Source organism: Pseudarthrobacter sp. fls2-241-R2A-127 (genome assembly GCF_030209355.1).
Taxonomy (GTDB): Bacteria; Actinomycetota; Actinomycetes; order Actinomycetales; family Micrococcaceae; genus Arthrobacter.
Map to the genome: position 1 here is coordinate 115,344 of NZ_JARVSF010000023.1, position 57,671 is coordinate 173,014.

Annotated in this window: 51 protein-coding genes and 1 riboswitch (2 of these 52 cut by a window edge); of the genes, 32 read left to right on the forward strand and 19 right to left on the reverse strand. The window is 65.9% G+C overall.

Going from position 1 to position 57,671, the window contains the following annotated elements; all coding sequences use genetic code 11:
- The 10 genes from QRN53_RS15695 to QRN53_RS15740 form a co-directional block, all read right to left on the reverse strand.
- Positions 1 to 922, reverse strand: the 5' portion of a protein-coding gene (locus QRN53_RS15695; RefSeq protein ID WP_285244769.1) for a serine/threonine-protein kinase. 308 nt of this gene lie to the left of the window's left edge; the window shows 922 of its 1,230 coding nt (coding positions 1–922); it begins with the start codon at positions 920 to 922; the stop codon falls past the left edge of the window.
- Between the two features lie 286 nt (positions 923 to 1,208).
- On the reverse strand, positions 1,209 to 2,420 hold the full coding sequence (locus QRN53_RS15700) for a hypothetical protein (RefSeq protein WP_285244770.1): 1,212 nt from the start codon (positions 2,418 to 2,420) through the stop codon (positions 1,209 to 1,211).
- A gap of 88 nt (positions 2,421 to 2,508) precedes the next feature.
- Positions 2,509 to 3,474 (reverse strand): hypothetical protein, encoded by a 966-nt coding sequence (locus tag QRN53_RS15705; protein ID WP_285244771.1) that lies wholly within the window; start codon positions 3,472 to 3,474, stop codon positions 2,509 to 2,511.
- Positions 3,475 to 3,585: 111 nt separating this feature from the next.
- Entirely contained in the window at positions 3,586 to 4,656 is a 1,071-nt protein-coding gene (locus QRN53_RS15710; protein ID WP_285244772.1) for a Gfo/Idh/MocA family protein, read from the reverse strand.
- A gap of 118 nt (positions 4,657 to 4,774) precedes the next feature.
- A complete protein-coding gene (locus QRN53_RS15715) occupies positions 4,775 to 5,482 on the reverse strand; it encodes an ABC transporter ATP-binding protein (RefSeq protein ID WP_285244773.1) in 708 nt (235 codons plus the stop codon).
- A 2-nt stretch (positions 5,483 to 5,484) separates the two neighbouring features.
- Positions 5,485 to 6,927 (reverse strand): ABC transporter permease, encoded by a 1,443-nt coding sequence (locus QRN53_RS15720; RefSeq protein WP_285244774.1) that lies wholly within the window; start codon positions 6,925 to 6,927, stop codon positions 5,485 to 5,487.
- 200 nt (positions 6,928 to 7,127) lie between these two features.
- A complete protein-coding gene (locus tag QRN53_RS15725) occupies positions 7,128 to 8,222 on the reverse strand; it encodes a substrate-binding domain-containing protein (RefSeq protein WP_285244775.1) in 1,095 nt (364 codons plus the stop codon).
- A gap of 49 nt (positions 8,223 to 8,271) precedes the next feature.
- Complete coding sequence (gene mmsB, locus QRN53_RS15730) at positions 8,272 to 9,555, reverse strand: multiple monosaccharide ABC transporter permease (RefSeq protein ID WP_285244776.1); 1,284 nt, start codon at positions 9,553 to 9,555, stop codon at positions 8,272 to 8,274.
- Between the two features lie 45 nt (positions 9,556 to 9,600).
- Positions 9,601 to 11,160 carry a multiple monosaccharide ABC transporter ATP-binding protein gene (gene mmsA / locus QRN53_RS15735; RefSeq protein WP_285244777.1) on the reverse strand — a complete coding sequence of 520 codons (1,560 nt, stop codon included), beginning with the start codon at positions 11,158 to 11,160 and terminating at the stop codon, positions 9,601 to 9,603.
- A 131-nt stretch (positions 11,161 to 11,291) separates the two neighbouring features.
- Positions 11,292 to 12,482, reverse strand: coding sequence for an ROK family transcriptional regulator (locus QRN53_RS15740; RefSeq protein WP_285244778.1), 1,191 nt, complete (start codon positions 12,480 to 12,482; stop codon positions 11,292 to 11,294).
- A gap of 236 nt (positions 12,483 to 12,718) precedes the next feature.
- On the opposite strand from QRN53_RS15740, the gene QRN53_RS15745 reads away from it, so the two are divergent.
- Positions 12,719 to 13,600 (forward strand): nitrilase-related carbon-nitrogen hydrolase, encoded by an 882-nt coding sequence (locus tag QRN53_RS15745; protein WP_285244779.1) that lies wholly within the window; start codon positions 12,719 to 12,721, stop codon positions 13,598 to 13,600.
- Here QRN53_RS15745 and QRN53_RS15750 read toward each other — a convergent pair.
- Positions 13,597 to 15,213 (reverse strand): PucR family transcriptional regulator, encoded by a 1,617-nt coding sequence (locus QRN53_RS15750; protein WP_285244780.1) that lies wholly within the window; start codon positions 15,211 to 15,213, stop codon positions 13,597 to 13,599. The two genes, QRN53_RS15745 and QRN53_RS15750, sit on opposite strands and share 4 nt — an antisense overlap.
- 268 nt (positions 15,214 to 15,481) lie before the next feature.
- Here QRN53_RS15750 and QRN53_RS15755 point away from each other — a divergent pair, with 268 nt between their 5' ends.
- Together QRN53_RS15755 and QRN53_RS15760 are read left to right on the forward strand one after the other, a co-directional pair.
- Positions 15,482 to 16,912 (forward strand): amino acid permease, encoded by a 1,431-nt coding sequence (locus QRN53_RS15755; RefSeq protein WP_285244841.1) that lies wholly within the window; start codon positions 15,482 to 15,484, stop codon positions 16,910 to 16,912.
- On the forward strand, positions 16,909 to 18,642 hold the full coding sequence (locus QRN53_RS15760) for a flavin monoamine oxidase family protein (RefSeq protein WP_285244781.1): 1,734 nt from the start codon (positions 16,909 to 16,911) through the stop codon (positions 18,640 to 18,642). The genes QRN53_RS15755 and QRN53_RS15760 overlap by 4 nt, the downstream gene beginning before the upstream one ends.
- A 62-nt stretch (positions 18,643 to 18,704) precedes the next feature.
- On the opposite strand, the gene QRN53_RS15765 is transcribed toward QRN53_RS15760, so the two are convergent.
- Together QRN53_RS15765 and purU are read right to left on the reverse strand one after the other, a co-directional pair.
- Positions 18,705 to 19,223, reverse strand: coding sequence for a gamma carbonic anhydrase family protein (locus tag QRN53_RS15765; RefSeq protein ID WP_285244782.1), 519 nt, complete (start codon positions 19,221 to 19,223; stop codon positions 18,705 to 18,707).
- Positions 19,224 to 19,311: 88 nt separating this feature from the next.
- A complete protein-coding gene (gene purU, locus QRN53_RS15770) occupies positions 19,312 to 20,172 on the reverse strand; it encodes a formyltetrahydrofolate deformylase (RefSeq protein ID WP_285244783.1) in 861 nt (286 codons plus the stop codon).
- Between the two features lie 43 nt (positions 20,173 to 20,215).
- Positions 20,216 to 20,301, forward strand: a riboswitch (ZMP/ZTP riboswitch).
- A gap of 145 nt (positions 20,302 to 20,446) precedes the next feature.
- Here purU and glyA point away from each other — a divergent pair.
- The 7 genes from glyA (at position 20,447) to QRN53_RS15805 (ending at position 27,054) form a co-directional block, all read left to right on the forward strand.
- A complete protein-coding gene (gene glyA / locus QRN53_RS15775) occupies positions 20,447 to 21,745 on the forward strand; it encodes a serine hydroxymethyltransferase (protein ID WP_285244784.1) in 1,299 nt (432 codons plus the stop codon).
- Positions 21,746 to 21,748: 3 nt separating this feature from the next.
- Complete coding sequence (locus QRN53_RS15780) at positions 21,749 to 22,651, forward strand: bifunctional methylenetetrahydrofolate dehydrogenase/methenyltetrahydrofolate cyclohydrolase (protein WP_285244785.1); 903 nt, start codon at positions 21,749 to 21,751, stop codon at positions 22,649 to 22,651.
- 194 nt (positions 22,652 to 22,845) lie between these two features.
- The gene (locus tag QRN53_RS15785) at positions 22,846 to 23,409 is read left to right on the forward strand and encodes a hypothetical protein (RefSeq protein WP_285244786.1); all 564 of its coding nucleotides are present in this window, start codon (positions 22,846 to 22,848) and stop codon (positions 23,407 to 23,409) included.
- A 10-nt stretch (positions 23,410 to 23,419) separates the two neighbouring features.
- A complete protein-coding gene (locus tag QRN53_RS15790; protein WP_285244787.1) occupies positions 23,420 to 24,253 on the forward strand; it encodes an exodeoxyribonuclease III in 834 nt (277 codons plus the stop codon).
- Between the two features lie 18 nt (positions 24,254 to 24,271).
- Positions 24,272 to 25,315 carry a tryptophan--tRNA ligase gene (trpS, locus tag QRN53_RS15795; RefSeq protein ID WP_285244788.1) on the forward strand — a complete coding sequence of 348 codons (1,044 nt, stop codon included), beginning with the start codon at positions 24,272 to 24,274 and terminating at the stop codon, positions 25,313 to 25,315.
- Between the two features lie 4 nt (positions 25,316 to 25,319).
- Entirely contained in the window at positions 25,320 to 26,024 is a 705-nt protein-coding gene (locus tag QRN53_RS15800) for a 2'-5' RNA ligase family protein (protein ID WP_285244789.1), read from the forward strand.
- A gap of 154 nt (positions 26,025 to 26,178) precedes the next feature.
- Positions 26,179 to 27,054: a YihY/virulence factor BrkB family protein gene (locus QRN53_RS15805; protein ID WP_285244842.1), complete on the forward strand. Its 876-nt coding sequence runs from the start codon at positions 26,179 to 26,181 to the stop codon at positions 27,052 to 27,054.
- Between the two features lie 16 nt (positions 27,055 to 27,070).
- Here QRN53_RS15805 and QRN53_RS15810 read toward each other — a convergent pair whose 3' ends face one another.
- Entirely contained in the window at positions 27,071 to 29,338 is a 2,268-nt protein-coding gene (locus QRN53_RS15810; RefSeq protein WP_285244790.1) for a hypothetical protein, read from the reverse strand.
- 296 nt (positions 29,339 to 29,634) lie between these two features.
- On the opposite strand from QRN53_RS15810, the gene QRN53_RS15815 reads away from it, so the two are divergent.
- On the forward strand, positions 29,635 to 30,936 hold the full coding sequence (locus QRN53_RS15815; RefSeq protein WP_285244791.1) for an ABC transporter substrate-binding protein: 1,302 nt from the start codon (positions 29,635 to 29,637) through the stop codon (positions 30,934 to 30,936).
- 35 nt (positions 30,937 to 30,971) lie between these two features.
- Here QRN53_RS15815 and QRN53_RS15820 read toward each other — a convergent pair whose 3' ends face one another.
- The 5 genes from QRN53_RS15820 to sdhC all read right to left on the reverse strand — a co-directional run bounded on the left by QRN53_RS15820 (position 30,972) and on the right by sdhC (position 35,445).
- A complete protein-coding gene (locus QRN53_RS15820) occupies positions 30,972 to 31,736 on the reverse strand; it encodes an alpha/beta hydrolase family protein (protein WP_285244792.1) in 765 nt (254 codons plus the stop codon).
- 171 nt (positions 31,737 to 31,907) lie between these two features.
- Complete coding sequence (locus QRN53_RS15825; protein WP_018761929.1) at positions 31,908 to 32,690, reverse strand: succinate dehydrogenase iron-sulfur subunit; 783 nt, start codon at positions 32,688 to 32,690, stop codon at positions 31,908 to 31,910.
- Position 32,691: 1 nt separating this feature from the next.
- Positions 32,692 to 34,491, reverse strand: a complete 1,800-nt coding sequence (gene sdhA / locus QRN53_RS15830) for a succinate dehydrogenase flavoprotein subunit (protein ID WP_285244793.1) — start codon at positions 34,489 to 34,491, stop codon at positions 32,692 to 32,694.
- 108 nt (positions 34,492 to 34,599) lie between these two features.
- Entirely contained in the window at positions 34,600 to 35,061 is a 462-nt protein-coding gene (locus tag QRN53_RS15835; protein ID WP_285244794.1) for a succinate dehydrogenase hydrophobic membrane anchor subunit, read from the reverse strand.
- Positions 35,062 to 35,064: 3 nt separating this feature from the next.
- Complete coding sequence (sdhC, locus tag QRN53_RS15840; protein ID WP_285244795.1) at positions 35,065 to 35,445, reverse strand: succinate dehydrogenase, cytochrome b556 subunit; 381 nt, start codon at positions 35,443 to 35,445, stop codon at positions 35,065 to 35,067.
- A 282-nt stretch (positions 35,446 to 35,727) separates the two neighbouring features.
- Here sdhC and QRN53_RS15845 point away from each other — a divergent pair, with 282 nt between their 5' ends.
- The 21 genes from QRN53_RS15845 to QRN53_RS15945 all read left to right on the forward strand — a co-directional run.
- Positions 35,728 to 36,861, forward strand: a complete 1,134-nt coding sequence (locus QRN53_RS15845) for a mannose-1-phosphate guanylyltransferase (protein WP_285244796.1) — start codon at positions 35,728 to 35,730, stop codon at positions 36,859 to 36,861.
- A 99-nt stretch (positions 36,862 to 36,960) separates the two neighbouring features.
- Positions 36,961 to 38,178 (forward strand): amidohydrolase, encoded by a 1,218-nt coding sequence (locus QRN53_RS15850; RefSeq protein ID WP_285244797.1) that lies wholly within the window; start codon positions 36,961 to 36,963, stop codon positions 38,176 to 38,178.
- Positions 38,179 to 38,317: 139 nt separating this feature from the next.
- Complete coding sequence (locus QRN53_RS15855; RefSeq protein ID WP_285244798.1) at positions 38,318 to 38,752, forward strand: MarR family winged helix-turn-helix transcriptional regulator; 435 nt, start codon at positions 38,318 to 38,320, stop codon at positions 38,750 to 38,752.
- Positions 38,753 to 38,798: 46 nt separating this feature from the next.
- Positions 38,799 to 39,230 carry an organic hydroperoxide resistance protein gene (locus QRN53_RS15860; RefSeq protein ID WP_285244799.1) on the forward strand — a complete coding sequence of 144 codons (432 nt, stop codon included), beginning with the start codon at positions 38,799 to 38,801 and terminating at the stop codon, positions 39,228 to 39,230.
- A complete protein-coding gene (locus QRN53_RS15865) occupies positions 39,227 to 40,243 on the forward strand; it encodes an NADP-dependent oxidoreductase (RefSeq protein ID WP_285244800.1) in 1,017 nt (338 codons plus the stop codon). The genes QRN53_RS15860 and QRN53_RS15865 overlap by 4 nt, the downstream gene beginning before the upstream one ends.
- Positions 40,244 to 40,504: 261 nt before the next feature.
- Positions 40,505 to 41,617, forward strand: a complete 1,113-nt coding sequence (locus QRN53_RS15870; RefSeq protein ID WP_285244801.1) for a BMP family lipoprotein — start codon at positions 40,505 to 40,507, stop codon at positions 41,615 to 41,617.
- A gap of 225 nt (positions 41,618 to 41,842) precedes the next feature.
- On the forward strand, positions 41,843 to 43,438 hold the full coding sequence (locus QRN53_RS15875; protein WP_285244802.1) for an ABC transporter ATP-binding protein: 1,596 nt from the start codon (positions 41,843 to 41,845) through the stop codon (positions 43,436 to 43,438).
- Positions 43,431 to 44,822: an ABC transporter permease gene (locus QRN53_RS15880; RefSeq protein ID WP_285244803.1), complete on the forward strand. Its 1,392-nt coding sequence runs from the start codon at positions 43,431 to 43,433 to the stop codon at positions 44,820 to 44,822. The genes QRN53_RS15875 and QRN53_RS15880 overlap by 8 nt, the downstream gene beginning before the upstream one ends.
- On the forward strand, positions 44,819 to 46,327 hold the full coding sequence (locus tag QRN53_RS15885; protein ID WP_285244804.1) for an ABC transporter permease: 1,509 nt from the start codon (positions 44,819 to 44,821) through the stop codon (positions 46,325 to 46,327). Before QRN53_RS15880 ends, QRN53_RS15885 begins: the two co-directional genes overlap by 4 nt.
- Positions 46,328 to 46,332: 5 nt before the next feature.
- The gene (locus tag QRN53_RS15890; RefSeq protein ID WP_285244805.1) at positions 46,333 to 46,767 is read left to right on the forward strand and encodes a cytidine deaminase; all 435 of its coding nucleotides are present in this window, start codon (positions 46,333 to 46,335) and stop codon (positions 46,765 to 46,767) included.
- Positions 46,764 to 48,086, forward strand: coding sequence for a thymidine phosphorylase (locus QRN53_RS15895; RefSeq protein ID WP_285244806.1), 1,323 nt, complete (start codon positions 46,764 to 46,766; stop codon positions 48,084 to 48,086). Before QRN53_RS15890 ends, QRN53_RS15895 begins: the two co-directional genes overlap by 4 nt.
- 6 nt (positions 48,087 to 48,092) lie before the next feature.
- On the forward strand, positions 48,093 to 48,722 hold the full coding sequence (locus QRN53_RS15900; RefSeq protein WP_285244807.1) for a DedA family protein: 630 nt from the start codon (positions 48,093 to 48,095) through the stop codon (positions 48,720 to 48,722).
- Between the two features lie 134 nt (positions 48,723 to 48,856).
- The gene (locus QRN53_RS15905) at positions 48,857 to 49,588 is read left to right on the forward strand and encodes a DedA family protein (protein WP_285244808.1); all 732 of its coding nucleotides are present in this window, start codon (positions 48,857 to 48,859) and stop codon (positions 49,586 to 49,588) included.
- 39 nt (positions 49,589 to 49,627) lie between these two features.
- Positions 49,628 to 50,764, forward strand: a complete 1,137-nt coding sequence (locus tag QRN53_RS15910; protein ID WP_285244809.1) for an adenosine deaminase — start codon at positions 49,628 to 49,630, stop codon at positions 50,762 to 50,764.
- Positions 50,765 to 50,843: 79 nt separating this feature from the next.
- On the forward strand, positions 50,844 to 51,416 hold the full coding sequence (locus QRN53_RS15915; protein ID WP_285244843.1) for a MazG nucleotide pyrophosphohydrolase domain-containing protein: 573 nt from the start codon (positions 50,844 to 50,846) through the stop codon (positions 51,414 to 51,416).
- A 118-nt stretch (positions 51,417 to 51,534) separates the two neighbouring features.
- A complete protein-coding gene (gene eno / locus QRN53_RS15920; RefSeq protein ID WP_285244810.1) occupies positions 51,535 to 52,815 on the forward strand; it encodes a phosphopyruvate hydratase in 1,281 nt (426 codons plus the stop codon).
- 137 nt (positions 52,816 to 52,952) lie between these two features.
- Entirely contained in the window at positions 52,953 to 53,648 is a 696-nt protein-coding gene (locus QRN53_RS15925; RefSeq protein WP_285244811.1) for an FtsB family cell division protein, read from the forward strand.
- Positions 53,649 to 53,675: 27 nt separating this feature from the next.
- The gene (locus QRN53_RS15930; RefSeq protein WP_285244812.1) at positions 53,676 to 54,347 is read left to right on the forward strand and encodes a DUF501 domain-containing protein; all 672 of its coding nucleotides are present in this window, start codon (positions 53,676 to 53,678) and stop codon (positions 54,345 to 54,347) included.
- On the forward strand, positions 54,344 to 55,291 hold the full coding sequence (locus QRN53_RS15935) for a Ppx/GppA phosphatase family protein (protein WP_285244813.1): 948 nt from the start codon (positions 54,344 to 54,346) through the stop codon (positions 55,289 to 55,291). Before QRN53_RS15930 ends, QRN53_RS15935 begins: the two co-directional genes overlap by 4 nt.
- A 4-nt stretch (positions 55,292 to 55,295) precedes the next feature.
- Positions 55,296 to 56,699, forward strand: a complete 1,404-nt coding sequence (locus QRN53_RS15940; protein WP_285244814.1) for a S8 family serine peptidase — start codon at positions 55,296 to 55,298, stop codon at positions 56,697 to 56,699.
- 34 nt (positions 56,700 to 56,733) lie between these two features.
- Positions 56,734 to 57,671: the 5' portion of an NAD(P)/FAD-dependent oxidoreductase gene (locus tag QRN53_RS15945; protein ID WP_285244815.1), read on the forward strand. The gene runs 523 nt beyond the window's last position; only the first 938 of its 1,461 coding nucleotides appear in the window; its start codon is at positions 56,734 to 56,736; its stop codon lies off the right edge, out of view.

A 57,671-nucleotide genomic window follows, 5' to 3' on the forward strand; every position in this document is an offset into this window, starting at 1 on the left:
TGGTCGGCGGGTGGAAGGGCATGGCGGGCAGCACTCGGGTGGTCTCCGCCGCCAGCTCCCCGGGGGTGGAAGCCGGTGATACCAGGGCATGGCGCAGCGAGGTTTCGATATCGGCGGCGGTCGGCCGTTCGAGCGGTTCGATGGACGTCATGGAGCGGATAAGGTCCGCCCATTCGGAGGGGACGTCGTCGGGAATTTCCGGGGCGCGGTGGAGCCGGGCAACAGCAGATTCCACCGCACTGCCTGGATACTCCACGGTGCCTTTGATGCACTCGAGCAGCACCAGCCCCAGTGAATAAATGTCGGTTGCCGAGGACAGGGGCTTGCCGAGCGCCTGCTCGGGGCTGAGGTAAGCGGCAGTGCCCACCATGGTCCCGGTTGCGGTCAGCCTGGTGGAGTCCACGATCCTGGCGATGCCGAAGTCCGTGAGCTTGGGGCGCAGGGGCTCGCCGGGACGGATCTGGACCAGCAGGATGTTGCCGGGTTTGATGTCGCGGTGGATGATGCCCAGGCCGTGCACGTAGGCCAGGGAATCGGCGATGCCTGCGCCGATGACGGACAGCTCTTCCAAGGGCACCCGGCTGTGCCGGATGCGGCTGCGGAGGTCCTGGCCGTCGACGAGCTCCATGGTCAGGAAGGGCCTGGGCTCGTCCGGAATCCGGTCATCAATCCCGGCGTCGAAGAGCGTGACCAGGCCCGGGTGGTTGAGCGTGGCCAAGAGTTGGATCTCGGCTTCCTGGCGCTTGAGCTCGTCAGCGTCCGGGGCCTGCGGGGCGAAGAGTTTCAAGGCGACGTCACGGCCGAGGTTTTCGTCGCGGGCGCAGTAGACCGACGACATTCCGCCGCGGCCTATTACCTCGCTCAAACGGTAACGCCCGCCGACCACTTCGTTCTTGATGGAGCTAGGCGATTCCGCCACCATGACCGTTCCTCCCGGTGCGCTGCGGCACTGTCGTACCCCAAATTATACGAGGGGGGCAGTGAAACCCCAGATCGGCCTTGGCTGTGGCGGCGCGGCATGCCAACGGCCCGGCGGCTGGTTGCAGCATTACCGCCGGACCATTGGCTACAAGGACATGTGTGCTGATGACATGTTTTGTGTTGTGCTCAGGTTGTTCCGGGTGGATGGCCTCCTCTCACCGGCCCGCACGGGCAGCAGCCTCAGGCGCCTGCGTGCGGGCGTTACTTATCCTGCTGAGACGGTGGCCTTAGGAGACCTTGCGCTTGCGGAGCGCCAGGAATCCTGCCACCACGAGCAACAGGGCCACGGGCGCCAGCGATCCATCCCAGCCGGTCTTGGCGAGGCTGTTGGCGGCTGTCCCGGCGTTGGCGAGGGCAGAACTGCCCCTGGCCATGTTGCCGAGCGGAGCTGCGACAGGTGCGATGGCTCCGCTGACGGCCCTGGAGCCTGCGGAAGCTGCCGGAACGTTGTCCGTGCCAGCGCTGTTGGTTCCGGGATCAATGATGCCTGCATCGCCGACGGCGGGATCACTTGCGCCGGGCGTACTGGTTCCGGGGTCGACGGTGCCGGCGTCTCCGGCGGTGCCGTCTGCCGGCCCATTGGTGCCTGCGGTGTTGTCAACGCCGAGTCCGATGCCGACATCAACGGCTGCGGCAGCGCCGGCGTCAGGACCGTCGCTGCCGGCCGCTCCGGTGCCAAGGCCGGTGCCCAGGTCAACGCTGGCGTCGACTGCACCTGCCGTGCCGGGGCTGTTGGCGGTGCCATTGCCGAGGCTGACGTCTGCGGCCACCGCCACATCGGTGGTTCCGGGGTCGGTGGCGGCGCCCAGGGCTACGGCGCCGTCCACGGTGTTCCCCATGGAGCTGGTGCCCAGGCCGAGGCTGACGTCTGCGGCCGCCGCCAGGCCGCTGGTGCCGCTGGTTCCGGGATCGGTGGTGCTGACACCCCCCAGCCGCAGTTCTACTGCGGTGGCACCGGTGAGGTCGGCGGCGGTGCCTTCCGTGGTGCCGGTTCCGAATCCGGAATTGACGTCCACTGCCGCTGCCAAGTCGGTGGTGCTGGTGGTTCCGGCGGCTCCGGGGTCAGTGCCGGTTCGGAGTTCCACGGTTGCATTCACGGTGGTGCCGGGTCCTGCCCCGGGTGCGGTGGTGTCCAGCCCGGCGTCGGCACTCATGGCGAGGTCCGCCGTCGTGTGGTCCGTGGCACGGGTGCTGGTTGCGGTGGTTCCGAGGCCGAGGTTGGCGTCCACGGCGGCGGCGACGCCCGTTGAACCGGACGGCGTTGGGTCACCCAGCAGGCCCAACGACGTCGAATCGGCGGGCGCCGCCGAGATGAGGGCGGACGCGGAGAGGTCAGTCCCGCTGGTTGTGTCCGCTGCGTTTGCTGCGGTGCAGCCGAAGGCCAGGAGGCCGCCGGCAAAGAGGGTGCCAAGCAGCCCCCTGCGAAGGTTGGTACTCATGGTGATTGCTCCTGAAATGTTGAGGGTCGGGCGCGTTGTCCGCTGCCCGTCATGCCACGTGCTGCCCTGAATGGGCAGGCGGCCTCAACTAGTCAGGTGAAGAACCGGGGTCGAACGACACCGGGGCAGGGATGTGCCCGGAAGCCTCGCCGGCCAGCAGTGCGCCGGGGAGTTCGAAAACAACGTTGAAACCGCTAACCCACGCGGCGGCCCCGGACGGACCGCCGGATGATCCGCCGCTGCCAGTACCGGATGCCGGGGCAGCAGGGACCTGGCCAGGCAGCTGCGCCGGGTCTCCCGCAGGCTGCCCGAAACCGGGATCAGTGCTGGCGGACTGCGCCTCCTCCGGCCCCAATGTGTCCGCTATGGCGCCAGCACCTGCCGGCTGCAACCGCACATCATTGCCGATCCCAACTTCGGCCGGCACGGCCGCTGAAGTCAGGGCCGGGTCCGACGCTGCTTCGAGGGCGGACACGGGTGCTTTGACTGGCGCAGGCCGGGTCACCTCGGGATCCCCGCTGCCCAGGGCAGGAAGAGCTGCCGGCGGGGCGTCCGCGGTCAGGGCAGGAAGGTCCACGGGGGTGGCGCCGGTCAGGACATTGGAAACGGGCTGGAGCACGGGGTCGAGTACGGGAACGGCCTCGGCTGCGGGCGCCGCTACAACCTGCACCACCCCGGCGGTTACGGCGTCGGCAACGTCAGCAACCGGAGCAGAAATTGAGGACACAGTTCCAGGCGGGACAACCTGCTCCAGCACGGGAACGCCCGAGGTTGCGGCGTCCGCCAGTCCGGAAAGCCGGGATGCGACGGGCTGCGCCAGTCCCGGTACAGGATCCACTGCCGCTGGAGGGCTTGCAGGAGGCGGCGAGACCGACTCCGCGAGGTTATGGGGCAGGGACAGAACCGTGCCGGGGGCACTGGGAGTCAGGGACTGGGAATCCGGTCCGGCGTCGGCGGATGCTGCCGTGGAGGAAAGGGCCAGCCACATGGCCGCGGCCGCCCCGGCGAGGAGCGCAGGACGCAGGGCACACCACGGCGAAGTCCTTCGAGCCATGCGTACCACCCCCCAGTGACCGGCGCAATCGATGCTGCCTACAGGGTAGGACTAGGCATTCGGGGAAGTCTAGGGGGTGGCACAAACAAATCGTGGAAATCCGTCCCGGCCCTAGCGGTTGTCGTTCGGATAGGTGACGCCCAACTGTGCGCGAACGCCGTCGAAGAGCCGCATCGTGTTAAGTGAATCCTCCAGCGGCATCACCGGACTCTCGGTGAGCCCCTGTTGGACGCACCGCATCACTTCGCGCAGTTCGTAGGTGTAGCCCTTTCCAACGACGTCGAACGTTTCCGTCCGGCGGTTCTCCCACCCATTGGCGATGATGAGTTCACGCGGACTGTTGATCGAGCCAACGCTCTGCAGGAAACCCAAGCTTCCGGCGACGGTGGCGGTCCGGGGACCATGCGCCAGCAGCGACGAGGTGAGCTGGACCTGGGCCGCGTGGCTGTAGCCGAGCGTCATCGCGTTCTGGGCGTCCACGCCGTCGTCGTTCACGAATCCGGTGGCGCTCACGGTCTGCGGAAAGCCGAGGGTGCCAAGTGCCCAGAGGAGCGGATACACGGACAGGTCCAGCAGCGCACCGCCGCCGTCTTCGCGCGCCCACAGCCTGGCAGTGGGGGAGAAGGGGGCAGGAAAGCCGAGGTCGGCGCTGATCCAGTGGATGTCGCCCAGTTCACCCGACGCGGCAATTTCGAAGGCCCGCTGCATTGACGGCAGGAACCGGCTCCAGACGGCCTCCATCAGGAAGAGCTTGCGGCTGCGGGCAACCTCGATGAGTTCGGCCGCTTCCCGGGCGTTGATGGTGAACGCCTTTTCGCAAAGCACGTGCTTGCCCGCGTTGAGCGCGGCGAGGACAATTTCGTGGTGCTGGGCGTGCGGTGTGGCGACGTAAACAACGTCCACGGCGTCATCGGCGAGGAGCCGCTGGTAGCCGGGAACACCGTCGTCGTCCCCATAGGCCTTCTCAAAATCGTAGGCCACGGCGAAGGCGTCCGCCGAGTCCTGTGCCCGGGAACTGACCGCGTACAGCCGGGCGTCCTGGAGCAACGCCAGGTCCTGCGAGACGGCGCGGGCGATGCTGCCCGTTGCGATGATTCCCCAACGCAGGGGCGCTCCGGTGGCGGAACGGGGGTCCTGGTCAGGCTGGCCGGTCAGCCAAGGGGTGGCGATGGGAGCAGTCATAGCTGCCATCCTGTCACAGCGCTGCGCGGGTGGGGACTGCGTCGCCACGAAAAGGACAGGAACGGACACAGGGGCTCAAGGCCAAGGCGTGTTGCCCCCGCCTTGAGCCCCGGATGCCTCAGGCAGAGGCGGCGACGGCGGCCCGGCCGCGGACGGGTTCCTCCGTCAGTTTGCCCTGCTGCAGGCGGAAACGGCGGTCCGTCTTGTTGGCCAGGGCGCGGTCGTGCGTCACCACCAGGATCGTGGTGTTGTGGTCCCGGCTGAGCGAACTGAGGAGTTCGATGATGTGGTCGCCGGTTTGCTCGTCCAGGTTCCCGGTGGGCTCATCGGCCAGGATGAGCTTGGGTTCGTTGGCCAGCGCCCGGGCAATGGCCACACGCTGCTGCTCGCCGCCGGACAGCCTGTTGATGCGCCGCTCATGCTTGGAAGGGTCCAGCTGGACCTGCTCCAGCAATTCCCTGGCCCGCTGCAGCCGGGCTGCCTTGCGTACGCCGGCGAATTCCAGGGGCAGCATGACGTTGTCCACGGCTGAGAGATTGGGGATCAGGTTGAACTGCTGGAAGACGAAACCAATGTCGCGCCGGCGGTACTCGGTCAGCTTGGCGTCGGGCATGCTGGCGAGGCTGACCCCGTTGACCACCACGTCTCCGCTGGTGGGCTTGTCCAGGGCGCCCAGGAGGGACAGCAGCGTGCTCTTGCCGCTGCCGCTCTTGCCCACGATCGAGGCGAGGGTGCCTTGCTCCAGGGCGAAGCTGACGTCGTTGACCGGTTTGATGGTGCGGTCACCGGAGTTGAAAGTGCGGACCAGGTTCTTGACTTCAATCATGGCTATTCTCCTCGCAGGACTTCGATGGGACGGATACGCGCGGTGAGCAGCGCGGGAACCAGGGCGCCGATGATGGCGACGCCGAAGACAGCGGCGATTCCGCCGGCAATCACTCCGGGGGAGGCGCTTGCCGTGACCGAGTTCAGCAGCTGGGACGCACCGCCGAACGGTCCGCCCTGGCCGCCCGGGAAGCCACCGGCCCCGCCCGGTCCACGGCCGGTGGTTGCGGCAGCACTCGTGGTGTTGCTGCTGATCAGGGCCGAGGCGATGCCGCCGCTGGCAAATGATGCGATGGCGGCTCCCACGGCGCTGCCCAGGGCCGCCAGGACCAGGGCTTCGAGGACGAACTGCAGGCCGATGGTGCGGTTGGGTGCGCCGATGGCCTTCAGCACGCCGATCTCGCGGCGGCGCTCACGGACCAGCATCACCATGATGAGCAGGATGATCAGGCCCGCCGTGCCAAGGGCGGCTATGAATGCGATGAAGGAGATGTTCTTCACGCTGTCCAGGGAGCTGACGGCAGTCTGCAGGTTCTGGCCCTGGGTGACGTCCGCCTTGTCGGTGCCCAGCGCCGTCTGAAGCGCCGTCTTCGTGGAGGCGACGTTGTCCATGGAGTTGACCGTGACGATCATGCTGGACAGCTCATTGGGCGTCCCGGCGAGGGCCTGGGCCGTGGGAAGTGTCACGTAGACGGCGTTGTTGCCGAAGGCGGTGCCGGCGTCGAACAATCCGGAGACGGTATAGGTCTGGTCGTTGATGGTGAAGGTGGAGCCGACCGTGAGGTTGTTCTTCTGCGCCAGGGTGGTGCCCAGCAGGGCGTTGGTGGACGCCGCCGAGTAGTCGCCGAGCCCGGAACCTCCGGTGATGTTCAGTGCCTTGCCTGTGGTGTCCACCTGGGCGCCGATGCCGGTCGCGGTGATCGGCAGGGACCGGACGGGCTGGGTGCTGCCGGTGCTGCCGGAGGACCCGGTGGCTCCGTTGGCTTGCTGGTTGCGGTTGCCCAGGGTGCCTGCATCAACTGCGGCCGTCAGGCTGGTGGTGAGCGTTGCGGTGGCCTGGCCACCGGGGCCGCCACCCTGCCCGGGCTGGCCACCGGGACCGGCCTGCGTTCCGGCAGCAGCCTGTGCTGCAGCTTCCGTGGCGTTCCGGAGCCTCAGCGATGAGGTTCCGACGACGGCGCTGACGTTGGGCACGGCAGCAGCGGCAGCTGCCTGGTCGGCGGTGAGGGGCTCCCCGCCGCCTTCAAAGCCCTGGCCGCCCGCCGGGTTGACCGTCAAGACGGTGCCCACGGAAGCATTCAGCTCCTGGACTTTGGCTCCGACCGCCTGGTTGGCCACCAGCATGGCCAGGGCCAACCCAATGGCGACGGCCAGCACCGCGACAACAGCTGCGGTGCGGACCTTGTTTCTGAAGGCATTGCCTACGCTTCGGGCAAGGACGCTCACGTTACTCCTCTGACTCAGGTGCCGGCGCTGAGGGCCGGCTTCGCCTCAACACTCGCCGTGCATGCTGTGCAGGAATCCGGCCAAAGCTGTGCCTGTCCTGTGAAGGGTGTTACTGCTGAGCAAGGACGCAGGAATGCCCGGCCCCCGTGATGGGGACCGGGCATTCCGGTTGCCGGTGTTACGCGGCTGTTCTGGTGGTGCTACTTGGTGATCGGGCCGAGTACGGGGTCGTCCGTGTAGGCCGTCTTCACGTTGGCGGCGGTCACGATGACCGGCTCCAGCAGGTAGGCGGGAACAACCTTGTTGCCGTTGTTGTAGGACTTGTCGTCGTTGACCTCAGGCTTCTTGCCGGCCTGCAGGTCCTTGACCATGGTGATGGCGTGCTCGACGAGCTTGCGGGTGTCCTTGTTGATGGTGGAGTACTGCTCGCCGGCAAGGATGGACTTGACCGACTCAACCTCGGAGTCCTGGCCGGTGACGACCGGGATCGGCTTGCCGGCGGCCTTGACGGAAGTCAGGATCGCGCGGGCCAGGGTGTCGTTGGGGGACAGGACGCCGTCAACGTTGGCGCTGCTGTAGCTGCCGCTAAGCAGGGTGTCCATGCGGCGCTGGGCGTTCTCAGCCTTCCAGCCCTGGGTTACTGCCTGCTCGAAGGTGGTCTGTCCGGAGACAACCTTGAGGGTGCCGTCGTCGATCTTCGGCTTCAGGATGCTCATGGCGCCGTCGAAGAACACCTTGGCGTTGGCATCGTCCGGGGAACCTGCGAACAGTTCCACGTTGTACGGGCCGGTGGGCTTCTTGGCCTTGAGTCCGTCCAGCAGGGCCTGGCCCTGCAGAACGCCAACCTTGAAGTTGTCGTACGCCACGTAGTAGTCAACGTTCGCGGTGTTCAGCAGGAGGCGGTCGTAGGCGATGATGGTGGCGCCTGCGTCCTTGGCCTGCTTGAGCTGGGTACCCAGCTGGGAGCCGTCGATGGCGCCCACGATGATGACCTTGGCACCCTTGGTGACCATGGCGCTGATCTGGTTCTGCTGCTCGGAGACGCCGCCGTTGGCGAACTGGACGTCAGCCTTGAACCCGGCGCCGTTGAGGCCGTCGTTGAAGAGCTTCTCGGCCAGGACCCAGTTTTCACTGGTCTTCTGCGGAAGGGCGACGCCGATGGAGGAGTTCTGGTCGAATCCGGCAGCTGCGCTGCTGGAACCGCCCGAGGGCTCCGAGCGTCCACAGCCAGTCAGCGCCAGTGCTGCGATGGCAGCAACCGCTGCGGCCTTTCCTGCTTTACCAAACATTTGCATTGTTGGTTCTCTTTCTTTGTGTAATGGAACAGTATTCAGGCTGCAAACTTCAGGCTTCCCTGGCGATCGCTTCCTTGGTGGAGGTTGTTTCGTCAGGCTGGAGGGGGCTGCTGGGGCCCGAGGTGTTGCGGTTCATGTTCCGGGTCAGCATGCCGATGATGGACCGCTTGCCCTGCGACTTGTTGTAGACGTCAAAGGCCACGGCGATCAGGAGCACCAGGCCCTTGATGATCTGGGTGAGGTCGGCACCGACGCCGAGGAGCTGCAGGCCGTTGTTGAGCACTGCCATGACCAGGCCACCGATGATGGAGCCGACGACGGTACCCACACCGCCGGTCACGGCCGCGCCACCGATGAAGACGGCGGCAATGGCGTCCAGTTCCCAACCCACGCCGTCGAAGGGGCCGGAGGCGGTGGAGCGGCCCACGAAGATCATGCCGGCCAGGCCGGCCAGGATGGACATGTTCATCATGACCAGGAAGTTGACCTTCTTGGACTGCACGCCGGAGAGCTCGGCAGCGTGCCGGTTGCCGCCCACCGCGTAAACGTGGCGGCCAACGACGGTGCGCGAGGAGATGAAGCCGTAGATCAGGACAAGCACTGCCAGGATCAGGCCCGGGATGGGGAAGGATGTGCCGGGGCGGCCGGTGGCGAACAAGTACGTGGCGTACAGGATGGCGGCGCAGATCAGCACCAGCTTCAGCGCGGTAACCCACATCTCGGGAACTTCGGCGCCCAGCGCTTTGGCCCGTGCCCTGGCGCGGAGTTCGCCCACGACGACGAACACCGCAACGGCAATGCCCATCAGGAGCGTGAGGTTGTTGAACCCGGTGTCCGGTCCTACCTCGGGAAGATAGCCCGAACCCAGGTACTGGAAGTCTTCCGGGACGGGAATGGTGTTGGATTTGCCAACGAACTGGTTGAAACCGCGGAACAGGAGCATGCCGGCCAGGGTCACGATGAAGGCAGGGATGCCCACATACGCCGTCCACCAGCCTTGCCAGGCGCCAATGGCCGCGCCCAGGACAAGACCCAGCAGGACGCCGGCCCACCAGGGGATGCCCCAGTCCCGGATGGCCAGGGCAACCGTAACCCCTACGAACGCGGCGACCGAGCCGACGGAGAGATCGATGTGGCCGGCAATGATCACCAGGACCATGCCGATCGCCAGGATCAGGATGTAGGAGTTTCCGTTGAAGAGGTTGATGACGTTACCCGGAGTGAGGGTGCGGCCGTCGGTGAAGATTTGGAAGAAAATGATCAGTGCAACCAAGGCGAAGATCATGCCGAATTGGCGGGTATTGCCGCCAAACAGCTTTTTGAGGGCGTTCATGGTGTCAGTCCTTGTGTCCGGAAGGTTCTGGGGTTTGCCAGAAGGTCAGGCGGCTTTTCGGTTAGCGGAGGTCATCAGTTTCATCAGGCTTTCCTGGCTGGCCTCGTCTTTGTTCAGGACACCGGTGATGGCGCCTTCGAAGATGGTGTAGATACGGTCCGACAGGCCCAGGAGCTCGGGAAGCTCCGAGGAAATCACGATGACGCCCTTGCCCTGGTTGGCGAGCTGCTGGATGATGCCGTAGATCTCATACTTGGCGCCGACATCGATACCGCGGGTTGGCTCGTCGAGGATCAGCAGGTCCGGGTCGGTGAACATCCACTTGGCGAGGACCACTTTTTGCTGGTTGCCGCCGGAGAGTTTGGCAACGCCTTCCTGGACGGACGGCGTCTTGGTCCGCAGCGACTTGCGGTACTGCTCCGCGACCGTGAACTCCTGGTTGGCGTCAACCACGAAGTTGTGGCTGATTTTGCGGAGGTTGGCAGCCACGGTGGTGGTCTTGATGTCGTCCAGGAGGTTCAGGCCCAGGGACTTGCGGTCCTCGGTGACGTAGCCCAGTCCGGCGTCGATGGCCTGGCGAACGTTCTTCAGGACCACTTCCTTGCCGTCCTTGTAGATGTGGCCGTCGATGAAGCGGCCGTAAGACCGGCCGAAGACCGAGCGGGCCAGTTCAGTGCGCCCTGCGCCCATGAGCCCGGCGAAGCCGACGATTTCCCCACGGCGGACGAAGAAGTTTGAACCCTTGCACACCAGGCGGTCCTGCATGGCGGGGTGGCCGACGGTCCAGTCCTTGACCTCGAAAAACACCTCGCCGATCTTGGGAGTGTGGTCCGGGAACCGGGATTCCAGGGTCCGGCCCACCATGCCCTTGATGATCCGGTCCTCGTCCACGCCGTCCTTCTTGACGTCCAGGGTCTCGATGGATTTGCCGTCGCGGATGATGGTGATCGAATCGGCAACCTGCTCAATTTCGTTGAGTTTGTGCGAAATGATGATCGAGGTGATGCCCTTGGCCTTCAGGCCCAGCATCAGGTCCAGCAGATGCTGGGAGTCCGACTCGTTGAGGGCGGCGGTGGGCTCGTCAAGGATCAAGATCTTCACGGACTTGTTCAAGGCCTTGGCAATTTCCACCAGCTGCTGCTTGCCGACGCCGATTTCCTTGATGGGAGTGTCCGGATCATCCCGCAAGCCAACCCGGGCCAGCAGGTCCAGGGACCGCAGCCGGGCTTCGGCCCAGTCGATGACGCCCCGCTTGGTGGGTTCGTTGCCCAGGAAGATGTTCTCCATGATGGACAGTTCCGGGATCAGCGCCAGTTCCTGGTGGATGATCACGATTCCGGCGTGTTCGCTGGCCCTGATGTCCCGGAACTGCTGGACCTGGCCCTGGTAAACGATGTCGCCGTCGTAGCTGCCGTAGGGGTAGACACCGGACAGAACCTTCATGAGCGTGGATTTGCCGGCGCCGTTTTCGCCGCAGATGGCGTGGATTTCGCCGGCCCGGACCCGGAGGCTCACGTTCGACAAGGCTTTAACGCCGGGGAATTCCTTGGTGATGGACCGCATCTCGAGGATGACCGGATCCGTGTGCGTGGTCTGGGACGTCATGAGCCCTAACCCTCCAATGCAATGACTTCTTTGTCCGGCCGGCAAAGCGCAGGGCCGTCTGAACCAAAAGTAAACTGGATCACAGCTATTGTCGTCAAGTCTTTAACGCAATTGCCCGATAACGAAATGGTCTACGACCTGCGGATACCGGCATGCTGGAACACCAAAGCGGCTGCTCCCAAGGCCTCGGCGCGGTCACCCAGTGAGGACATGGCAAGGGTTGTGGTTTCGCCGATCACCGGCACGGCGTGCCGGATCAGCCCCCGGCGGATCGGGTCCAGCAGGATGTTGCCCAGACCTGCCAGCGGGCCGCCCACCACGATGACCTCGGGGTTGATCAGGTTGGCAACATTGCCCAGGGCGCGGCCCACCGCCAGGCCTGCATCGTCCACCACGCGGAGGGTGGCAGAGTCCCGGTTCAAGGCTTTCCTGACGATGTCCGCGGGGGTCAGCGGCCTGTCCTCGCCGCGGCTCAGGAGCTCGATCATAGTGGTGGTGGATGCGATGGTTTCCAGGCACCCGCGGTTCCCGCAGCGGCACACGAGTCCTTGCTCGTGGATGGTGGCATGGCCGATTTCGCCGGTGATCCCCACGTTGCCGTAGTACGGTGCGCCGTTGAGGATCAGGCCGGCTCCGATGCCGGAACCGATCTTCAGGAACATCAGGTTGCTGACCCCCGAGTGCTGTCCCCACGTGACCTCGGACCACGCCCCGAGATTCGCGTCATTGTCAACAAATACGGGGATTCTCAAGGTTTGCTCAAGGTGCTGGAGGATGTTGATGCCCACCCATTCGGGAAGGATCGCCCCCTGCGCCACCGTGCCCGTGCGACGGTCAATGGGGCCTGGAATTCCGACGCCGGCGCCCACCACGTAGCTGCGTTCCACCCCGCTTTCGCGGAGCAGTTTCTCCAGCAGGTCCACGGCCGCCTGGATGCCGTCGTCCGCCTGGTGGCCCAGCGGGAGCATGACGGATTCTTCGGCGATGACGTGGTAGCTGAGGGAGGCAAGGACCACCCGCAGGTGCCGGCGGCCGAAGTCAATGCCGACCGCCACGGCGCCGTTGCTGTTGAGCCGCACGTTCAGTGCCCGGCGGCCGGAACTGGTAATCGGTTCGGTTGAGGCCAGGCCGGAATCCAGCATGATCTTGACGATGTTCGAGACGGTGGCGGTCGAGAGCCCCGTCTGCCTGGCGAGCTCCGCCTGCGTGGACGGGCCCCCCATAAGTGCCTCAATGATCCGTTGCTGGTTCAGCTGCCGCAGGGCTGACTGTGAGCCGGGGTTCTTGGGCTTGCTCCTCGTTGAGCGCGTGGTTGCGGACATGCTAAGAAGATTGCCCTATCGCTCCTCTTGTAGTCAAGAAGTTAACGCATAGCGACGGTTGGATGGCTGAAGAACTCGGCAGAAGGCGGCCGCGCGCCACGCCCGTGCATTCCGTCCCGCAGCAGGGGTGAACGGGTCCAAACGACCCACGGCTTTCCCGGCGGCGCTGGCTACGCTGGAGGAAGTGAACAGTTCGGCCCGTCCAGTTCGCATGGGCAGGCATACAGAAGGTGGTAATGATGCTGCTGTCCGTCCTGCAGGCGAATGCCGCGGTCCTGGACGTTGAGGCCAATCTCCGAATCATTGATGAGGCTGCCAACCGCGCCGCCCGCGCCGGTGCAGGCCTGCTGCTGACGCCGGAGCTGTTCCCCGTGGGCTACGCGCCGCTGCGGCTGCGGGACGATCTGGACCCGGCAACCCTTCCGGCCATTCGCGAACGCCTGGCAGGCATCGCCCGCCGCAACGGGATTGGCCTCGTCTACAGCCTCCCGGCCGTCGCCGACGCCGAGGCCGACGCCGCACCCGGGGAAGTGGACCGCGCGGGCGGTCCCTGCTGGCACATTTCCGCCTCGCTGGTGGATGCCGGCGGTGCAGAACTTCTCCGGTACGCCAAGGTGCACCTTTTTGGCGACGAGGAGCGCCAGGCGTTCGTTGCGGCCAGCGAGCCGCCCGCCGTCGTCGACTTCCTCGGTATCCGCACCTCACTGCTGATCTGCTACGACATCGAATTCCCCGAGGCCGCCAGGGCCGCAGCCGCCCGCGGCGCGGAACTGCTGCTGGTACCGACCGCCTTGTCCGCCGGTTATGAGGCCGTGCCCCAGGTTCTTGTCCGCGCCCGCGCGCTGGAAAGCCAGCTAAACGTGGCGTACGCCAACCACTGTGGCACGGAGGGTTCCTACACATTCGGCGGGGGAAGCGTGGTGGCGGGGCCGGATGGCGGCCTGCTGGCCGCAGCGGGGAATGCCGCGGAACTGCTGTTCGCCACGGTGGGTCCGGAGGCCGTCCGCGCCGCCAGGGACGACGTGCCGTACCTGAGGGAGCGCAGACCCGGGCTGTACCGCGAGTGGGAGGCCGGCCTCGCAGACGGAACGGGCCGGCCCTCGGATCACCAGGATTAGCCGCCGTCCGCCGCCCCCTCCGTCAACGCGTCCGCGTACTGCAGGGCGATCCACAGCTCTGCCCGCACCTGCGCCTGGTTCAGGTCCATTCCGAGCAGATCGGCAAGGACCCCAACCTGCCGCCGCACACTGTTCCGGTGAAGTCCCAGCCGCTTGGCGGAGCCGTCCCAGCTGCCGTTCTCGGTGAGCCAGCCGCGCAGCACTGCCAACAACGGATCCCGCCGGTCCGGTTCGAGAGCCAGGACCGGATGAAGGAGCCGTTCCGCCAGCATGGTCCCTGCTTCGCGGCCCAGCAGGCCTGCCACCGACCACTGGACCTCGTCGGCGCGCACACTGTGCCCGCTTCTTTGCACCTGGCTCCGCAGCGAGCTTGCACCTTGGTACGCGGCGGCAAGGCCGGTCAGCTCGGTGGGTTCGCCGATCACCAGGCGCCACCCGAGCTTCTCGACCTCGGCCAGCAGGGAATCGTCCACCCTCAGCCGGGTCACCGCGGCGAATCCGTAATCGGTGATTTCCACCAGTTTGGTGTCGAACAGGCGACGCCACTGCAGGAGTTCCCTGACAGGGCTGTCGCCGGCAGGCCACTCCGGGGCGTCCATTTTGATGCCTTGCACTACCCGCATGGCCGCGGACCGGGTGGAGGAGAGGCTCTGAGCCATCAGATCCCGGAGTGCGTTCAGGTGCCTGCTGCCCCCACTGGTGAGGCTTTCGGGATGCAGCAGGACCGCCGTGGCCAGCTGGCTGGGGGCCAGCGAGCCGCTGGTGCGCTGCCGCACCAACAGTTCCAGGAGCCCGACGGCAGACTGGACAACATTGTTCTGCGCCGGCGTCAACGCCGCATCTGAACCGAGAACCAGCGCGCCCAGGTTGGCGTCCTTGGTGCTGCGCAGCGGATGGCCCACCACCAGTGCCGAACCGGGCTGGTCAAACCCGTCCATCTCCACCCGGGGTCCGCTGCCGGACAGCAGGCGTTTGAGCATGGGTTCCAGCAGGGAAAGTTCGACGGCGGGGCTGCCGCCGCCATTGGTGCCGCGGGCCCGCACCCGGCCGTCCGCTCCCACCATGACCGCCCACACGGGCACGCGCTGGACCAGCGCCGCCAGCAGTTCGTGTTCCGGCCGGGGGGAGAGGACTGCGCGCATCAACTGCCGGTTGGTCTCCGCCAATTGCCTGAAGACCCTCGCATTGTCAGACTCAAGAAGCTGCGAGAACTGAAGGCCGATGGCAGCGAAGGGGAGTGACTCCGGCACCTCGAACAGCGTGAGGTTGTGCCGCCGGCACGCGTCGATGACCACGTCCGGGACGGCGTCGAAGTATGGCCTGATCCCGAATCCCAAAGCCGCCACCTTGGCATCCACAAGCCGCCGGACGTAAGCGTCCACACTGGCGGGCGCTCCGCCGCTGCCCAGGAACGGGAGGCCGGCCGTCAGCAGGAACTCGCCCTCCGGGAGGTAGGGGGTCGGATCCTCCAGTTCGCTGGGCTCGACCCACCGCAGCAGCCGTCCGCCGCTGCCGCCGTCGTGGAGCGTCTTCAACAGCGGCGGCAGCTGGTCAAGGAACTGCTGGAGGGTGACGAAGCTCAGCCGCCCGCTGTCCGCGGGCTCAGCAGGCATGGCTCACCGAGGTGTCGCAGGAGCTTCCCGGGTCCGCCTGGACGGTGACCGGGTATTGTGCATAAAGTCTCATGCTTGGACACTATAGGTCATTTTGCACCGTTCTGAGAGTTGGCTCACATGCCAACCTTGGGGAGGGGAAACCGAAAACTACTCTGAAGGGACGTCAACGGTGACTGTGCCTGTGACCACCGAAAAACCCATTGCGCCGGAAGCTTCCCGGCCGCGGCTGGCGGATCAGCTCCTGCGCCGCAAACCGATCGGCCAGATGGTCAGTGAAGCCGGAAGCGGTGAGGGCGGCACCGCCCTGGTCCGCAGCTTCGGCGTCCTCCACCTCACCATGATCAGTGTCGGCGCCACGCTCGGGACCGGAATCCTGGTGATCCTTGGAGAGTCGGTTCCGCTGGCCGGCCCGGCCATCTGGATCTCATTCGTCATTGCCGGCCTGGCCGCGCTGCTCTCTGCAGTCTCCTATGCCGAAATGGCCGGCCTGGTTCCGGTCGCGGGCTCCAGCTACTCCTATTCCTACGCCACCATGGGCGAGGGCATGGCGTGGATCTGCGGGTGGTGCCTGGTCCTTGAGTACGCCGTTTCCGTGGCGGCAGTAGCCGTTGGTGCGGGCCAGTACGTCAATGAGGCGTTGGCGGTGTTTGGGCAGGTACTTCCTGATGCCATGTCCCAGCCGCCAGGCGACGGCGGGTTGGTGAACATCCCGGCGATGGCCATCGTGGTCCTGGCCATGGTCCTGCTGGTCCGCGGTGCCAGGGAAAGCGCCTGGATCAACACGGCCGTGGTCATCATCAAGATCGGCATCCTGCTCTTCTTCTGCGCCGTTGCCTTTACCGCCTTCAACGCAGGCAACTTCGAACCGCTCTTGCCCATGGGAGCCGCCGGTGTTTCCGCAGCGGCCTCGCGGGTGTTCTTCTCCTACATCGGCTTTGATGCCGCCTCCACCGCGGGCGAAGAAGCCAGGAATCCCAAGCGCGACCTTCCCCGCGCCATCCTGCTTTCCATGGTGATCGTCACCAGCGTCTACGTCCTGGTGGCGGTCGCCGCCATCGGCGCCCGGCCCTGGGGCTGGTTTGACGGTACCGAGGCCGCCCTGGTCCAGATCCTCGAGGAGACCACCCACCAGCCGTGGATTGCACTGGTTTTCTCCATTGGCGCTGTCCTTGCCATTGCCAGCATCGTCCTCACCGTGCTGTACGGCCAGACACGCATCCTGCTCTCGATGTCCCGGGACGGCCTGGTGCCCAGGGTCTTCGGGCGTGTGTCCGCCCGCACCGGCACCCCTGCCGCCGGAACGCTCATCGTGGGAACCGCCGTCGCCCTGACCGCGGGACTCGTGCCGCTCGGCGCGCTGGCGGATGCCACCAGCATCGGAACACTGTTCGCCTTCGCCCTGGTCAACGTCGCCGTCATCTACCTGCGGCGCAACCGCCCGGACCTGGAGCGCAGCTTCCGGGTTCCCCTGTACCCGGTGACACCGGTGCTGGGAACGCTCATGTGCGCATATCTGATGGCGAACCTCGGTGCCGATACCTGGGTTGTCTTCGGCGCCTGGATGCTTGTGGGGATCGCCATCTACTTCGGCTATGGACGCCGGAACTCCAAGGTAGCGGCCCTGAGCGAGTCCGACTACCGTGAACTGACCGCCAAGGCCCCGCGCCAGGAACCTGTGAAAGCAGAACACTCATGACCATCGCCACCGAACTGCCGGCCTCTGATCCCTCCAGCACCTCCACCCGGCCGGACGCAGCAACACAGCCGGGTCCGGGCGCCCGGCCGCCCATCACCATGCTGAACCCCGACTTCCCGTTCAGCTACGACCTCTACCTGGCACACCCGGACGGCATGGGTTCGGTCCCGCCGGAGCTGTACGGGACGGAAGTTGCCGTCATCGGAGCCGGGCTCTCCGGCCTGGTGACGGCCTATGAGCTGATGAAACTCGGCCTGCGTCCGGTGGTCTACGAAGCAGACCAGATCGGCGGCCGGCTCCGCACCGCCGCCTTCCCCGCGGCGCCCGGCGTGGTGGCGGACCTCGGCGGTATGCGGTTCCCGGTCTCGGGCAAGGCCTTCTACCACTACGTGGACCTGCTGGGCCTGGAAACCGGCGAGTTCCCCAACCCCCTCGCCGAGGCTACCTCCAGCACCGTGATTGAGTTGGCGGGCAAGAAGCACTACGCGGAAAAACCGGGCGACCTTCCGCCCTTCTTCCGCGAGGTTGCCGACGCCTGGAAAGCCGCCGTCAATGACGGCGCGAAGTTCGCCGAGATGCAGGACGCCATCCGCGCACGCGACACTGGCCGGATCAAGGAACTGTGGAACGAACTGCTCCCGCTCATGGATGAGCAGACCTTTTACGGGTTCATCGCCGCGAGCGACTCCTTCAAAAAGGCGGGGTTCGCCCACCGGGAAGCCTTCGGCCAGGTGGGATTCGGCACCGGAGGCTGGGACACCGACTTCCCCAACTCCATCCTGGAGATCCTCCGTGTGGTGTACACCGATGCGGACGACCAGCACCGCTTTATCCGCGGCGGAGCGCAACGGCTGCCCGAGGCACTCTGGCAGCACGCGCCGTCGGACCTGGTGCACTGGCCGGCCGGAACTTCCCTGTCCTCCCTGCACTCCGGCTCGCCCCGCGGCGCCGTGGGAAAGATCAGCCGGGACCCGGACGGCAACCTAAGGGTCCGTGAACGCTGGGGCCGCGAGGCCAGTTACCCGGCGGTGGTGACCACCTGCCAGTCGTGGCTGCTGTCCACCCGCATCCACACCGAGGAGGCACTGTTCCCCGCCGAGCTGTGGACCGCCATGGAGAAATCGCACTACATGCAGTCCTCCAAGACGTTCGTGATGGTGGACCGGCCGTTCTGGAAGGACATCGACCCCGAAACGGGCAACGAGGTCCTGTCCATGACCTTGACGGACAGGCTGAACCGGGCCACCTACCTGCTGGACAACGGCCCGGACCAGCCCGCCGTGATCCTGCTGTCCTACACCTGGAACGACGACGCACTGAAGTGGTTGGCCCTGGACGCGGACGAACGCGTGGAACTGATGCTGCACTCGCTGGAGCAGATCTACCCGGGTGTGGACATTGCCGGGCACATTGTCGGCCAGCCCATCACCGTGTCCTGGGAAGCGGATCCCAACTTCATGGGCGCCTTCAAAGCCAACCTGCCCGGGCACTACCGCTACCAGCAGCGGCTGTTCACGCACTTCAAGCAGGACGCCCTTCCCGAATCCCAGCGCGGGATCTTCCTGGCCGGCGACGACGTCTCCTTCACGGCGGGTTGGGCCGAGGGCGCCGTGACCACCGGGCTGAACGCCGTGTGGGGCGTGGTGAACCACCTGGGCGGCACATCCGCTCCGGGCAACCCGGGCCCGGGCGATCTGCTGGAACAGTTTGGTCCTATCGAATTGGACTGACTTTGGGCCCACGCCCGCAGGGTTCCCTGGCCGAGCGTGCGAGGTTAGGGTGCGGGTGGGGACTACTGGTGGAGCTCGCGGTGTTTCGCCGCGAGCTCCACGTACCTCGCTGCGTTGGCGCGCACGCCGTCGAACTCCTCTTCGGTGAGTTCGCGGCGCACTTTGGCGGGCACCCCGGCTACCAGGGAGCGTGGCGGAACCACGGTTCCTTCCAGGACCACGGCGCCGGCCGCCACCAGCGAGCCGGCGCCGATCACGGCGCCGTTCAGGACCGTCGCGCCCATCCCGATGAGGCAGTCGTCCTCGACCGTGCAGCCATGCACGACGGCGGCGTGCCCCACGCTGACCCGGTCGCCCACCGTGCAGGGGAAGCCGGGGTCGGCGTGCAGCACCACGTTGTCCTGCAGGTTGCTGCCGGTGCCCACGGTGATGGCCGCGGTGTCGGCCCGCACCGAGACGCCGTAGAACGCGCTGGAGTCTGCGGCCAGCGTTGCGTTGCCGATAATCGACGCTGACGGGGCCACGAACGCTGAAATATGGACAGCCGGGGAATTGCCGGCGAAAGGGTATAGAGGAGCCATGGCTTCACCCTAAGCCACCCCTCCCGGCGGCGGCATCGGTGTCCATTGCGACTGGTCTGTTGCGGCTGCCGCCCCCCGGGGGAGGGGCTTAGTTGAAGACCACCGTCCGGTTGCCGTCCAGCAGCACCCGGTGCTCGGCATGCCACTGCACGGCCTGGACCAGGGTGCGCCCCTCCACGTCCCGGCCCATCTGGACGAACTGCTCCGCCGTGCGGGCGTGGTCCACGCGGATGACTTCCTGCTCGATGATCGGCCCCTCGTCCAGGGCGGCGGTGACATAGTGTGCCGTGGCACCGATGAGCTTCACGCCGCGTGCGTGGGCCTGGTGGTACGGCTTGGCTCCCTTGAAGGACGGCAGGAACGAGTGGTGGATGTTGATCGCCTTGCCGGTCAGCTCGTTGCAGAGGTCGTCAGAGAGGATCTGCATGTAGCGGGCCAGGACGGTCAGTTCGACGCCGTGTTCGGCAATAATGCCGCGCAGCTTGTCCTCTGCCTGCACCTTGGTGTCCTTGGTGACCGGGATGTAGTGGAACGGGATGCCATAGAACTCAGCGAGCCCGGCCAGATCCCGGTGGTTGGACACGATGGCGGGGATCTCGATGGGCAGGGTCCCGGAACGCTGCTGGAAGAGAAGGTCGTTGAGGCAGTGCGCGGCGGTGCTGGCAAGTACCAGGGTGCGCACCTTGTCGCCTACAGTGTTCAGGCTCCACTGCATGGCGAAGGCTTCGGCCACCGGTTCAAGGGCCGCACGCAGTTCTGACTTGGGTGCGGCTGTGGTGACCTCCACGCGCATGAAGAAGTTGCCCGTTGTGGGGCTGCCGTACTGCTGTGAGTCCGTGATGTTGCAGCCTGCCACCAGCAGGGCTCCGGCCACGGCGTGGACGATTCCGGGACGGTCCGGGCAGGACAGGGTTACGACGTACGCTTGGTTCAGCAGCTGTTCATTCACGCGTAACAGCCTACCCGCGCCGCGGGCGCCGGTTTTGGTAGGCTGGAAGGGTCGCAACTGGCGTTGGGTGGCTAACCACCAGGGAGCGGCAATCACGAAGACCACGGATCGTACGCCTGGGCCGAGGGTCATGTTTTGCCGGAATTGGGGCTGCCACGCGCCAGCGCAGCAGCACTATGCCGTGCTTCCACGCCCTGTCATCAACGCGGTGGGAAAGCGCGCCAGCCGGTAGCCTGACCTAAGCAGTGCCCGTATCCCTAGCCAGGAGTTCTTCGTGACTACTACAGCCACCTCTACCACAGCCGTCAGCAACCAGCCGCTGGCTGAGCTCGACCCCGAAATCGCCAAAGTCCTCGAGCAGGAGCTTGGCCGCCAGCGCGGCACCCTGGAAATGATCGCCTCCGAGAACTTCGCGCCCCGCGCCGTGATGGAAGCCCAGGGTTCCGTCCTCACCAACAAGTACGCCGAGGGCTACCCTGGCCGCCGCTACTACGGCGGCTGCGAATACGTCGACGTGGCAGAGCAGCTGGCCATCGACCGGGTCAAGGCCTTGTTCGGCGCCGAGTTCGCCAACGTCCAGCCGCACTCCGGCGCGCAGGCCAACGCCGCCGCACTCTCCGCCATGATCACTCCCGGCGACAAGATCCTGGGCCTGTCCCTGGCCCACGGCGGCCACCTGACCCACGGTATGAAGCTGAACTTCTCCGGCAAGCTGTACCAGGTTGCTGCCTACCAGGTCGAGGAAGACAACTTCCGCATCGACATGGATAAGCTGCGTGAGCAGGCCATTGCCGAGAAGCCGCAGGTCATCATCGCCGGCTGGTCCGCCTACCCCCGCCACCTTGACTTCGCCGCCTTCCGCTCCATCGCCGATGAAGTGGGCGCGCTGCTGTGGACCGACATGGCGCACTTCGCCGGCCTGGTTGCCGCCGGACTGCACCCGAGCCCGGTGCCGCACTCCGACGTCGTCACCTCCACCGTGCACAAGACCCTGGCCGGTCCGCGTTCCGGTGTGATCCTGGCCAAGGAACAGTACGGCAAGAAGCTGAACTCGAACGTCTTCCCCGGCCAGCAGGGCGGCCCGCTGATGCACGTCATCGCCGCCAAAGCCGTGGCCTTCAAGATCGCCGGCACCCAGGAATTCAAGGAGCGCCAGGAGCGCGTCCTTGAGGGTGCCAAGATCATCGCAGACCGCCTGAACCAGGCTGATGTTGCCGAGGTCGGCGTTTCCGTCCTCACCGGCGGCACCGACGTCCACCTGGTCCTCGTCGACCTGCGCAACTCGCAGCTGGACGGCCAGCAGGCCGAGGACCTCCTGCACTCCGTGGGCATCACCGTCAACCGGAACGCTGTTCCGTTCGACCCGCGCCCGCCGATGGTCACCTCCGGCCTGCGCATCGGCACTCCCGCCCTGGCCACCCGCGGCTTCGGAGCCACCGAGTTCACCGAGGTTGCGGAGATCATCGCCACCGCCCTCAAGGCAGGCAACAGCGCCGACGTCGAAGCGCTGCAGTCCCGCGTTGACAAGCTGGCAGCGGACTTCCCGCTCTACCCGCAGCACGAGCAGTGGTAACCAATGACTGAAACCACAACGGCACAGATCCTCGACGGCAAGGCCACCGCCGCTGCCATCAAAGCCGAGCTGACCGAACGCGTGGCCGCACTCAAGGCCAAGGGCGTCACTCCCGGTATCGCCACTGTGCTGGTGGGCGCCGACCCCGCCTCGCAGCTCTACGTCTCCATGAAGCACAAGCAGTCAGTGCAGATCGGGATGAACTCGATCCAGCGCGAGCTGCCGGCCGATGCCACCCAGGACCAGGTGGAGGCCCTCATTGACGAACTCAATGCGGACCCCGCCTGCCACGGCTACATCGTCCAGCTGCCGCTGCCCAAGCATCTGGACACGGACGCCATCCTGGAGCGGATCGACCCCGCCAAGGACGCCGACGGCCTGCACCCCACCAACCTGGGCCGGCTGGTGCTGAACGTCAACAACAAGATCACCACGCCGCTGCCCTGCACTCCCCGGGGAGTCATTGAACTCCTCGAGCGCAACGGCTACAGCCTTGCCGGCAAGCACGTTGTGGTGGTCGGACGCGGCGTGACTATCGGCCGTTCCATCGGGCTGCTGCTCACGCGGCGGGACGTTAACGCCACCGTGACCCTGACCCACACCGGGACCAAAAACCTGTCGGAGCTGCTTCGCCAGGCGGACGTGATCGTGGGCGCGGCGGGTGTGAAGCACATCGTCAAGGCCGCCGACGTCAAGCCGGGTGCCGCGCTGCTGGATGTCGGCGTCACCCGCGAAACCGATCCGGAGACGGGCAAGAGCCGCGTCTACGGCGACATCGATCCTGCCGCCGCGGAGGTGGCGGGCTGGATCTCGCCGAACCCGGGCGGCGTGGGCCCCATGACCGTGGCCCTGCTGATGACCAACGTAGTGGAAGCGGCGGAACGCGCCGCGGGCATCGCGCAGTAGTCCCGCACACTGCAGCGCACGACGGCGGCACGGCACCTTTTGCACGAAAGGTACCGTGCCGCCGTCGGCCGTTAACGAAACTGCCGGCGTCCTGCCACTTGCGCGCCGCCGGAGCCTGTTCCGGGGGGAGTGCCCCTGTTCGCCGGGGGTGGAAGACGGCCGGAGCACTGCCCGCCATTTGAGACAATGGCTGCATGCGAACTTTGGGCAGCTCATCGTCATCCTCCAAACCCGCCAGGGGCGGCTTTTCGATGTTCCGCATCAGCGGGCCGGGCCTGATGGTCCTGGTCACGGCGTTCATCGTTGCCGTCCTCTTTGCGGCAAACAAGAACGACGTCGTGGGCTGGGTTGTAGCCATCATCGCCGGCTTCTGGCTGGCCCTGGCCGCGTTCGTGGTCTTCAGCATCCAACGGGCCGCCAGGAAGGCGGGAGCCAAGCTCAGCGAGGCACAGAGCGCCTTCAACACGGCCACCGGCCGCGCCCCGGCGCCCGGTTCCGCCGACCACGGCGGAACCCGCGTGATATACGAACGCTCCGAATCGGACGAAGTACGCGACCTCAAGCTCGACCACTCTTTCAAAATCGTCCAGGTGCAGGTCCGCGTGGTGGAAGAGGAGCGCGCCAAGGGAGCCGCCGCCAACCAGGACACCATCAACCGCGCACTGGAGACCATCGAGATCACGGCCACCAACGCCAGGGACATGATCAAGTCCTCCGGCGGCAGCGGAGAACCGGTCGCCGGAACCATCATCGACTAGAGTGGAGCGGGTGAGCTCGGCATTGAAGAAGGACCACCTTCGCATCGCATCCGTCAACGTGAACGGCCTGCGGGCTGCCTTCAAGAACGGTATGGCGGCGTGGCTCGAGCCGCGGGAGGTGGACATCCTGTGCCTTCAGGAGGTACGTGCCCCTGACGGTATCGTTCGGCAGCTGCTGGGAGATGGCTGGCATATCCTGCACGCCGAAGCGGAAGCAAAAGGCCGTGCCGGGGTCGCCATCGCGTCCCGCCAGGAGCCCCTTTCCACCAGGAACGGAATTGGCGATGCCTATTTCGCCACGGCCGGCCGCTGGGTTGAGGCCGACTTCCGCTTCCCGGACGCCGCGGGCAACCCCGTCCAGCTCACGGTCGCCAGTGCGTACGTGCATTCCGGCGAGGTGGGTACGCCCAAGCAGGATGACAAATTCCGGTTCCTGGATGCCATGATCACCCGGTTGCCGGAGCTGGCCAAGCACAGCGACCATGCCCTGGTGGTGGGTGACCTGAACGTCGCCCACACTCCGTTCGATATCCGCAACGCCAAGGGCAATGTGAAGAAGGCCGGTTTCCTGCCGGCGGAACGCGAATACTTCGACCGGTTCCTGGGCGAGGAAATCGGCTGGCATGACGTCCACCGCAACGTGGCCGGCGAGATGCACGGGCCTTACACCTGGTGGTCCCAGCGCGGAAAGGCCTTCGACAACGACACCGGTTGGCGTATCGACTACCACCTGGCCACCCCCGGACTGGCAGCCGGCGCTTTATCCGCCGTCGTCGACCGGGCAGCCTCCTGGGATACCCGCTTCTCCGATCACGCCCCGCTGGTAGTGGACTACCAGCTCTAAGCCCCCGAAGGTTTTTCCATGACCAGCCAGACTTCCCAGACCACCAAGAAGCGCATCCTCTCCGGAGCCAAGCCCACCGCCGATTCCCTGCACCTGGGCAACTACATCGGGGCGGTGCGCAACTGGGTGGATATGCAGGCGGAGTACGACGCCGTTTTCTTCGTCCCGGACCTGCACGCCGTCACGGTGGACTTTGAGCCCGGAGAACTCGCCAAACGGACCCGCATCGTCGCGGCGCAGTACATCGCCGCCGGCATCGATCCGGACAAGAGCATCTTCTTTGTCCAGTCCCACGTCCCCGAGCACGCGCAGCTTGCCTGGGCGCTGAACTGCATCACCGGCTTCGGCGAGGCGTCACGCATGACACAGTTCAAGGACAAGACCCAGAAGTCCGGAGCAGATTCGGCCACGTTGGGCCTGTTCGCCTACCCCACGCTGATGGCGGCGGACATCCTGCTCTACCAGAGCGACCTGGTGCCGGTGGGCGAGGACCAGCGCCAGCACCTGGAGCTGACCCGTAACCTGGCCCAGCGCTTCAACACGCGGTTCGGCGAGACGTTTACGGTGCCCGAGGCCACGATCGTCAAGGAGAGCGCCAAGATCTACGATCTCCAGAACCCCAGTGCCAAGATGTCCAAGACGGGAGAATCGCCCAACGGTGCCATCCAGCTGTTGGAAGATCCCAAAATCGCGGCTAAGCGCATCAAGTCCGCGGTCACGGACGCCGGCACGGAGATCCGTTTTGACACCGAGGAAAAGCCCGGAGTGTCCAACCTGTTGACCATCTATTCCGCCCTCACCGGAAAATCGGTTGCCGACCTGGAAACCGAATACCAGGGGAAGATGTACGGCCACCTCAAAGTGGACCTCGCCGAGGTGGTGGTGGACTTCATCACCCCGATCCGCAACCGCACCAACGAGCTCATGGCTGATCCCGCCGAGCTGGACCGGTTGCTGGCCCTGGGGGCCGAGCGGGCGCGCGAGATCGCATCGGTCACCCTCGCCCGGGTGTACGAGCGCATGGGCTTCCTGCCCTCCCTCAGCCTCGCTGGAGTCCGCTAGCGCCATGTCTTCGAGAAACGCTACCGCCAGGGGAGGCGCGTGCTCCGCCGGCCAGGCGGGGCGGACCCTGGGTAACCGTTACGAAGACCAGTCGGGCCAGGATGCGGTGGTTGACGGCGATGAGGCCCGCACCGACGGCGTCAGCGTGGGCGTCATCCTGGGCTTCCCGGACGACATTGCCGCCGAGCTGCAGCGCTGGCGGGCGTCATTCGGTGACCCGATGGCCGGAGTGATTCCAGCGCACATCACCCTGATCACCACCACGCCCACCCAGGATTGGGAGGCAACCCGCCGGCATGTCCGCGAGGTTGCCCGGTGCCAGAGGCCATTCATGGTGACGATCGCCGGGACGGGGACGTTCCGCCCCGTCTCGCCCGTTGTCTTCATCAGGGTGGAGGACGGGTTTGAGCACTGCGTGGATTTGCACCGCAGGCTGCAGCGGGGTCCCCTGCACCGCGAGCTGCCGTTCGCCTACCATCCACACGTCACGATTGCCCATGACGTCCCCCCGGAAAGCCTGGACGAGGCCGAAACGGCACTGAAGAACTATAAGGCAACCTTCCCCGTGGTTAGCATGGGACTTTATGAGCATGATGCCGACGGCATCTGGCAGCTACGGGAAGAGCTGGATTTTGGGACCGAAACTAACAACGACGCCGGCACCCCCTTCACGGACGCCGCCTCGGACACCTCAACGGACGCCGGCTGACCAGCAGCCCCTGCCTACTGAATTCGCCAGGCTGAAGCTGGACGTCATCCAGAAGCGGACCGACTGGCACAAGGCGCGCCGATCCGGCGGCAAGGTTCCGGCCCTGCTGGCCTGGGTGCAGTGGTTCACTGCCCGGCTGAACGTCCTGCGGCCAATGCGGGCATTCAGGCATTACGGCCTCCACTACGGGCCGCTGATGAGCGCAGGAATCGGCTTCAACATGTTCTTCTCCATCACAGGCCTGCTCGCCACCGGCTTTTCCGTGGCCGGCCTGGTGCTCCGCGGCCAGCCCGCATTGCTGGACACCATCATCAGCAGCGTGGCCAGGAGCGCCCCGGGCCTGTTGAAGATCAACGGCGGTGACGGCCTGGTGGACCCCAAGGACATGCTGGATCCGGGCGGACTCGGCTGGACCGCCGTGATCAGCGCCGTGGTCACCGTGGTCACCTCGCTTGGCTGGATCAACGGACTGCGGGACGGACTGCGCGGCGTTATCGAGTTGCCTCCGCTGGTGGTCAATCCCATCCTCCTTAAGCTGCGTGACGCCGGGACCCTGCTCCTGCTGGGTGTGGCCCTGGTGATCAGTGCGGGAGCATCGCTGGTGTTCGGCACCGCCGCCGGATGGGTGGCCGGTTTCCTGCACCTCAACGATGCCCTGGCCGGCCCGCTGACCACCTCCGTCAAGATCGTGGTGCCACTGGTCCTTAACTGGGTCACGGCGATAATCATGTTCCGGTTGGCTGCCGGGTTGAAGCTTTCCCGCCAAGCCCTGCTCGAGGGCACCATCCTCGCCGCCGTAGGCACCACCGTCCTGCAGATCTTCAGCACGGAACTGTTGGGCGGTGCCAGCCGCAACCCCATCCTGGCACCGTTCGCCATCATCATCGGCCTGCTCATCTGGTTCAACCTGGTCAGCCAGGCCTACCTCGTGTCCGCGGGATGGTCAGCGGTGCGCGAGGCCGATCTCGCCTCCGGCAGCAGGCCCCGCAAGACGATCCTTGGTGCCCGCCGCGCCACACCCCAGACCTGACCCGGCGAACCGGCTGCTAGGGCGACTGCAGCAGTCCTTCCCACCGCACCGTCCAACCGGGCGGGAAACCGGGGGAGCGCCGGTCCGGGCCGTTGTCCCATCCGGCGGCCATCAATGCGGTGGCGGCGAGGAGCCCGCCGTTGCCGGGGAGGTACAGCGGCAGCGAATCGGTTTGGCGGTTGTGACCGTTGGGCAAGAACGTGTTTTTGCCCCCATCCTGCAGGAGGGCGTCCACGGCGGCTTCCGGATCACCCAGGCGTGCAGCGGCCATGGCCATGACCGGGTAGTCCCAACCCCAGGTACTGTCCCAGTCCCACCCGGCCCGGACATCTGCCAGGGTTGTCCGCATGATGTCTTCGTCAATGAGGTCCGTCCGCGGCAGGACACCCAGTGCACACAGCATTGACGGGTGGTCAGTCCTGATGGTGAAAGGTTGCACGTCGATTGCGGCGTAGGCGCCGTCCATCACCCGGGGCGGCACGAGTCCACCGGCGACCTCACGCCAGCCCGCCTTAGGTTCCAGGCCGAGCCGCTCCTGCCACGCGGAGGCAGTCCGGAGGCCCCACTGCCAGTACGCCAGCTCAAAGGTGGGATTCGTAACGGAGGCCCGGATGGGGCCGTAGCTTTCCTGCGCCGGAATCAGGGGCGGCCCCAGTTCGAATCCCCGCGCCGTGGGGTGGGCGAAGCTGGCCATGAACGCGGCCGACTCGAACACGATTTCCGCGAACTCTTCAAGGACCTCCCGGGACGGATTGGCACGGTAGGCGAGCTCCGCCAGGTAGATGGGGTGCGGCTGTTGCCAGATCAGGAAGGTGCCGATCGGACTGGGGCTCTCCCGCCCGTCCGGGCCCACCTGCTTGGGCCAGCGGGCGCCGTCGAACCCTTGTGCTCCCGCAGTCCGCCGCGATGTCTCCAGGACCGTGGCGTACCACCGCAGCGAGGGCAGGAGGAGTTCGGTGCGGCCCCACAGGGCGAAGTGCGCGGCATGCCACCAGTGCATCTCCAGATGGAACCGTCCGCGCCACGAATTGCAGACAAGTCCTGTTTCCTGGGGCGGTAGGGAACCGGCGCAGTTGACGGCCGTCAGGTACTGGGAGAGGACAATGCGGCGCTCAAGCTCCTTGGCCCGCGGGTCCGCCGTCGCATCCAGTTCCAAGGCCCCGCCCGTGGCCCAAAACTTTTCCCAATGGGCAGCCGCAGCAGCGGCGATGCTGCTGCCAGGGGCGTTGGTTCCCGGGGAGGGGTCGACGCCGGCACAAGCCTTTGCGCTTCCGTCCGGCAGCCCGGCCCCCTGGAAAGCATCGTCCCCGGCCATCGGGATGCAGTCACCGTCCCCGGCCGGGAGGAAGGCCACTGCCATATCCAGCACAGCGGGGCCCCCGGGGAGTGCGCTGATCCGGATGCGGTGCCTGCCCGTTTGTTCCACGACGAGCCCGCGGCCGGAGACCACCACCTGGTACCGGGAGTTGTCCAGGACGCGGTGAACGGTCCACGTCGTCCATCCGGGATGGATCCCTGACGGGACCGCCGCCCCGAGAATCGTGGTGTGGGCCTCCGGGCGGCTCCAGTCCGCGGCGTTGTGCCAGGCCTCGGACCCGTAAGGGAAATCGACACAGATCACCAGCCCGTCGTGGAGGGCAGGTGATTGCACCTGGAGGCCCAGTTCATCGCGCCCCGGATGGCATGCGGTGATGACGTTGACCGGCACGCCGCCCAGGGTGAAGGCGCTGTGCACGGTACCGGTCCACAGGTCGAGCGTCTGTCCGGTGCCGGCCAGGTCTGTTTTGCTGATGGCCCGCTCGGTTGGGCCTCCTGCCTGCATGAACCCGATGCGGGCCAGGTCCAGCCGGTGCGGGTTCGACCGCAGCCACGTCTCGGCAGCCGAGGTGCCGGTCTCGCGGTCGTTGACGATGTCTCCCACCATGTCGACGTACGGGACCGGTCCGCGGGGGGAATCGTAGGCAACGGTAGAGCCGGCGATTCCGTAGGGTTCGTCCGTGGGGGTCGAATGCCAGCCCCACTGGGACTGGGTTCCGAGGAGTGTCCCCGGCGGGAGGGCATCATCGCGGGGGCCCACCGGATACTCGGCCGGAAAAGTCTGTACGCCGGTGAGGTCCATCGTGAAGGCAAACTCGCCGTTGCCCACGGATACCGGGCTTCGCGGGTCCAGGCTTTGCTGGCTGACATTGTGCCGCCGGACCAGGGCCTTCCTGTCGATGGGGGCGGTGCTGGCTGACGGCGCATCGGCTGGAACCGGGCGGACGGCTATGCCTTGGCTGTGCACGCTGAGCGGCCTCCTGATGGTGGGTGGATTGAAGCATGGTAGCTGGTGGCAGGTCTTGGCCGGGAAGCTTGCCGGAGGGGAGGGGCATCGCGACAGAAACCGTTTTCCCATCCATTATCCTCAGGCTGCGGCGTGCCACTGTCAACCGTCTTGCTTGCTTCCGGGGTGTCAAAAACTCTCCTATCTGCCAGGAACGGCTGAGTTGAAAATGACGCCATCGGGGGCTCTTGACGTCGCAAGCGGGCCTTTGATACGTTTCACGAAACCGCTTTCTTATCTCGGAAGAAGCTTGCCCAATGACGCGAAAAGTTATCCGAAGCCTTCGTAAATCAACTGCCATCATGACGGCCGTGGCGCTCCTGGGTCTCACCGCCGCCTGCTCCAGCACCCCATCCACTAAGGCCGAGGACGGCCCGGTTGAAATCCGGTTTTCCTGGTGGGGCAACGCTGGCCGCGCGGACCTGACTACCAAGGCCATCGCCGAATTCGAGAAGGCCAACCCGAACATCAAGGTCAAGCCGGAGTACGGTGACATCGGCGGATACTTCGACAAGCTCGCCACCCAGGTAGCCGCCACCGATGCTCCCGACGTGATCACCATGGGTGGCGCCTATCCGGCGGAGTACGCCAACCGGGGTGCCTTGCTGGATTTGTCCACGGTGAAGGGCTCGCTGGATCTGTCCAAGATGGACCAGGGCGCACTGGAAAACGGCCAGGTCAAGGGCAAGCAATACGGGGTGTCCACCGGTGCCAACGCCCTGGCTATCGTCATCAATCCGGCAGTGTTCGCGGCAGCGGGAGTGCCGCTGCCCGATGACGGATCCTGGAGCTGGGACGACTTCGCGAAGGTCGCGGCGGACGTCACGGCACACAGTCCCAAGGGAACCTACGGAACCGCAACAGTGCTCACCCACGACTCCCTGGACGCTTTCGCCCGCCAGCGGGGTGAATCGCTGTACACCCAGGACGGCCAGCTGGGGCTCGGCAAGGAAACGGTCCAGGACTACTTTGATTACTCGCTGAGGTTGAGCGAGACCGGGGCGGCTCCCAGCGCCTCCGAGTCCGTCGAGAAGCTGAACGTCAGCACCGAGCAAACCCTCATGGGCATGGGCAAAGCGGGCATGATGCTGACCTGGAGCAACTCTTTGTCCGCCCTCAGCAAGGCGTCCGGCGCAGACCTCAAGCTGCTCAAGCTCCCCGGGGAAAAGCCCACGCCCGGGATCTGGCTCCAGTCCTCGCAGTTCTACACCATCTCGGCCCGCAGCAAGCATGCGGACGCTGCGGCAAAGCTCATCAGCTTCCTGGTCAACGACCAGTCGGCGGCCAAAATCATCCAGAGCGACAGGGGCGTTCCCAGCAACGCCGACATGCGCAGCGCCATCCAGGACATGCTGACTCCGCAGGGCAAGCTGGAGGCCGACTACATCAACCAGATCGGCAAGATGGACTTCGCCCCTACCTACATCGGACCCACAGGCTCAACCGCCGTCTCCGAGATCACTGCCCGGATCAATACCGATGTCTTGTTCAAACGACTGGCGCCGGACAAGGCGGCCGAGCAGTGGATCAGCGAGAGCAAGGCCGCCATCGGCAAGTAGCCGGTCTGCCGGGGCGCCCTGGGACGTGCTGCGGTTCAGGCGTCCAGGTACTGGTCGGCCCAGGCCGCAATGATTCGTGCGGCGCGGGCGGCCTGGCCCTTTCCGGTCAGCAGATGGTCGCTTCCTTCGAGCGAAACAAAATTGCGGGGGTGGCGGGCGGTCTGGAAGATCGTGCTGGCGTTCTCAATCCCTACCGTGTTGTCCGTGGGGGAGTGCAGCACCATCAGCGGCTTGTGCAGCTGCCGGATGCAGTCAGTCAGGTCGGCGTTCTCAAGGTCCTCCACGAAGTGCCGGCGGATCTCCACCCGCTTCCCGCCCAAGTCCACCTCCGCGCTGCCCTCGCTGAGGATCCTGTCCAGCGCGGTATCAAAAACGTGCGCCACGTGCTTGGGGGAGAAGGGCGCACCGACCGTCGCCACGGCGTCGAGTTCGGGAATCTCCCGTGCGGCCGCCAACACGGCGGCACCGCCAAAGGAATGCCCCACCAACAGCGAGATCTCCTTTCCTTCCGCACGCATGAACTCCGCGGCCTTCACCGTGTCAGCCACCTTGTGGCTGAACGAGCCTGCGGACCATTCGCCGGCGGAGCCGCCCAGGCCAAGGTTGTCGAACCGCAGCATGCCAATGCCGCTGTCCGCCAGCGCCTTGCACATCCGGGCCGCGGAGGGGCTGTCCTTGCCCAGCGTGAATCCGTGCGAGAACACTCCCCAGCCCTTGACGGGGCCCTCCGGGACGTCAATGATTCCGGACAGCGTCTCGCCGGTCGAGCCTGTAAAGGTTACTTTTTCGGTGCGGGACAAGGGGAGCCTTTCTGCGGACGGACGGCCTGCTCTATTATCTTTGATCCCTAAAGCCCCGGCTTGGGGATCAAGGATGATGGGGCATCCGGGGTTTTGCGCGGAAACGAACGACGGCGCCCTCCACCACGTGTGGTGGGTGACGCCGTCGACCGTTATGCCTGAGGTGGGTGCCTAGATCTTGCGGGCGAGGATGGCCTGCTTGACCTCTGCGATGGCCTGCGTGACCTGGATGCCGCGGGGGCAGGCCTCAGAGCAGTTGAAGGTGGTGCGGCAGCGCCACACGCCTTCCTTGTCGTTAAGGATCTCCAGGCGCATGTCGCCGGCGTCATCACGGGAATCGAAGATGAAGCGGTGTGCGTTGACGATCGCGGCGGGGCCGAAGTACTGCCCGTCCGTCCAAAACACCGGGCAGGAGGACGTGCACGCAGCACACAGGATGCACTTGGTGGTGTCGTCGAAGCGTTCACGGTCCTCGGCGGACTGCAGGCGCTCCCGGGTGGGCTCGTGGCCCTTGTTGATCAGGAAGGGCATGACTTCGCGGTACGACTGGAAGAACGGTTCCATGTCCACGATCAGGTCCTTCTCCACCGGGAGGCCCTTGATGGGCTCCACCGTGATGGGCTTGGACGTGTCCAGGTCCTTCAAGAGGGTCTTGCACGCGAGGCGGTTGCGGCCGTTGATGCGCATGGCATCGGAGCCGCACACCCCGTGGGCGCAGGAACGACGGAAGGAAAGGGTTCCGTCCGTCTCCCACTTCACCTTGTGCAAGGCGTCCAGGACGCGGTCCGTGCCGTACATGGTGAGGTGGAAGTCATCCCAGGTGGCTTCCTCCGAAACCTCCGGGTTGTACCGGCGGACCCGCAGGTGGACATCGAACGTGGGGATTTCCCCGCCCCCGCCAACGCCGGCGGGCAGTTCAACCTTTGAGGCTGGCTCAGCGATTTCAGCGGTCATCTTAGTACTTCCTCACCATCGGCTCGTAGCGGGTAAAGACGACCGGCTTGGTGGCGAGGCGGATGCCGGCGATTGATTCCGCCGATCCGTCGGCCGGCGCATGGTCATCCTTATACGCCATGGAGTGCTTCATGAATTTCTCGTCGTCACGCTCGGGGAAGTCCTCGCGGAAGTGCCCGCCGCGGGATTCCTCGCGGTGCAGGGCAGCCACGGTCATGACCTTGGCCAGTTCCAGCAGGAAGCCAAGCTCAACGGCCTCGAGCAGGTCCAGGTTGAAGCGCTTGCCTTTGTCCTGGACGTTGATGCGCTTGTACCGCTCCTCGAAGGAGGCGATGTCGCGCAGGACCTGGTTCAGGGTGTCGGCCGTGCGGAACACCTGCATGTTGGCGTCCATGGTGTCCTGCAGTTCCTTGCGGATCTGGGCCACCTTTTCGTCGCCGGTGCCGTTGCGGGCAATGTCCAGCAGTTCCGTGGTGTAAGCCAGCGGGTTCTCCGGCAGTTCCACGAAATCGGCGGTCTTGGCGTACTCTGCAGCCGCAACGCCGGCACGCTTGCCGAACACGTTGATGTCCAGCAGGGAGTTGGTGCCCAGGCGGTTGGAACCGTGAACGGACACGCAGGCAACCTCACCGGCGGCGTACAGGCCCGGGATCACGGTGTCGTTGTCCTGCAGGACCTCGGTGGTGATGTTGGTGGGGATGCCGCCCATGGCGTAGTGGGCGGTGGGGAACACCGGCACCGGCTCCGTGTACGGTTCCACGCCCAGGTAGGTGCGGGCGAACTCGGTGATGTCCGGGAGCTTGGCGTCGATGTGTGCCGGTTCCAGGTGGGTCAGGTCCAGGAGGACGTAGTCCTTGTTCGGACCGCAGCCGCGCCCTTCACGGACTTCGTTGGCCATGGAGCGGGCCACGATGTCACGGGGTGCCAGGTCCTTGATGGTGGGGGCGTAGCGCTCCATGAAGCGCTCACCCTCGGAGTTGCGGAGGATGGCGCCTTCACCGCGGGCAGCTTCCGAGAGCAGGATGCCCAGGCCGGCAAGGCCGGTCGGGTGGAACTGGAAGAATTCCATGTCCTCCAGCGGGATGCCGCGTCGGAACGCGATGCCCATGCCGTCGCCCGTGAGGGTGTGTGCGTTCGAGGTGGTCTTGAAGACCTTGCCGGCGCCGCCGGATGCGAACACCACGGACTTTGCCTGGAAGACGTGCAGTTCGCCGGAGGCGAGGTCGTAGGAGACGACGCCGGCCACGCGCTTCTGCTTGAAGGGTGTGCCGTCTTCGCGGACAGCATCCTCTTCCACCGTCAGCAGGTCCAGGACGTAGTACTCGTTGTAGAACTCAACGTTGTGCTTGACGCAGTTTTGGTACAGGGTCTGCAGGATCATGTGGCCGGTGCGGTCTGCGGCGTAGCAGGCACGGCGGACAGGAGCCTTGCCGTGGTCGCGGGTGTGGCCACCGAAGCGGCGCTGGTCGATGCGTCCCTCGGGCGTGCGGTTGAAGGGCAGGCCCATCTTCTCGAGGTCCAGCACGGCGTCGATGGCTTCTTTGGCCATGACCTCGGCAGCGTCCTGGTCAACCAGGTAGTCGCCGCCCTTGACGGTGTCGAACGTGTGCCATTCCCAGTTGTCTTCCTCGACATTGGCAAGGGCTGCACACATGCCACCCTGGGCCGCACCCGTGTGCGAGCGGGTGGGGTAGAGCTTGGTCAGTACTGCTGTGCGCGCGCGCTGACCGGACTCGATCGCGGCGCGCATGCCAGCGCCACCGGCACCGACGATGACGACGTCGTACTTATGGACCTGCATACCAGACGCTCTTTCTCTCAAAATTCGCTATCAAACAACGGGGCGGCTTCGCCTGCTCCGCAAAACAAGGCCCGCGGGTAAGCCCGCGGGCCCGGGGTTGTGCCTGAACTAGGCAGGGCAGAATCCGCCCGGAAGAGCCACACCGTCCACCACGGGGCACGGGTTGAAGGTGAAGATCACCATCGTGCCCAGGAGGATGATGACCACGGCAGCCGCGTACAGAACGGTCTTCAGCCAGCGGCGGGTCCCCGTCTTTTCGGCGTAGTCGTTAATGATGGTCCGCACACCGTTGGTGCCGTGCAGCATGGCCAGCCAGAGCATGGCCAGGTCCCAGAACTGCCAGAACGGATCCGCCCACTTGCCGGCCACGAATCCGAAGTCGATGGCATGGATGCCTTCGCCCACCATGAGGTTCACGAACAGGTGCCCGAAGATAAGGACCACCAGCACCACGCCGGAGAGACGCATGAACAGCCAGGCGATCATCTCGAAGTTGCCGCGCGAACCGCCGTTGCGGCGGTACTGGGGAGCGACCCGACCGCTGCGGGGGCTCTCGATGGTTGCAGTCATGGCTTAGTGACCTCCGAGGGCGAGGGACAGGTGGCGGATGGAGAACGCAAGTATCGTCACGATCCAGAGGGCCAGGACGGCCCAGAGCATCTGCCGCTGGTACTTGGCGCCCTTCTTCCAGAAGTCGACCGCGATGATCCGCAGGCCGTTGAAGGCGTGGAAGACGATGGCGGCGACCAGGCCCGTCTCGCCCAGCGCCATCAGCGGGTTCTTGTAGGCGCCGATCACTGCGGTGTAGGCCTCTGGCGACACACGCACCAAGGAGGTGTCCAGGACGTGGACCAACAAGAAGAAAAAGATCACTACACCGGTAATGCGGTGTCCTACCCAGGACCACATGCCTTCACGGCCGCGGTACAAGGTGCCAGCTGGTTTTGTCGGCACTGATAAACCTCCCTGCAACACAGCGGCGCTGGCATGAGATCCATGCGGGGGGAACGCCTGCTGCGAGAGCACTCGTAGCTCAGGCCTAAATCTAGGCTTCGCTTACAGCTTATTCAATTTAGGAGTTTCTTGGAGGCCCGTACTGGAGCGGTTTTTCGGCGGGAATGAGACGAACGCCACACGGATGCGGTGTTTTGGGCCCGGCGATGAGGGAGCGCAGCGGTGGACGTCCTGTGACAGGCTGCAGCCGGCGGCGGCGGCCTGTCAGCTAAAGTAGCCGTGATGAGTACAGACAAAGTGACAAGCCCGGCCTCACCCCTTGAGCGCTTCATTGCGGTGATACCGGCAGGCGGAGTGGGGACCCGCCTCTGGCCCCTGTCACGAGCAGCAGCTCCCAAGTTCCTTCACGATCTCACCGGATCGGGCAGCACCTTGTTGCGCGCCACCTACGACCGGCTGCACCCGCTCGCGGGCAGCCGGGTGCTGGTGGTCACCGGCAAGGCGCACCGCGACGCCGTGTGCCGCCAGCTTCCCGAGGTCCAGGACGCGGACCTGGTCCTGGAGTCGGAGCCCAAGGATTCCGCCGCGGCGATCGGCCTCGCCGCCGCCATCCTGCACGAGCGCGACCCCGACACCATCATGGGATCGTTCGCCGCAGACCAGGTGATCAGTCCGGACCACCTGTTCCAGGAAGCCGTCCGGGAGGCAATCCACACCGCCGCCGCCGGCAAGATCGTAACGATCGGCATTAAGCCCACGCACCCGTCAACCGGGTTCGGCTACATCCGCTCCGGCAAGGCCCTCCACATCGACGGAGCGCCCAGCGCCCAAGACGTGGTGGAGTTTGTCGAAAAGCCCGACGAAGTGGTGGCCCAGCAGTACGTCGACAGCGGTGACTATGTGTGGAATGCCGGTATGTTCGTGGCACCGGTGGCACTGATGCTCAAGCACCTTGAAGCCAACCAGCCGGAGTTGTTCAAGGGCCTGCAGGAAATCGCCCGGGCCTGGGACACCCCCGAGCGGGACGAGGTGACGGCCCGGGTATGGCCCACCCTGCCCAAGATCGCCATCGACTACGCGGTGGCCGAGCCCGCCGCTGAAGCCGGGGACGTCGCCGTCGTGCCCGGGTCCTTCCGCTGGGACGACGTTGGAGACTTCGCCTCGGTGGGCCGCCTTAACAGCGCCAAGGAAGTGGACGACGTCACCGTCCTGGGCGAAGGCGCGCGGGTCTTCACGGAGAACTCAAGCGGCGTGGTGGTCACGGACACCAAGCGCGTCATCGCCCTGATCGGCATCCAGGATGTTGTCATCGTGGACACGCCCGACGCTCTGCTGGTCACCACCATGGCCAATTCCCAGCGGGTCAAGGCAGCGGTCGATGCCCTCAAAGCCAGCGGCGACACTGACGTCCTGTGATCGCTGAACCTGCCGGCGCATCGGGCGGCGGCAGGTTCACGTTGTAACGGGGCGTCAGTGAATGGCCCTTATCGGGGCCGCGATCGCTAGAGTAAAACAGTGCGCAATTACACTACTGAAGCCGAGCCCACCGCCCTGGTGGCTCCGTGGCTTGAACCGCTCCTGCCGGAACTGATCGAATTCCGGCGGGACCTGCATGCGCACCCGGAACTGTCCTTCAAGGAGTTCCGCACCACCGACAAACTTGCGGAGCGGCTCGAAGCCGCCGGGCTGAGCCCGCGCCGGCTCGAAGGAACCGGCCTGACCGTGGATGTCGGGGACGGCCCTATTGCCACCGCTCTCCGCGGTGACATCGATGCCCTCCCCATTATCGAGGAGACCGGCCTGGCGTTTGCGTCCAGGAACCACGGCGTCACCCACGCCTGCGGCCACGACGTTCACACCACCACCATGCTGGGTATTGCCTTGGTGTTGCAGCGGATGCACCAGGAGTCGCCCCTTGGCGCAACGGTGCGGATAATTTTCCAGCCCGCCGAGGAAACGATGCCCGGCGGAGCACACGCGTGCATCGAGCAGGGAGTCCTGGAAGGGGTCCCGCGGATCCTCGCGTTGCACTGCGACCCCCGCATTGAGGTGGGTAAAGTCGGAACCCGGATCGGCGCCATCACCTCGGCCTCGGACACTATCCGGATTGAACTTTCCGGCCGCGGCGGCCACACGTCGCGCCCGCACCTCACCGAGGACCTTGTCTTCGCGCTGGCCCAGATCGCCGTCAACGTGCCGGCCGTCCTGTCCCGCCGGGTGGATGTCCGCAGCGGTGTATCCGTGGTGTGGGGCCAGATCACCGCGGGATCGGCGCCCAACGCCATCCCCGGCTCGGGGTACATGGCCGGAACCATGCGCTGCCTTGACCGCGACGCCTGGCACGCTGCCGGCGAACTCCTCGACGAAGTGGTCCACCAGGTGGCGGCGCCGTACGGAGTGGACGTCCACATTGAGCACACCAGGGGAGTGCCGCCAGTGGTGAACTCCGAGCATGAAACGGCCATCATCGAGGCGGCCGCGCGGGCGGAGATCGGCGAGAGTGCCGTGGTGCTGACCCCGCAATCCATGGGCGGCGAGGACTTCGCCTGGTTCCTTGCGGAACTTCCCGGCGCCATGATGCGCCTGGGCACCAAGACGCCCGGCGGCGAGGATTACGACCTCCACCGCGGCGATTACATCCTGGACGAACGCTCCCTCGGGCTGGGTATCCGGGTCCTCACGGCAGCAGCGCTGAGGACCATCAGGGACCTCGAGCAGCCAACCACGCTGTAGCCGCCCGGCGGGCAGTCATTGCCAGTGCGGTGGCGCCCGGCCGCGGCCGGCGGTGCTGCAGGATCACGAAGACGTCAGCGGGTGACCTTTCCGGCCCGGTTAAGTTGTGCACAATTGAATTGTGGGCTATGTTTATGTCATGACCGAAGCACCCCGCCTGGACCGGCAAGTATGTTTTGCGCTGTACTCGGCCTCCCGGGCCGCCACCGCCGTCTACCGCCCGGTCCTTGAACAGCTGGGGCTCACCTACCCGCAGTACCTGGTGATGCTGGTGTTGTGGGAAAACGAGCCCCGCGGCGTCAAGGAACTGGGCGGGGAACTCGGACTGGACTCGGGGACTCTCTCGCCCCTCCTCAAGCGGCTGGAAGCACTGGGCTTCGTGGAACGCCGGCGGTCCGGCGAGGATGAACGCCGCGTGGCAATCCATCTGACGCCGGCAGGGCGCGACCTCAGCGGCCCGGCCCGGGCCATTCCGCAGCGGCTGGCTGACGCCGCAGGGCTCTCCCTGGACGAGCTTGAGCAGCTGCGGACCACCCTGGGCAAGCTCACGGCCGCACTGCACCAGTCGCTCTGAGCGGCGGCACACTGCACCACCCCATCTACAGGACGGACATCTTTTCGTGAAGACTCTCTATACCGCTGAGGCGCTTGCCTCGGGTGAAGGCCGTGACGGCGCCGCACGCAGCAACGACGGCAAACTGGCCGTTGACCTCGCCAGCCCCGTGGAGCTGGGCGGCAGCGGCCTCGGCACCAACCCGGAACAGCTTTTCGCCGCCGGGTACGCCGCCTGCTTCCATTCCGCACTGCGCCTGGTGGGCCGCAAGGCAGGCGCCGACCTTACCGATTCGGCCGTGGCGGCGAAAGTACACCTCGGCCAGCTGGACGGCGGAACAGGCTTCGGGCTTGCCGCCGAACTGGAAATCGCCCTGCCGGCGCTGGACCTTTCCACCGCCGAGGAACTGGTAGCCAAGGCGCATGAAGTGTGCCCCTACTCGAACGCCACCCGCGGCAACATCACCGTTGACATCAAGATTTTGGAGTATGCAGCATGAGCACAGCACTTGCCACCAGCACCCGTGAAATCCGGCTGGCCTCGCGCCCGGTAGGCCGTCCCTCAAGCGACAACTTCGAGCTTGCCGAGTCCCCGCTGCCCGCCCTTGAGGACGGCCAGATCCTGGTCCGGAACCTCTTCATGTCGGTTGACCCCTACATGCGGGGCCGGATGAATGACGTGAAGTCCTATTCCGCGCCCTTCGCCGTGGGCAAGGCGCTCGACGGCGGTGCGGCCGGCGAGGTGATCGCGTCCCGTTCGTCGGCACACAAGGAGGGCGACGTCGTCGTGCATTCCCTCGGCTGGCGGGAGTACGCCGTGGTTGACGGCGCTGCCGCCACCCCGGCCCGCACGGACCTGGCCCCGGCCTCCGCCTTCCTTGGCGCCCTGGGCATGACCGGCCTGACCGCTTACTCCGGCCTCTTGAAGGTCGCCGAATTCAAGCCGGGCGACGCCGTGTTCGTCTCCGGTGCCGCCGGTGCCGTGGGCTCCCTGGTGGGCCAGATCGCCAAGGCCATGGGCGCGCCCCGTGTGATCGGCTCCGCCGGTTCGCCCGCCAAAGTAGCGCGGCTCCTCGAACTTGGCTTTGACGCAGCCTTCGACTACCACGATGGTCCCGTGGTGGAGCAGCTGCAGAAGGCCGCCGGCCCCGCCGGCATCGACGTCTACTTCGACAACGTCGGCGGTGAACACCTCGAGGCCGCCCTGTCAGTCCTCAACGTTGGCGGCCGGGTGGCAATGTGCGGTGCCATCGCGCAGTACAACTCCACCGAACCCACCCCGGCACCCCACAACCTGATGCAGGCCATCGGCAAGCAATTGACGCTCCGCGGCTTCCTGGTGGGCGGGCAGCGGCAGCACGCGGCGGAGTTCTCGGAGAAGATGGCCGGCTGGCTGGCTGATGGCACCGTGCGCTACGACGAGACGATCGTGGACGGACTGGAGAACGCGCCGCAGGCCTTCATGGATCTCCTGGACGGTGCGAACACCGGAAAGATGCTGGTCCGGCTGTAGCGGGCAGTTATAACCACAGAACCAAGCAGTAGGGGCGCCTCCTTTTGGAGGCGCCCCTACTGCTTGGTAACAACTTGTAAACAATATCCGGGGTCGGCTCCTGCCGTGCTATGGGGACGTGGCGCAGGCCACTAAAGTGATTGCCATCAGTGCGCTCCGGCGCAGTGCTGCGTGCCTTCAGTGAAAACAGAATTTCAGCGCCGAAACGGACACTCATTGAATTCCGCCCGTAGTGCCACTCGCATCATCCCTGGAGGAAAATTGAAGAAATCACTGCGTGCCGGCTTCAAGCGCGGTTCAATGGCCGGTGTGGCCACCCTCGGTGCGTCCGCCTTGCTGCTCACCGGTTGCGGAGCCGCCCCGTCCGCGTCCGGCCCCTCCGGTTCAGCGACCGCATCGGACTACACCGCCTGCATGGTGTCCGACTCCGGTGGCTTCGACGACAAGTCGTTCAACCAGTCCGGCTACGAGGGACTGCAGAGCGCTGTCAAGGACCTCGGCATCAAGGAAAAGCACGTCCAGTCCAAGGCCGACACCGACTACGACCCCAACCTCCGCTCGATGGTCCAGCAAGACTGCAAGCTCACCGTGACCGTCGGCTTCCTGCTTGGCGACGCCACCAAGTCCATCGCGACGGCAAACCCCAACAGCCACTTCGCCATCATCGACTACAACGACCCCACGTTCCCCAAGAACGTCAAGCCGATCGTCTATGACACGGCCCAGGCGGCCTTCCTGGCCGGCTACCTCGCAGCAGGCACCTCCAAGACCGGGAAGGTCGCAACCTTCGGCGGCATCAACATCCCCACCGTCACCATCTTCATGGACGGCTTCGCCGATGGCGTGAAGTACTACAACGACAAGAAGGGCAAGAGCGTCCAGCTCATCGGCTGGGACAAGGACAAGCAGGACGGCACCTTCGTCGGCGACTTCAAGCAGGTGGACAAGGGCAAGGTCCTGACCCAGGGCTTCCTTGACCAGGGCGCGGACATCGTCCTTCCCGTAGCGGGGCCCGTCGGCAGCGGCGCGGGCAGCGCGATTCTCGACGCCAAATCCAAGGGCAAGGATGCCAAGCTCATCTGGGTTGACTCCGATGGCTACCTGACGGCCCCGGACTACAAGTCCGTAATCCTCTCCTCCGTCCAGAAGACCATGGCCACCGCTGTGGAGACGGTCATCAAGGACGACAAGGACGGCAAGTTCGACGCCTCGCCCTACATCGGAACCCTGGCAAACGGCGGCGTGGCCCTGGCTCCGTTCCACGATCTCGATTCCGCCGTGCCGGCAGACCTGAAGAGCGAACTGGACCAGCTCAAGAAGGACATCATCTCCGGCACCGTCAAGGTCGAGTCGAAGTCCAGCCCCACCAAGTAACAACCGCACCGCGGGGCGCGCTGCCCTTCCGCCGTCACCCGGCCGGAGGGCAGCGCGTTCTGTTTTGCTGGCCCCGCAAGGCAGCCAGCGCCCTGCCGGCGGCCTTTTTTGGCGCCTGCCCGCCCTGCCCAGGAACCACCCGTGACACTAGGCTGGGACTACCCGCTGCCTTGCCGCCGACAGCGCGCCGAAGCAGATCCATACACACACAGATTGGTTGGGGTTTTGAAACTCGAACTGAAGGGGATCACGAAACGATTCGGATCCCTGGTAGCCAATGACCACATCGATTTGGTCGTCGAACCGGGGCAGGTGCACTGCCTCCTGGGAGAGAACGGCGCAGGGAAATCCACCCTGATGAACGTGCTCTACGGCCTGTACGATCCGACCGAAGGCGAAATCCTGGTCGACGGCAAGCCGGTCGTCTTCAAAGACCCCGGCGAGGCCATGGCGGCCGGCATCGGAATGGTCCACCAGCACTTCATGCTCATCCCGGTCTTCAGCGTGGCCGAGAACGTGGCGCTGGGCAACGAGACCACCAAAGCCGCCGGCCTGCTCAACCTGGAAGCCACGCGCGAGAAGATCCGCCGCATCTCCGACCAATACGGGTTCGACGTCGATCCCGACGCCATGGTGGAGGACCTGCCCGTAGGCGTCCAGCAGCGGGTGGAGATCATCAAGGCACTCGTTCGCGACGCCGAGGTGCTGATCCTCGACGAACCCACTGCCGTATTGACGCCGCAGGAGACCGATGAGCTCCTTGAGATCATCCGGCAGCTGAAACGCGACGGTAAGTCGATCGTCTTCATCTCCCACAAACTGCGCGAAGTCAAAGCCATCTCGGACACCATCACGGTCATCCGCCGCGGCAAGGTGGTGGGACAGGCGGACCCCTCAGCATCTCCCACCGAACTGGCGTCCGCCATGGTGGGGCGCTCCGTGAGCCTGACACTGGACAAGGCGCCCGCCAACACCGGTGAGGTGACCTTCAAGGTCCGCAACCTGACCGTGACCGACCACAATGGCCAGCACGTGGTCGATGACCTGTCGTTCGACATCGCCAAGGGCCAAGTGCTCGCCATCGCCGGGGTGCAAGGCAACGGCCAGACGGAGCTGACCGAGGCGATCCTTGGCGTGCAGCCGCACGTGGCCGGGTCCATCACGCTCGGCGGAGAGGAACTGCTGGGCAAGAGCGTCAAGCATGTCCTCGGTGCAGGCGTCGGCTTCGTCCCCGAGGACCGCACCCTGGACGGCCTGGTAGGCACGTTTACCATCTCCGAGAACATGATCCTGGACCTTTACGACAAGGCACCCTTCGCCAGCGGCGTAGGCATGAAGCCGGGCGTCATCGCGGAGAACGCCGCCAGGAAGGTCGAGGAATTCGATGTCCGCACGCCTTCCGTGTCCGCTGCGGTGGGCACCCTCTCCGGTGGCAACCAGCAGAAGGTCGTCCTGGCCCGTGAGCTGTCGCGTCCGTTGCGCCTGTTCATCGCCTCGCAGCCCACGCGCGGGCTCGACGTCGGCTCGATCGAATTCGTCCACAAGCGCGTCATCGCCGAACGCGACCACGGAACGCCCGTCATGATCGTGTCCACGGAACTTGACGAAGTACTGCAGCTGGCAGACCGGATCGCGGTGCTCTACCGCGGCCGGCTGGTGGGAATCGTACCCGCCGGCACGTCCCGCGACGTCCTGGGCCTGATGATGGCCGGTGTGCCGGCCGCAGAAGCCGAAGCCAACGCCTCCGCCCATGCTTCCGGCGCCACGACCCCCGCGACGGTATCGGAGCCTGTCGGCCACGAAGGAGAATCCCATGTCTGAGCAGACAACCCCGGACCCGCAGGCCACAGGCCATGACAGCGCCCCCGGGCCTGCCCCGACCCAGGTGCCAGGCGGCACCTCCTCGGAGGCCGTCGCCTCCGACGTCGCACTGGACACGGCCGGCGGACAGATGCCGCCGTCCGCCGTTCCGGCGGCCACCCAGCTGCCCAGCCGCGACAAGGACGGCGAAGGCTCGGTGCTGCATCAGATCTTCACCGGAAACGCCATGGTCTCGTTCCTCTCCGTGCTGCTGGCCATCGTGCTTGGCGGGATCCTGATGGCAGTGACCAACCCCAAGGTCGCCGTCACCGCCGGCTACTTCTTCGCCCAGCCCGGAGACCTCCTGACCGAGGTCATCCGGCCCTACACCGCCCTCGTGCAGGGGTCCATCTTCAACTGGGCCGGCGCCGACCTGGCCGCCCAGCTGTACCCGATCACCGAGACCCTCACCGTGGCAACCCCGCTGATCTGCGCCGGGCTTGGCGTGGCGCTGGCGTTCCGCGCGGGCCTTTTCAACATCGGTGCCCAAGGGCAGATCATTTTCGGCGCGCTCTTCGGCGCCTACGTCGGCTTCGCCTGGCACCTGCCGATTGGCCTGCACCTGCTGGTCGTCATCCTGGCCGGACTGGTCGGCGGTGCGGTCTGGGGCGGCGTCGTTGGCCTTCTGAAGGCCCGGACCGGGGCGCACGAGGTAATCGTGACCATCATGCTGAACTACATCGCCAACTTCCTGCTGCTGTTCCTGCTCACCACCCCTGCTTTCCAGCGCAAGGGTTCCACCAACCCGATCTCCCCGTTCCTGGACTCCACCGCGCTGTTCCCCGAACTGCTCGGTCCGCAGTTCCGCCTGCACGCGGGCTTCCTGGTCGCGATAGCGGCCACCGCCTTCGTCTGGTGGCTGCTGAACCGGTCCACCATAGGTTTTGAGTTCCGCGCCGTTGGAGCCAACCCCAGCGCAGCCCGCACCGCAGGCATCAACGTTGCCCGCAGCACCATCCTGGTGATGGCGATCGCCGGCGCGCTGGCCGGCCTGGCCGGCGTGGCCCAGGTATCGGGCACGGAGAAATACCTCTCCGGCGGTGTGGCAGCCTCCATCGGTTTTGATGCCATCACCGTCGCACTGCTGGGACGCTCCACGCCGTGGGGAACCTTCTTCGCAGGTCTGCTGTTCGGCGCCTTCCGTGCCGGCGGCGTGGCAATGCAGGCCCAGACACAGACGCCCATCGACATCGTGCTCGTCATCCAGTCCCTGATCGTGCTGTTCATCGCAGCACCGCCGCTGGTCCGTGCGATATTCGGACTCAACCCCCGTAAGAAGAAGACCACCACGAGTGGGACCGCAGGTGCGCGTACCGGCGGCGTAAAGAGCGGAGCGGCAGCATGAGCGCCACCACACAATCTCCCGCCAGCAAACAGCCGGACGCCGGAAAGGCAACCAGGGCTGACCGCGCCGGAGGACAAGCCGGCACGACGGGGCTGGTGAGCTGGAAGGCCGGCGTCGGCCTGGGCCTGCTTGCCATCCTGGGCACCGTGTTGTTCGGGTTCCTGGCCAACACGAAATCTGCCGGGTTCCGGATCGCCGAAGCCCGGGATCCGAACGCCTCCTCCACCGCAGCGTGGATCACGCTGGCCGTGGCGCTGGCGGCCACAGCGTACGTCGGATACCGCTGGATCAGCCACCGGCGCGAGGGGAGGGGAGTGGACCGCTGGATTCCCGCGACCACCATCGCTGCGGTTGTGGTCCTGGGACTGGCCGCCCTGGGCGTCGCCAGGGTGGAAAAGATCACCGTGCCCTCAATGGCACTGGGCTGGACCTGCTCGGTCCTGCTGCTCGCCCTGGCAGGGTACGCCTGCTTCCTGACCGTGCAGCGGCGGCGTACCCCCGGGTGGCTGGGCGGCCTCTTCGCCGTGGTCTTCCTGGTCGGATTCATGATCTGGATCGTCGCCGGCGGCCGCGACCCCGAACCCTCCATCTCCCTTGGCGGCCTGATGGCCGGTGCGGTAACGCTCGCCGTACCCCTGGTGTTCGGCTCACTGTCCGGCGTGCTCTGCGAACGGGCCGGCGTGGTCAACATCGCCATCGAAGGCCAGTTGCTGCTCGGTGCGTTCTCCGCCGCCGTCGTCGCAACCGTGACCGGGAATGTCTATGTGGGGCTCATCTCGGCGGCCGTTGCCGGTGCACTCGTTTCCCTGGTCCTGGCCGTGGTGAGCATCAAGTACCTGGTCAACCAGATCATCGTCGGCGTGGTGCTGAACGTCCTGATCAGCGGCCTCACCAGCTTCCTGTTCTCCACCCTGCTCACGGCGGACCCGGAACACCTCAACAAGCCCGGCCGGCTGCAGGCGGTGGACATCCCGTTCCTGGCCGACATTCCGATCATCGGACCGATCCTCTTCCGCCAGTCCCTGGTGGGCTACCTGATGTACATCGCCGTGATCGTGGTCTATGTCGGGCTGTTCCACACCAAATGGGGCCTGCGCGTGCGCGCCGTCGGCGAACACCCGCAGGCGGCGGACACCGTTGGCATCAACGTCAACCGGACCCGCTTCATCAACGTCCTGATGGGAGGCGCGATCGCCGGGATCGGCGGCTCGTTCTTCACCCTGGTATCCGTGGATGCGTTCAGCAAGGACATGTCCGGCGGCCGCGGCTACATCGCCCTGGCCGCCATGATCTTCGGCCGGTGGAATCCCATTGGGGCCTTCCTCGCCGCCTTGCTGTTCGGGTTCGCCGACAACCTGCAGAGCATCATCACCATCATCGGTTCACCGGTGCCCAGCCAGTTCATGGCGATGCTGCCCTATGCCCTGACCGTCATCGCCGTGGCAGGACTGGTGGGCCGGTCCCGGCCGCCCGCGGCCGACGGCATACCGTACGTCAAGGGGTGACGGGCATGACCGGAACCCCCGACGTCGAGCCCGTGGACCTCAGCGCCGCGGTCGATTGGGCCGCCCTGGAAGCTGCCGCCATCGCTGCCATGAAAAACGCTTACGCGCCGTATTCCAAATTCAAGGTGGGGGCGGCCGCCCTCACCACGGACGGCCGGATCGTCAGTGGCTGCAACGTGGAGAACGCCAGCTACGGGCTCACCCTGTGCGCCGAGTGCGCCTTGGTGGGGAACCTGCACATGACCGGCGGCGGCACGTTGCGCGCCTTCTACTGCGTCGACGCCGACGGCACGGTCCTGATGCCGTGCGGCCGCTGCCGGCAGCTGCTTTACGAATTCCGGGCCCCGGACATGGAGCTCATGACCACCCAAGGCATCAGGACGATGGACCAGGTGCTGCCAGACGCATTTGGTCCCCAACATCTGGAGGAGACCCGGTGACCCAAACCACCAGCAACCCCGAGGCATTCGATGCCGTGGACATCATCCGCATCAAGCGGGACAAAGGCACCCTGAGCCCCGAACAGATCGACTGGACCATTGACGCGTATACGCGGGGGGCCATTGCCGACGAACAGATGGCCGCCCTGAACATGGCCATCCTGCTCAACGGCATGGACCGGGCGGAAATTGCCCGCTGGACCGCGGCCATGATTGCGTCCGGGGAGCGAATGGACTTCTCCAGCCTCCGGCGTCCCGACGGTGGCCTGAAGTACACCACTGACAAGCACTCCACCGGCGGGGTGGGGGACAAGATCACCTTGCCGCTGGCCCCCCTCGTGGCAGTGTTCGGCGTGGCCGTCCCGCAGCTTTCCGGCCGCGGCCTGGGCCACACGGGCGGCACCCTGGACAAGCTCGAGTCGATTCCCGGTTGGCGGGCAAACCTGACCAACGGCGAGATCCTGGCCCAGCTCCAGGACGTTGGGGCGGTCATCTGCGCGGCCGGTGCGGGCCTGGCCCCGGCGGACAAGAAGCTTTATGCCCTGCGTGACGTGACCGGCACGGTGGAAGCCATCCCGCTCATCGCCTCGTCCATCATGAGCAAGAAGATCGCCGAGGGTACCGGCTCGCTGGTCCTGGACGTCAAGGTGGGCAGCGGAGCGTTCATGAAGGATGAGGCCCGGGCCCGGGAACTGGCCGAGACCATGGTTGCCCTGGGCAAGGATGCCGGCGTCAACACGGTGGCGCTGCTGACCAATATGAACACGCCGCTGGGCCTCACGGCGGGCAACGCGATCGAAGTGGAGGAGTCCGTGGAGGTCCTCGCCGGCGGAGGCCCGGAAGACGTGGTTGAGTTGACCGTCCGGCTCGCCGAAGAGATGCTCGCCGCTGCCGGAGTGCACGACGCCGACCCCGCCGCCGCGCTCAAGGACGGCCGCGCCATGGACGTCTGGAACCGGATGATCTCCGCCCAGGGAGGCGATCCCCATGCCGCCCTGCCCGTGGCCAGGGAATCCGACGTCGTCTATGCCCCCGCCGACGGGGTTCTGGTGGAACTCGACGCCCTCGCTGTCGGGGTGGCCGCCTGGCGGCTGGGGGCCGGCCGTGCCCGCAAGGAGGATGCCGTCCAGGCAGGTGCCGGGGTACGGATGCACGCCAAACCGGGCGCCACCGTCCGGGCCGGGGAGCCCCTGATGACCTTGCTCACCGATACGCCGGACCGCTTGGCCCGTGCCCGGGAAGCACTCGAACACGCAGTGGTCATCGCTCCGGATGGTTCGCGGCCTGCCCAGCAGCTGATCATCGACCGCATAGCATAGGGACCAATGCAGGCCATCAACGATTTCATCCTCGCCGCCGCCGGACAGCCCTGGGTGCTGGTCCTGGTGCTGGTGTGCTGCATCATTGACGGCTTCTTCCCGCCCGTGCCCAGCGAATCCGTGGTGGTGGGCCTCGCCGCCGTCGCCGCCACCGCGGATGTACCCAACCCACTGCTCCTGGCGGGGGTGGCCGCCGCGGGCGCCTTCGTGGGCGACAACATTGCCTACCTCCTGGGCCGGCGGGTGGGTACCACCCGCTGGTCCTGGATGCGCGGACCGCGGATGCAGGCCGCTTTCCGGTGGGCAGGCCGGGAACTGCGCAAGCGGCCGGCGTCCCTGATCCTGGTGGCCCGGTTCGTTCCGATCGGCCGGGTGGCGGTCAACCTGACCGCTGGCGTGACGCACTATGCGCATCTGCGGTTCGTTGGCCTGACCATCCTCTCGGCCAGCCTGTGGGCCGGATACTCCGTAACGATCGGGCTGTTTTTCGGCCAATGGTTCGAGAACAACCACGTCCTGGGCGCTGCGATTGCCATCGTTTGTGCCGTCGCCCTGGGCATCGTGGTGGACCTGGTCATCAACAGATTGCGGGGGAAACCCAACGTGGTGGAACGGATCCGGGAACCCGGGACCTGAGCCCTGCGTTTAACGGGATAATTCCGGGCCCCGGGGCGTAGCGGACTGCGTCCCCGGCATGGGACACTTAGGAACGATTTCCGCTTTGGCTGCGGCGCTTCGGCTGTGCCATTTTTTTACAGGAGCAACACCGCGTGGAGTTTATTAATGAGGCCGTGCTCCATGCAGCGGGCCAGTGGTGGATCTACCCTGTGCTGCTGGTGTTCTTCTTCGTGGACGGCTTCGCCATGGTGGTCCCCAGTGAGACCCTCATCGTGGCCTTGGCGGCTTTCTCGCGGCACAGCGGCGAACCCAACCTCTGGATCCTTGGCCTGACGGCCCTGATCGGCGCGATCTGTGGCGACAACATGGCCTACATACTCGGGCGGAAGATCGGACTGGACCGGTGGGCGTGGATGCGGCGGCCCAAAGTCCGCAAGGTCTTCGCCTGGGCCCGCTACGAGCTTGAGAAGCGCGGAGCCGTCCTCATCTTCACCGCCCGCTACATCCCCTGGGGCCGGGTGGCCGTCAACTATGTGGCCGGCAGTACCGGGTTCTCGCACCGCAGGTTCTTCGTCTTCGATGCCTTTGCCTGTTTGACGTGGGTCGGCTACTCCCTGGGCATCGGGCTTCTGGCCAGCTCGTTCCCTTGGCTGCACCACAACCCGCTCCTGAGCGCCGGCATCGCCGTCGTGTTCGCGATTGTCCTGGGCGTCGTCATCGACCACGCCTTGCGCTGGTGGCACAAACGGCTGGGACGGCACGATGAGTCCGAGGACGAAGCCGGGGCGGACGGATGGGCCGAAACCCCCTCCGGCCAGGAAGCGCGGCCCGGCACCCGGCCCCTCACGGTGCCATCAGCGGATGCGGGTCCGGCAGCCAAGTAGCGGCTGGCTTTGAACCCCGCCCCACCCTAAGGTGGGAACGTGACTGAGCCCATTCTTGACGCTGCCCCTGCCATTGATTTCGACCTGAAGAGCCTGCCCAAGGTCTCCCTTCACGACCATTTGGACGGGGGACTCCGTCCGGCCACCATCATCGAACTGGCCGAAGCCGTGGGGCACACCCTCCCTTCGACGGACCCGGTCGCCCTGGGGGAGTGGTTCCGCGAATCCGCCGACTCCGGATCGCTGGTCCGCTACCTGGAAACCTTCGACCACACGGTAGCCGTCATGCAGACCTATGACGGACTGTTCCGCGTGGCCAAGGAGTTCGTCGAAGACCTGGCGGATGACGGCGTGGTGTACGGCGAGGTCCGCTGGGCACCCGAGCAGCACCTGCAGAAGGGGCTCAGCCTGGATGAAGCCGTCGAAGCGGTCCAGGACGGCCTGGAAGCGGGCGTCGAAGCCGTGTCGGAGACCGGCCGCGAGATCCAGGTGGGCCAGCTGATCACCGCCATGCGGCACGCCGATCGCGGCCAAGAGATTGCCGAACTCGCCGTGCGCCACCGCAACCAGGGCGCAGTGGGCTTTGACATCGCGGGTGCTGAGGACGGCTTCCTGCCCAGCCGTTTCAAGGACGCCTTCACTTACCTGGCCCAGCACAACTTCCCCGCCACCGTGCATGCCGGCGAGGCTGCGGGGCTGGAAAGCATCCAGTCCGCGCTGGTGGACGGCCGGGCCCTCCGCCTGGGACACGGCGTCCGGATCGCCGAGGACATCATGGTGGAATTTGACGACGACGACGAGGCCGGCGACACCGTTGGCCTGGTCACCCTGGGCGACCTCTCCAGCTGGGTCCGCGACCGTGGCATCGCCCTGGAAATCTGCCCGTCCTCCAACCTGCAGACCGGGGCCATCGCAGGATTTGGCGAGGGCATCGAGAGCCACCCGCTGGACATGCTCTACCAGCTGGGCTTCAACGTCACCATCAACACCGACAACCGCCTGATGAGCGGCGTCACCCTGACCGACGAGTTCAACCTGCTGGTGGAGACGTTCGACTACGACCTCGACGACTTGCTGGAACTGACCTTGAACGCCGCCGAGGCATCCTTCTTGCCCCTGGAGGAAAAGGAAGCACTGGTGGAGTACATCAACGACGCCTACGCCAACCTTGGCTGACCAGCATCCTCCTGCCGGCAGCTCCGCCACCGCGGAGCTGCTGGCGACGATTGCGCAGCTGCGCGAGCATTGCCCGTGGATGGGTGCACTGACGCACGCCTCGCTGGTGGAATACCTCCTGGAGGAGGCCTACGAGGTTGCGGAGACCATCGAGGAGGGCCACCCCGACGCCGAACTCCGGGGCGAGCTCGGTGACGTGCTGCTCCAAGTGGTGCTGCACGCCCGCCTCGCCGAGGAACGCGGAGCGTTCACGTTCGACGACGTCGCGCAGGGCTTGACTGCCAAAATGGTCCGCCGGAACCCGCACGTCTTCCGGCCCGACGGTTCCCTGCAGGACACCTTCCCCGCCACGGTGGTGGAGATCGAGCAAAAATGGGACGCCGTCAAACGTGCCGAAAAACCGGAACGGCAGGACCCTTTTGAGGGGATTCCGCAGGAGCTCCCGGCGCTGGCCAAGGCGCAAAAATCGCTGGACCGCTCAGCACGCGCCGGCCTCGCTCTCCCCTCCGGGGCGCCCGTCCCCGAAAACGAGGAAGAACTTGGAACCCTGCTGCTCGCCGTCGTGCGGTCCGCCCGGGACCGCGGCATGGACGCCGAGCGTGCCCTCCGTACCGCAGTACGCCGCTACCACAGGGACCAAGCGGCATCATGACGTCCGGACCTTGACCGGTTTGAGTAACCCGGAGCACTCTCGACTAGGCTGGTCCCTGACGAGTACGTCGAGTTTTCTGCCTGATTCCCCCCGTTAATCGCCCATAAGGAGCAAATTCATGGCGCTTATCGATGCCATCCACGCACGCGAGATCCTTGATTCCCGCGGCAACCCCACCGTTGAAGTTGAAGTCCTGCTGTCGGACGGCCAGATCGGCCGCGCCGCAGTTCCCTCCGGTGCCTCCACCGGTGAGCACGAAGCCGTTGAACTGCGCGACGGCGACAAGGGACGCTACCTCGGCAAGGGCGTGCAGAAGGCCGTAGACGCCGTGATCGACCAGATCGCCCCCGCCCTGACCGGCTTCGACGCCACGGACCAGCGCAGCATCGACCAGGCCATGCTGGACCTGGACGGCACCCCCAACAAGGGCAAGCTGGGCGCCAACGCCATCCTGGGCGTCTCCCTGGCTGTCGCCAACGCTGCTGCTGCGTCCGCTGACCTGCCGCTCTACAAGTACCTGGGCGGTCCGAACGCCCACGTCCTGCCCGTGCCGCTGATGAACATCCTCAACGGTGGATCCCACGCCGACTCCGATGTCGACATCCAGGAATTCATGATCGTCCCCATCGGCGCCGAAACCTTCTCCGAGGGCCTGCGCTGGGGCGTTGAGGTCTACCACAACCTCAAGTCCGTGCTGCAGCAGAAGGGCCTGTCCACCGGCCTCGGCGACGAGGGCGGCTTCGCCCCGAACCTGCCGTCCAACCGCGCTGCGCTTGACCTGATCCAGGAAGCCATCAAGAACGCCGGCTACACTCCGGGCAAGGACATCGCCCTGGCACTGGACGTCGCATCCTCCGAGTTCTTCAAGGACGGCGCCTACCAGTTCGAAGGCAAAGCCCTTTCTGCCAGCGAGATGAGCGCCTACTACGCAGAGCTCGTTGCCGACTACCCGCTGGTTTCCATCGAGGACCCGCTGGACGAGAACGACTGGGAAGGCTGGAAGACCCTCACCGACACCATCGGCGACAAGGTCCAGCTGGTGGGCGATGACCTCTTCGTCACCAACCCGTCCATCCTGCAGCGCGGCATCGACACCAAGACCGCCAACTCCCTGCTGGTCAAGGTCAACCAGATCGGTTCCCTGACCGAGACCCTGGACGCCGTCAGCCTGGCCCAGCGTGCCGGCTACACCACCATCACCTCGCACCGCTCCGGCGAGACCGAGGACACCACCATCGCCGACATCGCGGTGGCCACCAACGCCGGCCAGATCAAGACCGGCGCACCTGCCCGCTCCGAGCGCGTTGCCAAGTACAACCAGCTGCTGCGCATCGAAGAGGAACTCGACGACGCCGCACGCTACGCCGGCCGCAGCGCTTTCCCGCGTTTCAAGGGCTAGTAACCGGCTAAACCCCTCGGCGGTGGCTATGGTTGGAAGACCATAGCCACCGCTGTTGTTTTCCGCAGCAATGGTCCCAGCAGTGTTTGTCCAGCACAGATAGTGGCGGCCCAGGGAGGCTGCGTTTCAGGAGTGTCATGGCTACCCGCCGCCCCAAAGTTCCCAAGGTCGCCCCCGCCCGTCCGGCAAAGGATACGGACGACGACGGTTCCTCCGGCGGTGCCGAGGTAATCCGGGCGGATTTCCGCCCGGCCAAGGGCCCGGCGTCGAAGGGCAGCGCAGCTTCCCCGGACGCTGCGCCGTCCGGACAGAACCACGGGCGCGGTCCTGCGGAGCGGACCAAGGCCGGGAAAGCCGGGGAGGGGAGCAAGCCCAAACCGGCTGCCGGACGCAAGGGCGGCAGCCCCGTGGACGCCGACCGAACCCCCGAAGAGGACCAGCACCCCGTCCCCGCGAAGGCCTTCTCCGGCCGCATGCTCGCCCTGGCCGTGGTGATGGTGGCCATCACCATCATGCTGGCGCCCACCGTGAAGATCTTCTTCGACAAAAAGGCCGAAATCGACTCGCTGAATGCCGATATCGCCGCCCGTCAGGCCGAGGGAGACGCCCTCCGGCAGCAGGTGTCGAGGTGGCAGGACCCCAACTACGTCAAGCAGCAGGCCCGCGACCGCATTAACATGGTTATGCCGGGCGAAACCGGCTACTGGGTTTTTGGCAGCGATGAGCCGGCCGGAGAAAGCAGTAGCCCCGCCGGCGCAACAGCACAAGACCCCGCCGATCTGCCGTGGGTGGATTCCCTGTGGGAGTCCATCAGGCGCGCGGCCACAGACTGAACCGCACAGGAAGGACGGCCCGCGACAATGGAACACAGCACGGCAGCCGCCCGGGACGAATCCCGCCAACCGACAGCACACGACCTTGACGTACTGAGCAGGCAGCTGGGACGTCCTGTCCGCGACGTCGTGGAAATTCCGGCGCGGTGCGTCTGCGGCAACCCGCTCGTCGCCGCCACCGCTCCCCGGCTCAGCAACGGAACCCCGTTCCCCACCACTTTCTACCTGACGCACCCGGTGATCACCTCCGCGGTTTCCAGGCTGGAAGCCGCAGGCGTCATGAATGAGATGAATGACCAGCTCGCGGGGGACCCCGGACTGGCCGCGGCCTACGCCTCGGCCCACGAAGAATACCTCGCCGCCCGGAATGCGATCGGCGAGCGTTCCGGCATCGGCCCGGTACCGGAAATCGCCGGCGTCTCCGCCGGCGGGATGCCCACCCGCGTCAAGTGCCTGCACGTCCTGGTGGGCCACTCCCTGGCGTCCGGTCCGGGCGTTAACCCGCTGGGGGACCAGGCCCTTGGAATGATCAGCGAGTGGTGGACGGCGGACAGGTGCTACTGCGACGGCGCCTGGGACACCACCGGGGAAGCGCCGTCCCGGGACCTCAGCCGCCACGGCCCCCAAGGCCTGCCGGACATCGTCGGCCGCCCCGCCCCTGTGCGAAAGCCTGCCCGCGACGCCGGGGTGGCGGAATGACGCGCGTCGCCGCCATCGACTGCGGCACCAACTCCATCCGGCTCCTGATCGCGGACATCGACCGCAGCAACGGCGGTGCGGCCTTGGCCGACGTCGTCCGGGAAATGCGCGTTGTCCGGCTGGGCCAAGGGGTGGACGCCACCGGCGAACTCGCTCCCGAAGCGCTGGAACGCACTTTTGCGGCAGCCGCCGATTATGCCCGCCTGATCCGTAAACACGGTGCGGAGCGGACCCGGTTCGTGGCGACGTCGGCAAGCCGCGACGCACGCAACCGGGACGTCTTCGTGGACGGAATCCGGGAACTGTTGGGCGTCGAACCGGAGGTCATTTCCGGCGACGAGGAAGCTGCACTGTCCTTCGCCGGAGCCAGCAGCGTGCTGCCCATCCTCGACGGCCATGAAGTACTCGTGGTGGACCTCGGCGGCGGAAGCACCGAATTTGTCCTCGGTACCGCCTCGGGGGTCACAGCCGGCAAATCCGTGGACATCGGCTGTGTTCGCCTCACCGAACGGCACCTGCGCAACGATCCGCCCACTGCCGAACAAATCGCTGACGCAGAAGCTGACGTGGACGCAGCCCTGGCCAGCGCCGGCCGTGATGTGCCCCTGGAACGCGCCACCGCCGTCGTCGGCGTTGCCGGGTCCGTCACCACCATCACGGCGCACGCCCTCCGACTTCCCGAATACTCGCCGGACGCCATCCACGGCGCTGAGCTGCCCATCGAGGACGTCAGGGCCGCCGCCGGCGACCTGCTCGCCATGACCCGGGCAGACCGCGCTGCCCTGCCGTACATGCACCCGGGACGGGTGGACGTCATCGGCGCCGGGGGACTGGTGTGGCGCCGCATCCTGGAACGGATGGGCACGCTGACCGGCGGCAGGATCACCTCCGCCACCGCGAGCGAGCACGACATCCTTGACGGCATCGCCCTGAGCATCGGCTAGTCCCATGCAGCCCACCCCAGCTCCGACCCAGCCCGCGCGCCGGGCCGCCGCGGCCCTCATTGCTGTCCTGCTGGCAGCGTGCTGCGTCTGCGCCGGCCTCTTTACCGCCCCCGCAGCCACGGCCGACGATTGGCGCGACAAAGAGTACTGGCTGGCAGACTCCGGCATCACCAAGGCCTGGGAGGTATCCAAGGGCGCCGGCGTCAAGGTAGCCGTCATCGACAGCGGAATTGACGCCCAGCACCCCGACCTCAAAGGTGCAGTCACCGGCGGGTATGACGCGTCCGGCTCAGGCCAGCCGGACGGCCAGAAAAGCGTCGGCTCCAAGCCTGAACACGGCACGCTGGTGGCCACCATGCTGGCAGGCCGCGGGCACCAGCCGGCCAGTGCCTCACCCAGCCCCAGCCCCGCGGCCACGCCGCCGGACGGCATCATAGGCGTTGCGCCGGAAGCGCAACTCCTTTCCGTTTCCACCTGGTTGGGTTCGCCGAACCCCTCCGGCAAGAGCGACCAGGACCAGATTCCCGAAGCCGTCCGCTGGGCAGTGGACAACGGCGCCAAGGTGATCAACATTTCGCTCGGCAGCACAACACCCCAGTGGCCCCAAAGTTGGGACGCGGCATTCCTGTACGCCGAACAAAAAGACGTGGTCATCGTGGCCGCCGCCGGCAACCGGGTGGGCGGCAATACCCAGGTGGGCGCCCCCGCAACCATCCCGGGAGTCCTCACTGTGGCTGGCCTGGACCGGAAGAACACGGCCAGCGTGGACGCTTCCTCGCAGGGGATCAGCATCGGTGTGGCGGCGCCGGCGGAGAACCTGGTGGGCGGACTGCCCGGTGGGAGCTACGCGGAGTGGGCCGGAACGTCCGGTTCCACGCCCATCGTTGCCGGAGTGGCCGCCCTGATCCGGTCCAAGTGGCCGGACATGAGTGCCGAGCAGGTTATCAACAGGATTATCTCAACAGCGAAGGATGCAGGGGCGCCCGGCAAGGACCCCCTGTACGGCTACGGCATCCTCAACGCGGAGGCGGCGCTGAAGGCCGATGTCCCGGAAGTGTCGGTGAACCCGTTGGGCACCATCGCAGAATGGATCCGGGTCCACCGGCGCGGCAACGCAGCACCGGCAACACCGGTTCCCTCCGCCACCCCGGTGCCCAGCGCGGCACCAACGCTGCCGGAGGCAACCGTCCCTGCCGCCAAGGCTCCCTCCCAGCGCGACAGTGCCATCGGCGCCGCCGTCGTGATTGGCTTTGCCGTCCTCTTCCTGGCAATCATCGCGGCGGCCGCCTTCCAACTCAGGAGGGCCTACCGCAACCCGGCCCTGGCCCGGGAAGACCCCGATACCGGGGTGGTGGAGAGGGTCAAAATGCCCCGGGAATCCCACGTTACGGACCAGCGACCAAGTTAGTGAAGATTTTCACAAACTGCGCTATCCTTAAACTATGGCAACCACCCCACAGCTCCAGGACCGTCCCAGGGTACTCGTCGTCGGCGGCGGGTACGTCGGCCTCTACGTAGCACTGAAACTGCAGAAGAAGATCGCGAATGCCGGTGGCATCGTCACTGTCGTTGATCCCCTGCCCTACATGACTTACCAGCCCTTCCTTCCCGAGGTGGCCGGCGGCAACATCGAAGCCCGGCACGCGGTGGTGTCCCACCGCCAGCACCTCAAGCAGACCGAACTTATCCAGGGCCGCGTCACCTCGATCGACCACGTCAACCGGACGGCTGTGGTGGCACCCTCTGACGGCGGCGAGAACTTTGAGGTTCCCTACTTCGACGTCGTCCTGGCAGCCGGCGCGATCACCCGCACGTTCCCCATCAAGGGCCTTGCGGACAAGGGCATCGGCCTGAAGACCATCGAAGAAGCCGTTGCCCTGCGCAACAAGCTGCTGGAGCGCATCGAAGTTGCCTCCACCATGACGGACCCGGCTGCACGCGCCAAGGCCCTCACCTTCGTGGTGGTCGGCGGCGGCTTCGCGGGCATCGAGTGCATCACCGAAATGGAAGACCTCGCCCGCGCCGCCGTGCGCAACAACCCGCGCGTCAAGCAGGAGGAAGTCCGCTTCGTCCTGGTTGAAGCCATGGGCCGCATCATGCCCGAGGTCACCGCCAAGCAGGCCGACTGGGTGGTGGAGCACCTCCGCAGCCGTGGGATCGAGGTCCTGCTGAACACGTCGCTGGACAGCGCCGAGGGCAGCCTGAAGCTCATCAACCTGCCGGACAAGACCCCCGCACAGGAATTCGAAGCCGACACCCTCGTCTGGACTGCAGGTGTGCAGGCGAACCCCATGGTCCGTTCCACCGACTTCCCGCTTGAGCCGCGCGGCCGCGTCCGCGTCCTGCCGGACCTGCGCATCGCCGGCGACGAAGGCATTGT

Excerpts from the sequence above, each read along its gene's own strand:
- QRN53_RS15925 (WP_285244811.1), top strand. The coding sequence starts at position 52,953 with ATGGCTACCCGCCGCCCCAAAGTTCCCAAGGTCGCCCCCGCCCGTCCG.
- QRN53_RS15940 (WP_285244814.1), top strand. The coding sequence starts at position 55,296 with ATGCAGCCCACCCCAGCTCCGACCCAGCCCGCGCGCCGGGCCGCCGCG.
- QRN53_RS15755 (WP_285244841.1), top strand. The coding sequence starts at position 15,482 with ATGGTCAGTGAAGCCGGAAGCGGTGAGGGCGGCACCGCCCTGGTCCGC.
- QRN53_RS15745 (WP_285244779.1), top strand. The coding sequence starts at position 12,719 with ATGATGCTGCTGTCCGTCCTGCAGGCGAATGCCGCGGTCCTGGACGTT.
- QRN53_RS15750 (WP_285244780.1), bottom strand. The coding sequence starts at position 15,213 with ATGCCTGCTGAGCCCGCGGACAGCGGGCGGCTGAGCTTCGTCACCCTC.
- QRN53_RS15710 (WP_285244772.1), bottom strand. The coding sequence starts at position 4,656 with ATGACTGCTCCCATCGCCACCCCTTGGCTGACCGGCCAGCCTGACCAG.
- QRN53_RS15865 (WP_285244800.1), top strand. The coding sequence starts at position 39,227 with ATGAGCACAGCACTTGCCACCAGCACCCGTGAAATCCGGCTGGCCTCG.
- eno (WP_285244810.1), top strand. The coding sequence starts at position 51,535 with ATGGCGCTTATCGATGCCATCCACGCACGCGAGATCCTTGATTCCCGC.
- QRN53_RS15825 (WP_018761929.1), bottom strand. The coding sequence starts at position 32,690 with ATGACCGCTGAAATCGCTGAGCCAGCCTCAAAGGTTGAACTGCCCGCC.
- QRN53_RS15935 (WP_285244813.1), top strand. The coding sequence starts at position 54,344 with ATGACGCGCGTCGCCGCCATCGACTGCGGCACCAACTCCATCCGGCTC.
- QRN53_RS15705 (WP_285244771.1), bottom strand. The coding sequence starts at position 3,474 with ATGGCTCGAAGGACTTCGCCGTGGTGTGCCCTGCGTCCTGCGCTCCTC.
- QRN53_RS15700 (WP_285244770.1), bottom strand. The coding sequence starts at position 2,420 with ATGAGTACCAACCTTCGCAGGGGGCTGCTTGGCACCCTCTTTGCCGGC.
- QRN53_RS15715 (WP_285244773.1), bottom strand. The coding sequence starts at position 5,482 with ATGATTGAAGTCAAGAACCTGGTCCGCACTTTCAACTCCGGTGACCGC.
- QRN53_RS15780 (WP_285244785.1), top strand. The coding sequence starts at position 21,749 with ATGACTGAAACCACAACGGCACAGATCCTCGACGGCAAGGCCACCGCC.
- QRN53_RS15900 (WP_285244807.1), top strand. The coding sequence starts at position 48,093 with ATGCAGGCCATCAACGATTTCATCCTCGCCGCCGCCGGACAGCCCTGG.
- QRN53_RS15725 (WP_285244775.1), bottom strand. The coding sequence starts at position 8,222 with ATGCAAATGTTTGGTAAAGCAGGAAAGGCCGCAGCGGTTGCTGCCATC.
- QRN53_RS15740 (WP_285244778.1), bottom strand. The coding sequence starts at position 12,482 with ATGTCCGCAACCACGCGCTCAACGAGGAGCAAGCCCAAGAACCCCGGC.
- QRN53_RS15885 (WP_285244804.1), top strand. The coding sequence starts at position 44,819 with ATGAGCGCCACCACACAATCTCCCGCCAGCAAACAGCCGGACGCCGGA.
- QRN53_RS15855 (WP_285244798.1), top strand. The coding sequence starts at position 38,318 with ATGACCGAAGCACCCCGCCTGGACCGGCAAGTATGTTTTGCGCTGTAC.
- QRN53_RS15930 (WP_285244812.1), top strand. The coding sequence starts at position 53,676 with ATGGAACACAGCACGGCAGCCGCCCGGGACGAATCCCGCCAACCGACA.
- QRN53_RS15765 (WP_285244782.1), bottom strand. The coding sequence starts at position 19,223 with ATGGCTCCTCTATACCCTTTCGCCGGCAATTCCCCGGCTGTCCATATT.
- QRN53_RS15890 (WP_285244805.1), top strand. The coding sequence starts at position 46,333 with ATGACCGGAACCCCCGACGTCGAGCCCGTGGACCTCAGCGCCGCGGTC.
- mmsA (WP_285244777.1), bottom strand. The coding sequence starts at position 11,160 with ATGACGTCCCAGACCACGCACACGGATCCGGTCATCCTCGAGATGCGG.
- QRN53_RS15845 (WP_285244796.1), top strand. The coding sequence starts at position 35,728 with ATGAGTACAGACAAAGTGACAAGCCCGGCCTCACCCCTTGAGCGCTTC.
- trpS (WP_285244788.1), top strand. The coding sequence starts at position 24,272 with ATGACCAGCCAGACTTCCCAGACCACCAAGAAGCGCATCCTCTCCGGA.
- QRN53_RS15760 (WP_285244781.1), top strand. The coding sequence starts at position 16,909 with ATGACCATCGCCACCGAACTGCCGGCCTCTGATCCCTCCAGCACCTCC.
- QRN53_RS15785 (WP_285244786.1), top strand. The coding sequence starts at position 22,846 with ATGCGAACTTTGGGCAGCTCATCGTCATCCTCCAAACCCGCCAGGGGC.
- QRN53_RS15915 (WP_285244843.1), top strand. The coding sequence starts at position 50,844 with ATGGGTGCACTGACGCACGCCTCGCTGGTGGAATACCTCCTGGAGGAG.
- QRN53_RS15815 (WP_285244791.1), top strand. The coding sequence starts at position 29,635 with ATGACGCGAAAAGTTATCCGAAGCCTTCGTAAATCAACTGCCATCATG.
- QRN53_RS15800 (WP_285244789.1), top strand. The coding sequence starts at position 25,320 with ATGTCTTCGAGAAACGCTACCGCCAGGGGAGGCGCGTGCTCCGCCGGC.
- sdhA (WP_285244793.1), bottom strand. The coding sequence starts at position 34,491 with ATGCAGGTCCATAAGTACGACGTCGTCATCGTCGGTGCCGGTGGCGCT.
- QRN53_RS15880 (WP_285244803.1), top strand. The coding sequence starts at position 43,431 with ATGTCTGAGCAGACAACCCCGGACCCGCAGGCCACAGGCCATGACAGC.
- mmsB (WP_285244776.1), bottom strand. The coding sequence starts at position 9,555 with ATGAACGCCCTCAAAAAGCTGTTTGGCGGCAATACCCGCCAATTCGGC.
- QRN53_RS15835 (WP_285244794.1), bottom strand. The coding sequence starts at position 35,061 with ATGACTGCAACCATCGAGAGCCCCCGCAGCGGTCGGGTCGCTCCCCAG.
- QRN53_RS15805 (WP_285244842.1), top strand. The coding sequence starts at position 26,179 with ATGCGGGCATTCAGGCATTACGGCCTCCACTACGGGCCGCTGATGAGC.